This is a genomic window from Roseateles sp. GW821-FHT03B02, from assembly GCF_059421025.1.
In genome coordinates this window covers 55,898-111,722 of sequence record NZ_JBWKUV010000008.1, presented here as the reverse complement: position 1 = coordinate 111,722, position 55,825 = coordinate 55,898, and the positions used below count along the sequence as shown (strand labels likewise).

50 protein-coding genes and 6 tRNA genes (2 of these 56 cut by a window edge) are annotated in these 55,825 nt (G+C 67.8%); 19 read left to right on the top strand and 37 right to left on the bottom strand.

Annotated features, from left to right (window positions below):
• Positions 1-1,692 carry the 3' portion of a heavy metal translocating P-type ATPase gene (locus AC07VX_RS20260; RefSeq protein ID WP_493166266.1) on the top strand. It extends 576 nt beyond the left edge of the window, so 1,692 of the gene's 2,268 nt are visible here — the last part of the coding sequence; its start codon lies off the left edge, out of view; the stop codon is at positions 1,690-1,692.
• A 45-nt stretch (positions 1,693-1,737) separates the two neighbouring features.
• Here the strand turns inward: AC07VX_RS20260 and AC07VX_RS20255 are convergent, their stop codons facing one another.
• From AC07VX_RS20255 to AC07VX_RS20240, 4 genes are all read right to left on the bottom strand, one after another.
• Positions 1,738-2,691 (bottom strand): NAD(P)H-dependent flavin oxidoreductase, encoded by a 954-nt coding sequence (locus tag AC07VX_RS20255; protein WP_493166267.1) that lies wholly within the window; start codon positions 2,689-2,691, stop codon positions 1,738-1,740.
• Positions 2,692-2,755: 64 nt separating this feature from the next.
• Positions 2,756-4,543, bottom strand: a complete 1,788-nt coding sequence (locus tag AC07VX_RS20250; protein ID WP_493166268.1) for an acyl-CoA dehydrogenase — start codon at positions 4,541-4,543, stop codon at positions 2,756-2,758.
• 78 nt (positions 4,544-4,621) lie between these two features.
• Complete coding sequence (locus AC07VX_RS20245) at positions 4,622-5,554, bottom strand: electron transfer flavoprotein subunit alpha/FixB family protein (protein WP_493166269.1); 933 nt, start codon at positions 5,552-5,554, stop codon at positions 4,622-4,624.
• 21 nt (positions 5,555-5,575) lie between these two features.
• Entirely contained in the window at positions 5,576-6,325 is a 750-nt protein-coding gene (locus tag AC07VX_RS20240; RefSeq protein WP_493166270.1) for an electron transfer flavoprotein subunit beta/FixA family protein, read from the bottom strand.
• A gap of 172 nt (positions 6,326-6,497) precedes the next feature.
• On the opposite strand from AC07VX_RS20240, the gene murI reads away from it, so the two are divergent.
• A complete protein-coding gene (gene murI / locus AC07VX_RS20235) occupies positions 6,498-7,328 on the top strand; it encodes a glutamate racemase (protein WP_493166271.1) in 831 nt (276 codons plus the stop codon).
• 10 nt (positions 7,329-7,338) lie between these two features.
• Here murI and AC07VX_RS20230 read toward each other — a convergent pair.
• The 12 genes from AC07VX_RS20230 to AC07VX_RS20175 form a co-directional block, all read right to left on the bottom strand.
• A tRNA-Leu gene (locus AC07VX_RS20230) sits at positions 7,339-7,426 on the bottom strand.
• 69 nt (positions 7,427-7,495) lie between these two features.
• Positions 7,496-7,571, bottom strand: a tRNA-Gly gene (locus AC07VX_RS20225).
• Between the two features lie 48 nt (positions 7,572-7,619).
• Positions 7,620-7,695: transfer RNA gene (locus AC07VX_RS20220), tRNA-Gly, on the bottom strand.
• Positions 7,696-7,706: 11 nt separating this feature from the next.
• Positions 7,707-7,780 (bottom strand) — tRNA-Cys (locus tag AC07VX_RS20215).
• 75 nt (positions 7,781-7,855) lie between these two features.
• Positions 7,856-7,931 (bottom strand) — tRNA-Gly (locus AC07VX_RS20210).
• A gap of 133 nt (positions 7,932-8,064) precedes the next feature.
• A complete protein-coding gene (lon, locus tag AC07VX_RS20205) occupies positions 8,065-10,479 on the bottom strand; it encodes an endopeptidase La (protein WP_493166272.1) in 2,415 nt (804 codons plus the stop codon).
• 71 nt (positions 10,480-10,550) lie between these two features.
• The gene (gene clpX, locus AC07VX_RS20200) at positions 10,551-11,822 is read right to left on the bottom strand and encodes an ATP-dependent Clp protease ATP-binding subunit ClpX (protein ID WP_493166273.1); all 1,272 of its coding nucleotides are present in this window, start codon (positions 11,820-11,822) and stop codon (positions 10,551-10,553) included.
• A gap of 125 nt (positions 11,823-11,947) precedes the next feature.
• Positions 11,948-12,556, bottom strand: coding sequence for an ATP-dependent Clp endopeptidase proteolytic subunit ClpP (gene clpP, locus AC07VX_RS20195; protein ID WP_493166274.1), 609 nt, complete (start codon positions 12,554-12,556; stop codon positions 11,948-11,950).
• A 111-nt stretch (positions 12,557-12,667) separates the two neighbouring features.
• Positions 12,668-13,981 carry a trigger factor gene (gene tig / locus AC07VX_RS20190; protein WP_493166275.1) on the bottom strand — a complete coding sequence of 438 codons (1,314 nt, stop codon included), beginning with the start codon at positions 13,979-13,981 and terminating at the stop codon, positions 12,668-12,670.
• 31 nt (positions 13,982-14,012) lie between these two features.
• A tRNA-Leu gene (locus tag AC07VX_RS20185) sits at positions 14,013-14,099 on the bottom strand.
• Between the two features lie 137 nt (positions 14,100-14,236).
• Positions 14,237-17,416 (bottom strand): efflux RND transporter permease subunit, encoded by a 3,180-nt coding sequence (locus AC07VX_RS20180; RefSeq protein ID WP_493166276.1) that lies wholly within the window; start codon positions 17,414-17,416, stop codon positions 14,237-14,239.
• Positions 17,417-17,428: 12 nt separating this feature from the next.
• Positions 17,429-18,460 carry an efflux RND transporter periplasmic adaptor subunit gene (locus AC07VX_RS20175; RefSeq protein ID WP_493166277.1) on the bottom strand — a complete coding sequence of 344 codons (1,032 nt, stop codon included), beginning with the start codon at positions 18,458-18,460 and terminating at the stop codon, positions 17,429-17,431.
• A 240-nt stretch (positions 18,461-18,700) separates the two neighbouring features.
• On the opposite strand from AC07VX_RS20175, the gene hpnC reads away from it, so the two are divergent.
• The 3 genes from hpnC to hpnE are packed head-to-tail and all read left to right on the top strand — an operon-like array spanning position 18,701 to position 21,644.
• A complete protein-coding gene (hpnC, locus tag AC07VX_RS20170) occupies positions 18,701-19,525 on the top strand; it encodes a squalene synthase HpnC (RefSeq protein WP_493166278.1) in 825 nt (274 codons plus the stop codon).
• Entirely contained in the window at positions 19,522-20,370 is an 849-nt protein-coding gene (gene hpnD, locus AC07VX_RS20165; RefSeq protein ID WP_493166279.1) for a presqualene diphosphate synthase HpnD, read from the top strand. The genes hpnC and hpnD overlap by 4 nt, the downstream gene beginning before the upstream one ends.
• On the top strand, positions 20,334-21,644 hold the full coding sequence (gene hpnE / locus AC07VX_RS20160; protein ID WP_493183944.1) for a hydroxysqualene dehydroxylase HpnE: 1,311 nt from the start codon (positions 20,334-20,336) through the stop codon (positions 21,642-21,644). The genes hpnD and hpnE overlap by 37 nt, the downstream gene beginning before the upstream one ends.
• On the opposite strand, the gene AC07VX_RS20155 is transcribed toward hpnE, so the two are convergent.
• Positions 21,584-22,687: a TIGR03790 family protein gene (locus tag AC07VX_RS20155; protein ID WP_493166281.1), complete on the bottom strand. Its 1,104-nt coding sequence runs from the start codon at positions 22,685-22,687 to the stop codon at positions 21,584-21,586. The two genes, hpnE and AC07VX_RS20155, sit on opposite strands and share 61 nt — an antisense overlap.
• Positions 22,688-22,730: 43 nt before the next feature.
• On the opposite strand from AC07VX_RS20155, the gene AC07VX_RS20150 reads away from it, so the two are divergent.
• Positions 22,731-23,501 carry an IclR family transcriptional regulator gene (locus AC07VX_RS20150; RefSeq protein ID WP_493166282.1) on the top strand — a complete coding sequence of 257 codons (771 nt, stop codon included), beginning with the start codon at positions 22,731-22,733 and terminating at the stop codon, positions 23,499-23,501.
• A 56-nt stretch (positions 23,502-23,557) separates the two neighbouring features.
• Here AC07VX_RS20150 and pbpG read toward each other — a convergent pair whose 3' ends face one another.
• From pbpG to pssA, 4 genes are all read right to left on the bottom strand, one after another.
• Entirely contained in the window at positions 23,558-24,523 is a 966-nt protein-coding gene (gene pbpG / locus AC07VX_RS20145) for a D-alanyl-D-alanine endopeptidase (protein ID WP_493183943.1), read from the bottom strand.
• A gap of 460 nt (positions 24,524-24,983) precedes the next feature.
• Positions 24,984-26,525, bottom strand: a complete 1,542-nt coding sequence (locus tag AC07VX_RS20140) for a 2-isopropylmalate synthase (RefSeq protein WP_493166283.1) — start codon at positions 26,523-26,525, stop codon at positions 24,984-24,986.
• Complete coding sequence (gene leuA / locus AC07VX_RS20135) at positions 26,522-28,210, bottom strand: 2-isopropylmalate synthase (protein ID WP_493166284.1); 1,689 nt, start codon at positions 28,208-28,210, stop codon at positions 26,522-26,524. Before leuA ends, AC07VX_RS20140 begins: the two co-directional genes overlap by 4 nt.
• A 197-nt stretch (positions 28,211-28,407) precedes the next feature.
• The gene (gene pssA, locus AC07VX_RS20130) at positions 28,408-29,232 is read right to left on the bottom strand and encodes a CDP-diacylglycerol--serine O-phosphatidyltransferase (protein ID WP_493166285.1); all 825 of its coding nucleotides are present in this window, start codon (positions 29,230-29,232) and stop codon (positions 28,408-28,410) included.
• 74 nt (positions 29,233-29,306) lie between these two features.
• Between pssA and AC07VX_RS20125 the strand changes: the two genes are divergently transcribed.
• Positions 29,307-29,642, top strand: coding sequence for an NIPSNAP family protein (locus AC07VX_RS20125; RefSeq protein WP_493166286.1), 336 nt, complete (start codon positions 29,307-29,309; stop codon positions 29,640-29,642).
• Positions 29,643-29,691: 49 nt separating this feature from the next.
• On the opposite strand, the gene ilvC is transcribed toward AC07VX_RS20125, so the two are convergent.
• From ilvC to AC07VX_RS20110, 3 genes are all read right to left on the bottom strand, one after another.
• Positions 29,692-30,708, bottom strand: coding sequence for a ketol-acid reductoisomerase (ilvC, locus tag AC07VX_RS20120; protein WP_492693713.1), 1,017 nt, complete (start codon positions 30,706-30,708; stop codon positions 29,692-29,694).
• 48 nt (positions 30,709-30,756) lie between these two features.
• Positions 30,757-31,248, bottom strand: coding sequence for an acetolactate synthase small subunit (ilvN, locus tag AC07VX_RS20115; protein ID WP_119045327.1), 492 nt, complete (start codon positions 31,246-31,248; stop codon positions 30,757-30,759).
• Positions 31,249-31,412: 164 nt separating this feature from the next.
• Positions 31,413-33,200 (bottom strand): acetolactate synthase 3 catalytic subunit, encoded by a 1,788-nt coding sequence (locus tag AC07VX_RS20110; RefSeq protein ID WP_493166287.1) that lies wholly within the window; start codon positions 33,198-33,200, stop codon positions 31,413-31,415.
• 232 nt (positions 33,201-33,432) lie between these two features.
• On the opposite strand from AC07VX_RS20110, the gene AC07VX_RS20105 reads away from it, so the two are divergent.
• The 6 genes from AC07VX_RS20105 (at position 33,433) to AC07VX_RS20080 (ending at position 37,007) form a co-directional block, all read left to right on the top strand.
• Positions 33,433-33,999, top strand: coding sequence for an RNA polymerase sigma factor (locus AC07VX_RS20105; RefSeq protein WP_493166288.1), 567 nt, complete (start codon positions 33,433-33,435; stop codon positions 33,997-33,999).
• Entirely contained in the window at positions 33,996-34,472 is a 477-nt protein-coding gene (locus tag AC07VX_RS20100) for a DUF3619 family protein (RefSeq protein WP_493166289.1), read from the top strand. The genes AC07VX_RS20105 and AC07VX_RS20100 overlap by 4 nt, the downstream gene beginning before the upstream one ends.
• Positions 34,473-34,608: 136 nt before the next feature.
• Positions 34,609-35,313, top strand: a complete 705-nt coding sequence (locus AC07VX_RS20095) for a DUF3106 domain-containing protein (protein ID WP_493166290.1) — start codon at positions 34,609-34,611, stop codon at positions 35,311-35,313.
• The gene (locus tag AC07VX_RS20090; RefSeq protein WP_493166291.1) at positions 35,310-35,822 is read left to right on the top strand and encodes an RDD family protein; all 513 of its coding nucleotides are present in this window, start codon (positions 35,310-35,312) and stop codon (positions 35,820-35,822) included. Before AC07VX_RS20095 ends, AC07VX_RS20090 begins: the two co-directional genes overlap by 4 nt.
• Complete coding sequence (locus AC07VX_RS20085) at positions 35,819-36,196, top strand: diacylglycerol kinase (protein WP_493166292.1); 378 nt, start codon at positions 35,819-35,821, stop codon at positions 36,194-36,196. Before AC07VX_RS20090 ends, AC07VX_RS20085 begins: the two co-directional genes overlap by 4 nt.
• A 19-nt stretch (positions 36,197-36,215) precedes the next feature.
• A complete protein-coding gene (locus AC07VX_RS20080) occupies positions 36,216-37,007 on the top strand; it encodes an AraC family transcriptional regulator (protein WP_493166293.1) in 792 nt (263 codons plus the stop codon).
• Positions 37,008-37,021: 14 nt separating this feature from the next.
• Here the strand turns inward: AC07VX_RS20080 and AC07VX_RS20075 are convergent, their stop codons facing one another.
• Entirely contained in the window at positions 37,022-37,879 is an 858-nt protein-coding gene (locus AC07VX_RS20075) for a LysR family transcriptional regulator (RefSeq protein ID WP_493166294.1), read from the bottom strand.
• Between the two features lie 91 nt (positions 37,880-37,970).
• On the opposite strand from AC07VX_RS20075, the gene AC07VX_RS20070 reads away from it, so the two are divergent.
• Together AC07VX_RS20070 and AC07VX_RS20065 are read left to right on the top strand one after the other, a co-directional pair.
• The gene (locus AC07VX_RS20070) at positions 37,971-38,354 is read left to right on the top strand and encodes a tautomerase family protein (RefSeq protein WP_493166295.1); all 384 of its coding nucleotides are present in this window, start codon (positions 37,971-37,973) and stop codon (positions 38,352-38,354) included.
• 65 nt (positions 38,355-38,419) lie between these two features.
• Entirely contained in the window at positions 38,420-39,040 is a 621-nt protein-coding gene (locus AC07VX_RS20065) for a LysE family translocator (RefSeq protein WP_493166296.1), read from the top strand.
• 6 nt (positions 39,041-39,046) lie between these two features.
• Here the strand turns inward: AC07VX_RS20065 and AC07VX_RS20060 are convergent, their stop codons facing one another.
• Both AC07VX_RS20060 and AC07VX_RS20055 read right to left on the bottom strand, forming a co-directional pair.
• On the bottom strand, positions 39,047-39,385 hold the full coding sequence (locus AC07VX_RS20060) for a P-II family nitrogen regulator (protein WP_268151514.1): 339 nt from the start codon (positions 39,383-39,385) through the stop codon (positions 39,047-39,049).
• A 27-nt stretch (positions 39,386-39,412) separates the two neighbouring features.
• Positions 39,413-41,077 carry an NAD+ synthase gene (locus AC07VX_RS20055; protein WP_493166297.1) on the bottom strand — a complete coding sequence of 555 codons (1,665 nt, stop codon included), beginning with the start codon at positions 41,075-41,077 and terminating at the stop codon, positions 39,413-39,415.
• Between AC07VX_RS20055 and AC07VX_RS20050 the strand changes: the two genes are divergently transcribed.
• Positions 41,076-42,269, top strand: a complete 1,194-nt coding sequence (locus AC07VX_RS20050; RefSeq protein WP_493166298.1) for a GNAT family N-acetyltransferase — start codon at positions 41,076-41,078, stop codon at positions 42,267-42,269. The genes AC07VX_RS20055 and AC07VX_RS20050 overlap by 2 nt on opposite strands.
• Before the next feature lie 15 nt (positions 42,270-42,284).
• Here the strand turns inward: AC07VX_RS20050 and ppa are convergent, their stop codons facing one another.
• Positions 42,285-42,815, bottom strand: a complete 531-nt coding sequence (gene ppa / locus AC07VX_RS20045) for an inorganic diphosphatase (protein WP_493166299.1) — start codon at positions 42,813-42,815, stop codon at positions 42,285-42,287.
• 153 nt (positions 42,816-42,968) lie between these two features.
• On the opposite strand from ppa, the gene AC07VX_RS20040 reads away from it, so the two are divergent.
• Positions 42,969-45,140 carry a sodium-translocating pyrophosphatase gene (locus AC07VX_RS20040; protein WP_493166300.1) on the top strand — a complete coding sequence of 724 codons (2,172 nt, stop codon included), beginning with the start codon at positions 42,969-42,971 and terminating at the stop codon, positions 45,138-45,140.
• 84 nt (positions 45,141-45,224) lie between these two features.
• A complete protein-coding gene (locus tag AC07VX_RS20035; RefSeq protein ID WP_493166301.1) occupies positions 45,225-46,052 on the top strand; it encodes a J domain-containing protein in 828 nt (275 codons plus the stop codon).
• A 6-nt stretch (positions 46,053-46,058) separates the two neighbouring features.
• Here the strand turns inward: AC07VX_RS20035 and AC07VX_RS20030 are convergent, their stop codons facing one another.
• The 3 genes from AC07VX_RS20030 to AC07VX_RS20020 form a co-directional block, all read right to left on the bottom strand.
• Positions 46,059-46,436, bottom strand: a complete 378-nt coding sequence (locus AC07VX_RS20030; protein ID WP_493166302.1) for a hypothetical protein — start codon at positions 46,434-46,436, stop codon at positions 46,059-46,061.
• A gap of 64 nt (positions 46,437-46,500) precedes the next feature.
• On the bottom strand, positions 46,501-49,179 hold the full coding sequence (locus AC07VX_RS20025) for a protein kinase domain-containing protein (protein WP_493166303.1): 2,679 nt from the start codon (positions 49,177-49,179) through the stop codon (positions 46,501-46,503).
• A complete protein-coding gene (locus AC07VX_RS20020; RefSeq protein WP_493166304.1) occupies positions 49,176-49,730 on the bottom strand; it encodes an ECF-type sigma factor in 555 nt (184 codons plus the stop codon). The genes AC07VX_RS20025 and AC07VX_RS20020 overlap by 4 nt, the downstream gene beginning before the upstream one ends.
• A gap of 182 nt (positions 49,731-49,912) precedes the next feature.
• On the opposite strand from AC07VX_RS20020, the gene AC07VX_RS20015 reads away from it, so the two are divergent.
• Positions 49,913-50,422, top strand: a complete 510-nt coding sequence (locus AC07VX_RS20015) for a diguanylate cyclase domain-containing protein (RefSeq protein WP_493166305.1) — start codon at positions 49,913-49,915, stop codon at positions 50,420-50,422.
• 16 nt (positions 50,423-50,438) lie between these two features.
• On the opposite strand, the gene AC07VX_RS20010 is transcribed toward AC07VX_RS20015, so the two are convergent.
• The 6 genes from AC07VX_RS20010 to AC07VX_RS19985 all read right to left on the bottom strand — a co-directional run.
• Positions 50,439-51,134, bottom strand: a complete 696-nt coding sequence (locus AC07VX_RS20010) for an ABC transporter ATP-binding protein (RefSeq protein WP_493166366.1) — start codon at positions 51,132-51,134, stop codon at positions 50,439-50,441.
• An 11-nt stretch (positions 51,135-51,145) separates the two neighbouring features.
• Positions 51,146-51,925 carry an ABC transporter ATP-binding protein gene (locus AC07VX_RS20005; RefSeq protein ID WP_493166306.1) on the bottom strand — a complete coding sequence of 260 codons (780 nt, stop codon included), beginning with the start codon at positions 51,923-51,925 and terminating at the stop codon, positions 51,146-51,148.
• A complete protein-coding gene (locus AC07VX_RS20000) occupies positions 51,922-53,217 on the bottom strand; it encodes a branched-chain amino acid ABC transporter permease (protein ID WP_493166307.1) in 1,296 nt (431 codons plus the stop codon). Before AC07VX_RS20000 ends, AC07VX_RS20005 begins: the two co-directional genes overlap by 4 nt.
• Positions 53,217-54,176, bottom strand: coding sequence for a branched-chain amino acid ABC transporter permease (locus AC07VX_RS19995; protein WP_493166367.1), 960 nt, complete (start codon positions 54,174-54,176; stop codon positions 53,217-53,219). The genes AC07VX_RS20000 and AC07VX_RS19995 overlap by 1 nt, the downstream gene beginning before the upstream one ends.
• 199 nt (positions 54,177-54,375) lie before the next feature.
• Complete coding sequence (locus AC07VX_RS19990) at positions 54,376-55,626, bottom strand: branched-chain amino acid ABC transporter substrate-binding protein (RefSeq protein ID WP_493166308.1); 1,251 nt, start codon at positions 55,624-55,626, stop codon at positions 54,376-54,378.
• Between the two features lie 77 nt (positions 55,627-55,703).
• On the bottom strand, positions 55,704-55,825 hold the 3' portion of the coding sequence (locus AC07VX_RS19985; RefSeq protein WP_493166309.1) for a 3-(methylthio)propionyl-CoA ligase. Its footprint extends 1,525 nt past the window's final position; the window shows 122 of its 1,647 coding nt (coding positions 1,526-1,647); its start codon lies off the right edge, out of view — the gene reads right to left on this strand; it ends in the stop codon at positions 55,704-55,706.

Genomic DNA, 55,825 nt, shown 5'->3' with positions numbered 1-55,825 from the left:
GCGCACGGCCGGCTCAACATCAACGCGCTGATGTCGGTGGCGGTCATAGGCGCCTTCGCCATCGGCCAATGGCCCGAAGCCGCCATGGTGATGGCGCTGTACTCGCTGGCCGAGCTGATCGAGGCCCGCTCGGTCGAGCGGGCGCGCAACGCCATCAGCGGCCTGCTGGCGCTGTCGCCCACGCAGGCCGAGGTGCGCCGGCCCGATGGCAGCTGGACGCGGGTGGAAGCGAAGGCCGTGGCCGTGGGGGCCACGGTACGCGTGAAGCCGGGCGAGCGCCTTGCGCTCGATGGCCGTGTCACGGCCGGGCAAGGGGCGGTCGACCAGTCAGCCGTCACCGGCGAAAGCATGCCGGTGGACAAGGCGCCCGGCGACGAGGTCTTCGCCGGCACCATCAACCAGAGCGGCTCGCTGGAGTTCGAGGTCACCAAGCCGGCGGGGGACACGCTGCTCGCGCGCATCATCCACGCCGTCGAGGCCGCGCAGGGCCAGCGCGCGCCCACGCAGCGCTTCGTCGACCGCTTCGCCGCCATCTACACGCCCGCCGTCTTTCTGCTGGCGCTGGCGGTGGCCTTCGGCACGCCACTGCTGCTGGGCTGGCCGTGGCCCACCGGCATCTACAAGGCGCTGGTGCTGCTCGTCATCGCCTGCCCCTGCGCGCTGGTCATTTCCACGCCGGTCACGGTGGTCAGCGGGCTGGCCGCGGCGGCACGGCGCGGCATCCTCATCAAGGGCGGGGTGCATCTGGAAGAAGCGCGCAAGCTCAAGGTGCTGGCACTGGACAAGACCGGTACGCTCACCGAGGGGCGCCCCAGGCTCGTCGCCCAATGCATGCTCACAGCCGACATGCCGCAGGACCGCGTGCTGCGTGTCGCGCGCAGCCTCGCGGCGCGGTCCGACCACCCGGTCTCCAAGGCCGTGGCCGCCGCGCTGGAAGTCGAAGCGCTGCCGGTGCACGACTTCGGCGCCGAGCCGGGCCTGGGCGTGCATGGCCGCGTCGACGGGCTGGATGCGACGCTGGGCAACCACCGCTGGATTCACGAACGCGGCCTGTGCTCGCCCGAACTGGAGGCGCTGATGCAGCAGCACGAGGCCCAGGGCCGCACCGTGTCGCTGCTGGCCGACGGCAGCCACGCGCTCGCCCTCTTCGCCGTGGCCGACACCGTCAGGGCCACGAGCCGCGAGGCCGTCGCCCAGCTGAAGGCGATGGGCGTTCGTTCCGTCATGCTCACGGGCGACAACCCGTCCACGGCGCAGGCCATCGCGCAGCAGGTGGGCATCACCGACGTGCAGGCCAACCTGCTGCCGCAGGACAAGCAGCAAGCCGTCGCCGCGCTGGGCCGGCACGGTGCGGTGGGCATGGTGGGTGACGGCATCAACGATTCGCCCAGCCTCGCGGCAGCCGCCATCGGCTTCTCGATGGGCGCCACCGGCACCGACACCGCCAAGGAGACCGCCGACGTGCTCATCATGAACGACGACCTGCTCAAGGTGCCGGAAACCATCCGCCTGTCCCGACGAACATGCGCCGTGCTGTGGCAGAACATCGCGCTGGCGCTGGGCATCAAGGCCGTGTTCTTCGTGCTGGCCGTGTTCGGCAGCGCGACGATGTGGATGGCCGTCTTCGCCGACATGGGCGCCAGCCTGCTGGTGGTGTTCAACGGGCTGCGGCTGCTGCGCGGAGCGCGATGAAAAACGGCCGCCCGAGGGCGGCCGTCATGTCGGCGAGGCCGGCAATCAATTCAAGGCCAACCTGGCACGGGCCGCAGCGTACTCGCGCTTCAGCCGCCCGATCAGCTCGGCCGCCGGCAGCACCTGCTTGACCGCGCCGATGCCCTGGCCGCTGCCCCAAATGTCCTTCCAGGCCTTGGCCGCGCCGCCGCCGAAGTTCATCTTGCTGGGGTCGCTCTCGGGCAGGTTCTCCGGGTCCAGGCCCGCCGCCACCACCGAGCCGCGCAGGTAGTTGCCGTGCACGCCGGTGAAGAGGTTGCTGTAGATGATGTCGTCGCTGTTGCTGGCGACGATCATCTCCTTGTAGGCGTCGCTGGCGCGCGCCTCAACGGTGGCGATGAAGGCCGAGCCGATGTAGGCCAGGTCCGCACCCATGGCTTGCGCCGCCAGAATGGCGTCACCCGTGGCCATGGAGCCCGACAGCGCCAGCGGGCCGTCGAACCATTCGCGGATCTCGTGGATCAGCGCGAAGGGGCTCTTCACGCCCGCATGGCCTCCCGCGCCCGCCGCCACCGCGATGAGGCCGTCGGCGCCCTTCTCGATGGCCTTCTTCGCGAACTTGTTGTTGATGATGTCGTGCAGCACGATGCCACCCCAGGCGTGCACGGCCTGGTTGACGTCCTCGCGCGCGCCCAGCGAGGTGATGATGATGGGCACCTTGTACTTGGCGCACACCTGCATGTCGTGCTCCAGCCGCTCGTTGCTCTTGTGCACGATCTGGTTGATGGCGAAGGGCGCGGCCGGCCTGTCGGGGTTGGCGCGGTTGTAGGCGGCCAGGGTCTCGGTGATCTCCGCCAGCCATTCGTCGAGCAGCTCTGCGGGCCGGGCGTTCAGCGCCGGCATGGAGCCGACGATGCCGGCCTTGCACTGCTCGATGACGAGCTTGGGGTTGCTGATAATGAACAACGGCGAGCCGATGACCGGCAGCGGCAGGTTCTTCAGGATGGGAGGCAAAGCCAATTCAGTCTCCAGATCGGTTGAGGTCGGAGCACGCGCCTTGCGCGTGGTCCAACCCGCAAGGTCATCAGAACGCTTCGATCGGCAGCGCGGTGACACTGTCGGCGCCGCCGACGATGGCCGCACGCAGCGCGCCGGTACGCGGCAGGATGTGTTCGGCGTAGAAGCGGGCGGTCGTGATCTTGGCTTCCATGAAGGCCTTGTCAGTCGCCAAGGCGTCTTCAGCGGCCATCAGCGCGCGCGCCAGCTGCCAGCCGGCGACGAGGTTGCCCGCCAGCATCAGATAGGGCACCGAGCCGGCATAGGCGGCGTTGGGGTTGCCCTTGGCTTCAGCCGCGATGAAGTCGACCACGGCGAGGAAGTCCTCGCGTGACGCGCGCAGGGCCTTGGCGACCGCCTTGGCGGCGGCGCTCTCGCGCCTGGCGAGGGCAGCCTCGGTGACTTCGATCTGGCCGGCGATGCCGCGGGCCAGCTGGCCGCCGTCGCGCGAGGTCTTGCGGCCGACGAGGTCGTTGGCCTGGATGGCCGTCGTGCCTTCGTAGATGGTCAGGATCTTGGCGTCGCGGTAGTACTGGGCCGCGCCGGTCTCCTCGATGAAGCCCATGCCGCCGTGCACCTGCACGCCCAGCGAAGTGACCTCCAGGCTCATCTCGGTGCTGTAGCCCTTCACCAGCGGCACCATGAAGTCGTAGAAGGCTTGGTTCTGCTTGCGGGCCTCGGCATCAGGATGATGGTGGGCCGCGTCGAAGGCGGCAGCAGCGGTGCTCGCCATCGCGCGGCAGCCTTCGGTCAGCGAGCGCATCGTCATCAGCATGCGGCGCACGTCGGGGTGGTGAATGATCGCGGCGCTGCCGGCCACCGAGCCGTCGACGGGGCGTGACTGCACGCGGTCCTTGGCGTAGGCGACGGCCTTCTGGTAGGCGCGGTCGGCGATGGCGATACCCTGCAGGCCGACGCCGTAGCGGGCCGCGTTCATCATGATGAACATGTACTCCAGGCCGCGGTTCTCCTGGCCGATCAGCGTCCCGATGGCGCCGCCATGGTCGCCGAACTGCAGCACGGCGGTCGGGCTGGCCTTGATGCCCATCTTGTGTTCGATGGACACGCAGTGCGCGTCGTTGCGCGCGCCCAAGCTGCCGTCGGCATTCACCAGGAACTTGGGCACGAGGAAGAGGCTGATCCCTTTCACGCCCTCCGGCGCGCCGGCCACGCGGGCCAGCACGAGGTGGACGATGTTCTCGGCCATGTCGTGCTCGCCGTAGGTAATGAAGATCTTGGTGCCGAAGATCTTGTAGGTACCGTCAGGCTGCGGCTCGGCGCGGGTACGCACCAGCGCCAGATCCGAGCCGGCTTGCGGCTCGGTGAGGTTCATCGTGCCCGTCCAGGAGCCGTCCAGCAGCTTGGGGATGAAGGTGGCACGCTGCTCATCGCTGCCCGCGGTCAGCAGCGCCTCGACGGCGCCGTCGGTCAGCAACGGGCACAGCGCGAAGCTCATGTTGGCCGACTGCAGCATCTCGTTGCAGGCCGCGGCGATGGTCTTGGGCGCGCCCTGGCCGCCGAATTCAGGCGGATGCACCAGACCCTGCCAGCCGCCTTCGGCATAGGCGCGGAACGCCTGCTTGAAGCCGGGCGTGGTCGTGACGACGCCGTCCTTCCAGCTCGAGGGGTTCTTGTCGCCCTCGAAGTTCAGCGGCGCGATGACGTCCTGGGTCAGCTTGGCGCATTCCTCCAGCACGGCACCGGCGGTGTCCAGGCCGAAGTCGGCGAAGGCGGGGATCTGTTCGGTCAGGGTCTCCAGGCCAGCAAGGTGCTGGATGTTGAAGAGCATGTCCTTGACGGGGGCTTGGTAACTCATTTGTTCCTCCAGGTGGAGACAAAAAGGGCGCCGCGACAGACGAAGTCGGGGCGCCCGAGGTGCGGTTGGCGCGTGGATTTACAGCGCGTTGACGAGTTCCGGCACGGCCGTGAACAGGTCGGCTTCCAGGCCGTAGTCGGCCACCGAGAAGATGGGCGCTTCCGGATCCTTGTTGATGGCGACAATGACCTTGGAGTCCTTCATGCCGGCCAGGTGCTGGATGGCGCCGGAGATGCCGCAGGCCACATACAGCTGGGGCGCGACGATCTTGCCGGTCTGGCCGACCTGCCAGTCGTTGGGGGCGTAGCCGGCGTCCACGGCGGCGCGCGAGGCGCCCAGGGCTGCACCCAGCTTGTCGGCCAGCGGCGTCAGCACTTCCATGAACTTGTCGTTCGAGCCCAGGGCGCGGCCGCCGGACACGATGATCTTGGCGGCGGTCAGCTCGGGCCGGTCGCTCTTGGTGACCTCCCGGCCGACAAAGCTGCTCTTGCCGGAGTCGGCGGCAGCAGCGGCCGACTCGACGGCGGCCGAGCCACCGGTGGCAATGGCCGGGTCGAAGCCGGTCGTACGCACGGTGATGACCTTGGTGGCGTCGCTGCTCTGCACGGTGGCGATGGCATTGCCGGCGTAGATCGGGCGCTCGAAGGTGTCAGCGCTGACAACCTTGGTGATGTCGCTGATCTGGCCCACGTCCAGCAGCGCGGCCACGCGCGGGGCGACGTTCTTGCCGGCGGCGGTGGCGGGGAAGAGGATGTGGCTGTAGCCCGGGGCCAGCGCGATCACCTGTGCGGCGACGTTCTCGGCCAGGCCTTCGGCCAGGGCGGCCGAGTCAGCATGCAGCACCTTGGCGACACCGGCGATCTGCGCGGCAGCGGCGGCAGCGGCGCCGGCGTTGTGGCCGGCCACCAGCACATGCACATCGCCACCCAGGGCGGCGGCGGCGGTGACGGTATTCAGCGTGGCGGACTTCAGGGTGCCGTGGTCGTGTTCGGCAATGACGAGTGCGGTCATCTCAATATCTCCGGGATTTGGTTAGATGACCTTGGCTTCGGTCTTCAGCTTCGTCACCAGCGTGGCGACATCAGGCACCTTGACGCCGGCACCGCGCTTGGGCGGCTCGCTGACCTTCAGCGTCTTGAGGCGTGGGGCGACATCCACACCCAGGTCGGCCGGCTTGACGATGTCGAGCTGCTTCTTCTTGGCCTTCATGATGTTGGGCAGCGTCACGTAGCGCGGCTCGTTCAGGCGCAGGTCGGTCGTCACGACGGCCGGCAGGCTCAGGGCCACGGTCTCGAGGCCGCCGTCCACTTCGCGGGTCACATTGACCTTGTCGCCGGCCACCTCCACCTTGGAGGCGAAGGTGCCTTGCGGCATGCCGGTCAGCGCGGCCAGCATCTGGCCGGTCTGGTTGCAGTCGTCATCGATGGCCTGCTTGCCGAGGATGACGAGGGAAGGGCCTTCCTTGTCGACCAGCGCCTTCAGCAGCTTGGCGACGGCCAGGGGCTGCAGTTCGGCGTCGGTTTCCACCAGGATGGCGCGGTCGGCGCCGATGGCCATGGCGGTGCGCAGGGTTTCCTGGCACTGCGTGACGCCGCAGGACACGGCGATCACCTCGGTGACGGCGCCTTTCTCCTTCAGGCGCACGGCCTCTTCGACGGCGATCTCGTCGAAGGGGTTCATCGACATCTTCACATTGGCAATGTCGACGCCCGTGCCGTCACTCTTGACGCGCACCTTGACGTTGTAGTCGACGACGCGTTTGACAGGAACCAAGACCTTCATCGAAAACTCCAGCTCGAATTGACGTAAACGTTAACTAGATTCTACGGGCGCTCCGCACCGGCGACGCGCGCAAAAAAGCACGATCGTTCGATTCTAGCCAGAGGTCCGGCGGCACCGGCAGAAGTCTTTTTGGGGAGGCCTCTCAAATCACGAAGCTAGACTGCTCGCGCCCATGCAGATTGACCCCTCTTCACGCCGGGAAATCGGCGTCTTCGACTCCGGCGTCGGCGGCTTCACCGTGTTGCGCGAACTGCGCCGCCTGCTGCCCACAGCCCGCCTGCGCTACCTCGCCGACACGGCCTACGCCCCCTACGGCAACCGCAGCCCCGAGGACATCCGCGCGCGCAGCTTCGCGGTCACCGAACATCTGATCGAGCAGGGTGCCGGACTCATCGTCGTTGCCTGCAACACGGCCACGGCCCACGCCATCGAGGCCCTGCGCGCGCGCTGGCCAGCCATGCCCTTCGTCGGCACCGAGCCGGGCATCAAACCCGCTGTCATGGCCACGCGCAATGGCCGTATCGGCCTGCTGGCCACGCCATCCACGGCCGCGAGCAGCCGCCTGCGTGCGCTGATCGAACGCCATGCCGGCGATCGCCAGGTCGTCGTGCAGGGCTGCCCCGGCGTCGTCGACCGCATCGAAGCCGGCGATCTCGACAGCGACGAACTGCGCGCCCTCGTCGCGCAACACTGCGAGCCGCTGCGGGCGGCCGGCGTCGACACGGCGCTGCTGGGCTGCACCCACTACCCGCTGATCGAACCGATCTGGCGCGCCGCCCTCGGCCCAGGCGTGCAGCTGCTGCGCATTGAGACCGCCGTCGCTCGCCGCGCCGTCGACCTCTGGACGCAGCAGCCGGACGATCAGCCCACCCTCGACATCGAAACCAGCGGCGATCCGGCAGCACTGCATGGCTGGATCGAGCGTGTGCTTGGCTGGCGAGAGCCGACGGTGCACGCCTGGAAGCCCGAAAACACGAACGGCCAGCAGACGCTGACCGTTTGAGAAGGCGCTTTGGTGCCCGGGACGGGACTTGAACCCGTACGCCTGTTGAGGGCGGCGGATTTTAAGTCCGCTGCGTTTACCGATTTCGCCACCCGGGCAGCGGGCGGGATTATCCGGGCCGCGGAAAAGAAAACGGGAGACTCGATCGCTCGAATCTCCCGTGAACTTGGAGCGGGTAACGAGGCTCGAACTCGTGACCTCAACCTTGGCAAGGTTGCGCTCTACCAACTGAGCTACACCCGCGCATTTCGAACAGCCTCGCGGCTGGACATCGGTGCGACCGATTTTTACTGGAGCGGGTAACGAGGCTCGAACTCGTGACCTCAACCTTGGCAAGGTTGCGCTCTACCAACTGAGCTACACCCGCATGGTGCGTTTTGGAGGCGCGATCCGGAGTCGAACCGGACTAACCGGATTTGCAATCCGGGGCATAACCGCTTTGCTATCGCGCCGCCGTAAAACCCAAGCCAAAGCCGTTGGTGCGGCTTTGACGAAAAAGGGAAGCCGGGGCTTCCCTTTTGAAAAACTGGAGCGGGTAACGAGGCTCGAACTCGTGACCTCAACCTTGGCAAGGTTGCGCTCTACCAACTGAGCTACACCCGCCGCATTGCCTGACGCAATCGCTTACGCAATGTTGTCTGCAATTTCTCTAGATCGTTCGGATTTCTCTCTGCGATCTAGCGAAGCTGGCATTGTAATCCAATTTTTAGTCGGATGACAAGCCAGCTGCACTTCTTCAGTGAGGGACCGCCGAGCTCTTGGCAGCGCCCTCTTCCGGCTTGGCCGCGGCGACGGGGACTTCCTCGTCCGGCAGCGGGGTCGGCACGGACTCCAACGCCACTTCCAGCACGCGCTCGATCCAGCGCACGGGCACGATCTCGAGCTGGTTCTTCACGTTCTCCGGGATGTCCTGCAGGTCCTTGACGTTCTCTTCCGGGATCATCACGGTCTTGATGCCGCCGCGGTGAGCCGCAAGCAGTTTCTCCTTTAGGCCGCCGATCGCCGTGACTTCGCCGCGCAGCGTGATCTCGCCGGTCATGGCTACGTCAGCGCGCACAGGAATGCCGGTCAGCGCCGACACGAAGGCCGTCGTCATCGCGGCGCCCGCGCTCGGACCGTCTTTGGGCGTGGCGCCATCGGGCACGTGGACGTGCACGTCACGCTTCTCGAAGACCTCGTCTTTGATCCCCAGGCGGCGGGCGCGCGAGCGCACCACCGTACGAGCAGCCTCGACGGACTCCTTCATCACGTCGCCCAGCGAACCGGTACGGATGATGTTGCCCTTGCCCGGCATGGCCGTGGCTTCGATGGTCAGCAGATCGCCGCCCACCTCGGTCCACGCGAGACCGACCACCTGGCCGACCTGGTTCTTCTTCTCGGCGCGGCCGAAGTCGTACTTGCGCACGCCGAGGAAGTCGTTGAGGTTGTCCTCGGTCACGACGACCTTGCCTTCGTAGGTCTTGAGCTGGATGCCCTTGACCACCTTGCGGCAGATCTTGGACATCTCGCGTTCGAGCGAGCGCACGCCGGCTTCCCGCGTGTAGTAGCGGATCACGCCACGGATCGCGGACTCGGTGACTTCGAGCTCCTCGTCCTGCACGCCGTTGTTCTTGCGCTGCTTGGGCAGCAGATAAGTCTGGGCGATGTTGACCTTCTCGTCCTCGGTGTAGCCCGACAGGCGAATCACTTCCATCCGGTCCAGCAGGGCCGGCGGGATGTTCATCGAGTTGGACGTGGCGACGAACATCACGTCGGACAGATCGAAGTCGACCTCGATGTAGTGGTCACCGAACGTGTGGTTCTGCTCGGGGTCCAGCACCTCCAGCAGCGCCGACGACGGATCGCCGCGAAAGTCCATGCCCAGCTTGTCGATTTCGTCGAGCAGGAACAGCGGGTTGCGCGTGCCGACCTTGGTCAGCGACTGCAGCACCTTGCCCGGCATCGAGCCGATATAGGTGCGGCGGTGGCCGCGGATCTCGGCTTCGTCGCGCACGCCGCCCAGCGCCATGCGCACGAACTTGCGGCCGGTGGCGCGCGCCACGCTCTGACCGAGCGAGGTCTTGCCGACGCCCGGGGGACCGACCAGGCACAGGATGGGCGCCTTGAGCTTGTCGACGCGCTGCTGCACCGCGAGATATTCGAGGATGCGGTCCTTGACCTTCTCGAGGCCGTAGTGATCTTCGTTGAGCACGTCCTCGGCGTTCTTGAGGTCGTGCTTGATCTTGGTCTTCTTGCTCCAGGGCAGGTTGACCAGCGTATCGATGTAGTTGCGCACCACCGTCGCTTCGGCGGACATGGGCGACATCAGCTTGAGCTTCTTCAGCTCTGCGTCGGCCTTCTTGCGCGCCTCCTTGGGCATCTTGGCGGCGAGGATCTTCTTTTCGAGCTCCTCCATGTCGGCGCCTTCTTCGCCGTCGCCAAGTTCCTTCTGGATGGCCTTGACCTGCTCGTTCAGGTAGTACTCGCGCTGGCTCTTCTCCATCTGGCGCTTGACGCGGCCACGGATGCGCTTTTCGACCTGCAGGATGTCGACCTCGTGCTCAAGCAGGTCGAGCAGCTTCTCCAGGCGCTTAGCCACGTCGGCCAGGTCCAGCACGGCCTGCTTGGCGTCGAGCTTGAGCGGCAGGTGGGCCGCGATGGTGTCGGCCAGACGGCCAGGATCGTCGATGCCGCCGATGGACGTGAGGATCTCGGGCGGGATCTTCTTGTTGAGCTTGACGTACTGGTCGAACTGCTGCGTCACAGCACGGCGCAGGGCCTCGACTTCGGGCGCGTGCTCGGTCTCGGGCGGGATGGGCGTGACTTCGGCAACGAAGTGCTCACCCGGCTCGGTAATCGAGCTGGTGGTGGCGCGCTGCAGGCCCTCGACGAGCACCTTCACGGTGCCATCGGGCAGCTTCAGCATCTGCAGGATGCTGGAAACGCAGCCGACCTCGAACATGTCTTCGGCCTTGGGCTCGTCCTTGCCGGCGGCCTTCTGGGCCACCAGCATGATCTGGCGACCGGCTTCCATCGCGGCCTCAAGCGCCTTGATGGACTTCGGACGCCCGACGAACAGCGGGATGACCATGTGCGGGAAGACGACGACGTCACGCAGCGGCAGCAGCGGCAGCGTGATCGGGTCGGCGGGAAGGATGGGATGTCCGGACATGAAGACCTCTCTTTCTCAGGCCGACTTGGGGCCTGAGGGGGCGATTGCAAGCGGATAAGAAGGCTGGTGGCTCAGGCGCTGGCCTTGGCTTGCTCGCGGTAGACCAGCAAGGGGCGTGCCGTTGCGTCCTCGATGTTGTGCTCGTCCAGCACGACCTTCTCGACGCCGTCCAGGGCGGGCAGGTCGAACATGGTGTCGATCAGCGACTGTTCCATGATGGATCGCAGGCCGCGCGCGCCGGTCTTGCGGGCCAGGGCCTTGCGGGCGATGGCGGCGAGCGCCGGCTTGCGGATCTCGAGTTCCACGCCATCCATCTCGAACAGCTGCTGGTACTGCTTGACGAGGGCGTTCTTGGGTTCGGTCAGGATCTGGACCAGCGCGTCTTCGGTCAGCTCGCCCAGCGTGGCGACGACGGGCAGGCGCCCCACCAATTCGGGGATGAGGCCGAACTTGATGATGTCCTCGGGCTCGACCTCGCGGAAGACTTCGCCGACCTTCTTGTCGCTCTTGCTCTTCACCGTCGCGCCGAAGCCGATGCCGGACTTCTCGCTGCGATTCTGAATGACCTTCTCCAGGCCATCAAAGGCGCCGCCGCAGATGAACAGGATGTTGGTCGTGTCGATCTGCAGGAAGTCCTGGTTGGGGTGCTTGCGGCCGCCCTGCGGGGGCACCGAGGCCATCGTGCCTTCGACAAGCTTGAGCAAGGCTTGCTGCACGCCCTCACCGGACACGTCGCGCGTGATGGAGGGGTTGTCGGCCTTGCGGGAGATCTTGTCGATCTCGTCGATGTAGACGATGCCGCGCTGCGCACGCTCGACGTCGTAATTGCAGTTTTGAAGCAGCTTCTGGATGATGTTCTCGACGTCCTCGCCCACGTAGCCGGCTTCGGTCAGCGTCGTCGCGTCGGCGATCACGAACGGCACGTTCAGCAGGCGCGCCAGCGTCTGCGCCAGCAGCGTCTTGCCGGAGCCGGTGGGGCCGATCAGCAGGATGTTGCTCTTGGACAGCTCGACCGAATCCTTGGCCGTGCTCATGTGGCGCAGGCGCTTGTAGTGGTTGTAGACCGCCACGGCCAGCGTGCGTTTGGCGACGTCTTGGCCGATGACGTACTGATCGAGGCTGGCCTTGATCTCGCTCGGCACGGGCAGGTCCGACTTTCCGACACGCGCAGCCGGGGCCGGAGCGGGAATCTCGTCGCGGACGATGTCGTTGCAGAGCTCGATGCACTCGTCGCAGATGAAGACCGACGGGCCGGCGATCAGCTTCTTGACCTCGTGCTGGCTCTTGCCGCAGAAGGAGCAGTACAGAACTTTCTCGCTGGAGGTGCCTTTTTTCTCGGCCATGAAACTGCTCGATGAAGAGGCGGGATGCCTCGAATGATGATAGTCCAAACGATCCAGGGGCCCTCGTGGGGATAAGGGCCCCAATTTGGCGGCGAATCCGGGGGCCGGTCACGGCCCCTCACAACTCAGGGCCGGTGTTCCAGCACCTGATCGATCAGGCCGTAAGTCTGGGCCTCGGCTGCGGACATGAAATAGTCGCGCTCGGTATCCGACTGGATTTTCTCCAGCGTCTGGCCCGTGCGCTCGGCCAGGATGCGATTGAGGGTCTCGCGAGTCTTCAGGATTTCACGCGCATGGATTTCAATATCCGTCGCCTGGCCCTGCGCACCGCCCAGCGGCTGGTGGATCATGACCTTGGCGTTGGGCAGCGAAAAGCGCTTGCCCTTGGCGCCGGCCGACAACAGGAAGGCGCCCATACTGGCCGCCATGCCCATGCACAGCGTCGACACCTCGGGCTTGATGAAGTTCATCGTGTCGAAGATGGACATGCCCGCCGACACGCTCCCGCCCGGGCTGTTGATGTAGAGCGAGATTTCCTTGTCGGGGTTCTCGCTCTCCAGGAACAGCAGTTGGGCAACGACGAGATTGGCCACCGCATCATTGACCGGGCCGACCAGAAAGACGATGCGCTCGCGCAGCAGGCGCGAGTAGATGTCGTAGGCGCGCTCGCCGCGACCCGACGTTTCGATGACCATGGGCACGAGGCCGAGATTGCTGGTGTCGAGAGCGCTCATTCAGATCCTTGAAAACAAATTCAGCAACAACCGTTATGGGGGCGGATTATGGCCACGCAAGCAAAAAGGCGCCGGCCTTGCGGCGCGGCGCCTTCGTGAGGCGATGGGCTCTCAGTTGCCCTGGGCCATCAGCTCGTCGAACGGCAGGGCCTTGTCGTTCACCTTGGCGGTGGCCAACACGAAGTCCGTGACGTTGTTCTCGACGACGACAGCCTCGACCTCGGCCATACGCTCGCGGTCCGTCAGGTACCAGCGCATCACTTCGGCGGGCTTCTCGTAGCTCTGCGACAGCTCTTCGATGTGCGCCTGCAGCTGGGCCGGCTTGGCCTGCAGGTTGTTGGCACGCACCAGCTCGGCGACGACCAGGCCAAGGCGCACACGGCGCTCGGCCTGGGGCTTGAAGATGTCGGCCGGGATCTCGGCCTTGTCGGCATCCTTGACGCCACGCTTCTTCAGGTCCTCGCGCGCCTGGCCGACCATGCGCTCGGCCTCGCCCTGCACCAGGGCGTTGGGCACGTCCAGCTCGGAGACGGCCACCAGGGCGTCCATCACGGCGCCCTTGTTGCGAGCCAGCACGCGGAACTTCACTTCGCGCTCGAGGTTCTTCTTGATGTCGGCGCGCAGGCCTTCGACCGTCGCATCCTTGATGCCCAGGGACTTGGCGAACGCCTCGTTCACTTCGGGCAGGTGCTGGGCTTCGATCTTCTTGACCGTCACCAGGAAATCGGCTTCCTTGCCGGCCACGTCCTTGCCGTGGTAATCCTCGGGGAACTGCAGCGGGAAGGTCTTGCTCTCGCCCGACTTCATGCCGCGCACGGCCGCATCGAACTGCTCCAGCATCTGGCCTTCGCCGATGAGGAACTGGAAGCCCTCGGCCTTGCCGCCGGCGAAGGGCTCGCCGTCGATCTTGCCTTCGAAGTCGATGGTGACGCGGTCGCCAGCCTGGGCCACGTCGGCGGCCGGGCGCTGGGCGAAGTTGCGACGCTGCTTGCGCAGGATCTCGACGGTCTTGTCGATGGCTTCGTCGGTCACGTCGCTGGTGACGCGCTCGACTTCAGCGGCGGCCAGGTCGCCGATCTTGACTTCGGGGTAGACCTCGAAGGTGGCGTCGAAGGCCATCTGGCCTTCGGGGGCCTGCTCCTTCTGCTCGATGCGCGGAGCACCGGCAACGCGCAGTTGCGCTTCGTTGGCGGCGGTGTTGAAGGCGGCGCCGAGCTTGTCGTTGACGACCTCGTACTGCACCGAGTAGCCGTAGCGCTGGGCGACGACGTTCATCGGCACCTTGCCGGGGCGGAAGCCGTCGGCCTTGACGGTGCGGGCCAGCTTCTTCAGGCGGGCTTCGACTTCGCTGTTGATGTCAGCGGCCGCAACGTGCAGAGTGATGCGGCGTTCCAGCTTTTCAAGGGTTTCGACGGTGACGGCCATGATGGACTCGGGAACAGTTGAAGGACAGTGGTGGTGCGCGGGGCCGGACTCGAACCGGCACGCCCGTGAAGGCGTCAGGACCTAAACCTGGTGCGTCTACCAATTTCGCCACCCGCGCGGTCTGGGTTGGGCTGCTTTGATCAACAAATGGATTCAGCAACCCCGTAGGCGATTCGGCAAACCGGCGATTGTAGCGACCTCGCGCGGCCTGCCCGCCGCCCCGGTCCACGGGGCGGCAAAACCCTGACGAAACCGTCAGCTCGGGTCAGGCACTTCGCTATCGACGAAGCGGCTGTGCAGGCGGCTGTGCTCCTCGGGCCGCTGCACGCGGAACCAGGCCGCATACATGGCCGGCAGGGCCAGCAGCGTCAGCACCGTGGCCACGATAAGGCCGCCCATGATGGCCACGGCCATCGGCCCCCAGAACACGCTGCGCGACAGCGGGATCATGGCCAGCACGGCCGCCGCCGCCGTCAGCACGATGGGGCGGAAGCGCCGCACGGCCGACTCGACGATGGCCGACCAGTCCGGCACACCGCGGGCGCGGTCCTGCTCGATCTGATCGATCAGGATGACTGAGTTGCGCATGATCATGCCCATCAGCGCGATGACGCCCAGCAGCGCGACGAAGCCGAAGGGCCGGTTCAGCACCAGCAGCGCCATGGCGACGCCGGCGATGCCCAGCGGGCCGGTCAGGAAAACCAGCATCGCGCGGCTGAAGCTCTGCAGTTGCAGCATCAACAGCGTGAAGGTGATGAAGAGCATGACCGGCACGCCGGCCGCGATGGAGCCTTGGCCCTTGCTGCTTTCCTCCACGGCACCGGCGATGTCGATGCGATAGCCGGTGGGCATCTGCTTCTGCAGTTCGTCCAGCTTGGGCCAGACTTCCTTGGTCACCGTCGCGCCCTGCAGGCCTTCGGCCACGTCGCCCTGCACCGTGACGGCGTACATGCGCCCTTCGCGCCACATGACGCCCGGCTCCCAGGCGAACTCGACCTTGGCGATCTGCGTCAGCGGGATGGCGCGGCCGGTGCTCGTCGGCACGTAGGCGTTGGCGATGTCCGTGATCACGGCGCGCTCGTCCAGCGGCTGCCGCAGCACGATGTCGATGAGCTTGTCGGCCTCGCGGTACTGGCCGATGACGGTGCCCGACAGCAGCGTGCGCGCCGACTGCGCCAGGCTCTGGCTGGTGACGCCCAGCGCCCGCGCCTTGTCCTGATCGACGTTCAAACGCAGCGTCTTGACGTTCTCGTTCCAGTTGTCGTTGACGCCGCGCATGTTGGGGCTGGCGCGCAGGATGTCCTTGGCCTTGTCGGCCCAGTCGCGCACGATCCTGGGGTCGGCGCCGCTGACGCGGAACTGCACCGGGTAGGGCACGGGCGGCCCGTTGGGCAGCAGCTTCACGCGGCCACGCGCCTCGGGAAATTCTTCGGCCAGCACGGCCGGCAGGCGCTTCCTGAGTTCCTCGCGCTCAGCCAAGCTCTTGGGCACGAGGATGGACTGCGTGACGTTGGCCTGCGGGAAGATCTGGTCCAGCGGCAGGTAGAAGCGCGGCACGCCGGAGCCGACCCAGGTCGTCACGGTGGCGATGCTCGGCTCCTTGAGCATGCGCGCCTCGAAGCGCTTGGCAAGAAGCTCCGTCTCCTGGATGGTCGACCCCTCTGGCAACCACAAGTCGACCAGCACCTCGGGGCGGCTGGAATCCGGGAAGAACTGCTGCTGCACCCGGCCCATGCCGACGATGCCCAACGCGAACACCAGCAGCGTGATGGCAATGGTCTTCCAGCGGTTCTCCACGCACCAGCGCACCACGCCGCGGAAGCGGTTGTAGAAGGGCGTGTCGAAGAGCTCGTGCACCTCGCCTTCGGCCGCCGGCTTGGCCTTGAGCAGCAGCGCGCCCAAGTAGGGCACGAAGTAGACCGACACCACCCACGAGATGATCAGCGACGCCGCCGTCACCGCAAAGATCGCGAAGGTGTATTCGCCCACCGTCGACTTGGCCAGGCCGATGGGCAGGAAGCCCACCGCCGTGATCAGCGTGCCGGTCAGCATGGGCATGGCCGTCACGTCGTAGGCGAAGGTGGCGGCGTGCATCTTGTCGTAGCCCTCTTCGAGCTTGCGCACCATCATCTCGACCGCAATGATGGCGTCGTCCACCAGCAGCCCGAGCGCGATGATCAGCGAGCCCAGCGAGATCTTGTGCAGGCCCACGCCCCAATAGAACATCGTCGTGAAGGTGATGGCCAGCACCAGCGGGATGGTGATGCCGACGACGAGGCCGGGCCAGATGTCGATTCGCAGCGGCCGCGTGTGCAGGCCCAGCGAGATGAAGCTCACGGCCAGGACGATGACGACGGCCTCGATGAGCACATGCACGAACTCGCCGACCGAGGTCGTCACGGCCTTGGGCTGGTCCTGGATCTGTTCGAGCTGGATGCCGGCCGGCAGCTCACGCTCGACGGCCTTCAGCGCCACGCCCAGCGCCTTGCCCATGGCGATGATGTCGCCGCCCTTTGCCATGGACACGCCCAGTGCCAGCACCTCCTTGCCCTGGTGGCGCACCTTGGTGGCCGGTGGGTCCACATAGGCACGCTTGATCTCGGCGATATCGCCGAGGCGCATCTGGCTGGCAACGCCGGTCTGAGGATTCACGGCGCGGATGGGCACCTCGGCCAGCGCCTGGGCCGTCGTGAACTGGCCCTGCACACGGATCTGGAAATTCGCGCTGCCGGCGTTCAGCACGCCCGCGCCTTCGACGGCGTTCTGCGCGCCGATCTGGTTGATGACCTGGCTGAAGTCCAGGCCCAGTTGCGCCAGCCGCTTCTGCGAGACCTCGATGAAGAGCTTCTCCGGCTGCACGCCAAAGATCTCCACCTTGGCCACGTCCTTCACCTGCAGCAGCGCCTGACGCACGCGATCAGCGTGCTCGCGCAACTCCTCGCGGCTGAAGCCGTCGGCGGACAGCGCATAGATGGAGCCGTAGACGTCGCCGAACTCGTCGTTGAACACCGGCCCCAGCACACCCTGCGGCAGCGTGGCGCGCAGGTCGCCGATCTTCTTGCGCGTCTGGTACCAGAGGTCAGCCACCTCCTTGGGCGGCGTGTTGTCCTTGACCTGGAAGACCGTCAGCGACTCACCCGGCTTGGTGTATGAGCGGATCTTGTCCGCATGGTTCACCTCCTGCAGCGTCTTCTCGATCTTGTCGGTGACCTGGTCGGCCATCTGCTGCGCCGTGGCACCGGGCCAGAAGGCCTGGATGACCATGGCGCGGAAGGTGAACGGCGGGTCTTCGTCCTGGCCGAGCTGAAAGTAGGCGACGAAGCCCATCAGCATCAGCACCACCATCAGGTAGCGCGTCAGGGCCGGATGCTCCAGCGCCCAGCGAGAAACGTTGAAGCCGCCCACCTGGGGCTGTTTGGTGATCGGGGAGTTCATGCGCGGCCCCGCTCAGCGTGAGGCGGCGGAAGGAGCGGGAGCGGCAGGCGCAGCGATGGTGCGCGGCGGCACATAGCGCTTGACCTTCTGACCAGGGCTCAGCACATGCACACCGGCCACGACGACCTCCTGGCCGGCAGCCAGGCCGCCCGCGATGACCACGTCGTTGCCCTCGGCCCCTCCCACCTGCACGGGCACGGGCTTGACGGTCATCGACGCGCCGTCCAGCGCCCACACCGAGGTCTTGCCCCCCTGCTGCAGCACGGCGGCCAGCGGCAGCTTGATGACGCCGGCCATCGGCGGCAGGTCCAGAACGACGGTGGCGGACTGGCCTAGCCTGACATCCAGCTTGCCGGCGTCGGCCTTGATGAGGAAGGTGCGCGTGACCGGGTCAGCCGCGGCAGCGACCTCGCGCAGCGTCAGCGGCCAGGTCTTGTCGCCCCCCCACAGGCGCACCTTCAGTGCGCCGGGCAGCCCCGCGGCGGCCTTGACGCGGGCGACCTGGTCCTCGGGCACCGAGAAGACAATGTCGCGCGGACCGTCCAGCGCCACGCTGACCACCGGCGTGCCAGCAGCCAGAACCTGGCCGGGCTCGGCGTTGATGCCGGTGACGACGCCGGCGCCGTCGGCGAGCAGTTGCGCATAGCCAGCCTGGTTGCCCTGCACGTCAGCCTGGGCCTTGGCCTGCTCCAACTGGGCCTGGGCCGCCTTGAAGGCCGAGTCGCGGCGCTCCAGCTCGGCAGCGCTGATGAAACCCTGGCGCTGCAGATCGACGAAACGCTTGTAGTCCTGCCCGGCCTGGTCCCGGTTGGTGCGTGCCGCCATGACGGCCGCGCTCGCGGCGGCCTCGGCCAGCTTCAGGTCCTGGGCATCGATGCGCGCCAGCACTTGACCCGCCTTGACCGCGTCACCGAGGTTGACGGCCCGGCTCAGCAGCTTGCCGCTGACGCGGAAGGACAGCCGCGACTCGACCCGCGCCTTCACCTCGGCCGCATACTCATGGCTGGCGCTCGCGCTGCCGGTGCTGACGAGCTGGGTGCGCACTGCCCGCTCCGGCTCGGGCGCGGCGGCTTGCTTTCCGCAAGCCGAAAGCAGGGCCGCCAACAGCAAGGGCGACGCGAGACGCAGAAGATGGGGCATGCAAACCTCGGCAGGGGTGAAGCGGCCGGCCTGAAATTTAATGACCGGCGGGTCAGTAATGTATTCAGACCCTGTGACAACTGTCAAATCTCGCAGAATTTCGCTGGTACAGCGCGGCTTTGCAAGCGGAACTTGAGAAAAAGCTTGAGCGTCGACCATTACGAGAACTTTCCCGTTGCGTCCGTGCTGTGCCCGCCGGCGCTGCGGCAGGCCGTCGTGGCGATCTATCACTTCGCCCGCACCGCCGACGATCTGGCAGACGAGGGCGAGGCCAGCACCGCCGAGCGCGCGCAGGCCCTGCGCGACTACCGTGCCGACCTGGCCGCCACCGTTGCCGGCCGGGTGCCCTCGCCGCGCTGGACAGGCGTCTACACGCCGCTGGCCCGCGAGATGCCTCGGCTGCAGCCAGCACTGCTGCACGACCTCATCGACGCCTTCGAGCAGGACCTGACCCCGCCGCGCTACCGCGACCGCGACCACCTGCTGGACTACTGCCGCCGCTCGGCCAACCCGGTCGGCCGCCTGCTGCTGGGCCTGCACGGCGTGAACGACGCGCTCTCGCTGCGTCGCTCGGACGCGGTCTGCTCCGCGCTGCAACTCATCAACTTCTGGCAGGACTTAAGCCGCGACGGGCCCAATGGCCGGCTCTATGTGCCGCAGATGGATCTCGACCGGCACGGCGTCACCGCTGCCGACCTGCTGGCCTGCCGCGACAGCCCGGCTGCGCGGGCGCTGATCGCCGACCTCTGCACCTGGGCGCGTGCGCTGATGCTGGAAGGCGCGCCGCTGGCCCGCACCCTGCCCGGCCGCTCCGGCTGGGAACTGCGCTTCGTCGTGCAGGGCGGCCTGCTGATCCTGGACAAGATCGCCGCCCGCGGTTGGGACAGCCTGCTGCACCGCCCCGCGATCAGGGCCTGGGACCTGCCTCGGCTGGCCTGGCGCGCATTCACAATGCGGGCCGCACCATGAGCCCCGAACAATACGTCCAGGAAAAAGCCGCCGCGAGCGGCTCCAGCTTCTATTACGCCTTCCTCTTCCTGCCGCCGCCGCGGCGGGCGGCGATCACGGCCTTCTATGCCTTCTGCCGCGAGGTGGACGACGTCGTCGACGAGACGCAGGACGCCGGCGTCGCCGCGACCAAGCTGGCCTGGTGGCGCAAGGAGGTGGCCAGCGCCTTCGCCGGCCAGCCCAGCCACCCGTGCATGAAGGCGTTGATGCCGCACACGGCCGCCTACGACATCCGCCTCGACCACCTCAACGCCGTCATCGAAGGCTGCGAGATGGACCTGCAGCAGACGCGCTATCTCGACTACCCCGGCCTGGCCCGCTACTGCCATCTGGTGGCCGGCATCGTCGGCGAGGTCGCCAGCGGCATCTTCGGCCGCACGCAGCCGCAGACGGTGGACTACGCCCACAAGCTGGGCCTAGCCATGCAGCTCACCAACATCATCCGCGACGTCGGCGACGACGCGCGCCGCGGCCGCATCTACCTGCCGGTGAACGAGCTGCAGCAGTTCGGCGTCAAGGCCAACGAGATCCTGCTGCGCAGCAAGCCCTGGGGCTACAGCGAGCGCTTCACGGCGCTGATGAAGTTCCAGGCCGAACGCGCGCATCGGCTCTATGACGAAGCGATCGCCCTGCTGCCCGAGGCCGACCGGGCCGCCCAGAAGCCCGGGCTGATGATGGCCAACATCTACCGCGCGCTGCTCGTCGAGATCGAACGCGAGAACTTCCAGGTACTGCACCAGCGCATCGCGCTGACCCCGCTGCGCAAGCTGTGGATCGCGATGAAGACGAATTGGCGCGGCAGGTGAGCCGCGTCGCCATCGTTGGCGGCGGCTGGGCCGGCATCGCGGCTGCCGTCGCGCTGGCCGATGCCGGCCACGACATCACCGTCTTCGAGATGGCGCCCCAGCTCGGCGGCCGGGCGCGCAGCGTTGCGGGAGAACCTCCATACGACAACGGCCAGCACATCCTGATCGGCGCCTACCGCGACAGCCTGGCGCTGATGCGGCGCCTGGGCGTCGATCCTGAGGACGCGCTGAAGCGCATGCCGCTGGCCCTGCCCTACCCCGGCGAGCCCGGCCTGCGCCTGCCGCCGGGCCCGCCGCTGATCGCCTTCGCCCGCGGCGTGCTCGCGCACCGCGGCTGGCCGCTATCGGCGCGGCTAGGCCTGCTGGTGGCCGCCGGCGGCTGGCTGGCACGCGGCTTTCACTGCGACGCGCGGCTGAGCGTGGCCGAGCTGTGCGCGGGCCTGCCCGAGCCGGTGAAGCGCGACCTCGTCCAGCCGCTGTGCGTCGCCGCGCTCAACACGCCGGCGCCTCAGGCCAGCGCCCGGGTCTTCCTGCGCGTGCTGAAGGATGCCCTCTTCAGCGGCGCCGGCAGCGCCGACCTGCTGCTGCCAGGGCGGCCGCTGTCCGAGCTGCTGGCCGGCCCGGCCGCCGCCTGGCTGGGCGAGCGCCTGCGCCTGGGCCGGCGCGTGCAGGCCATCGAGCCCTGCTGGCGGGTCGACGGCGAGGTCTTCGACGCGGTCGTGCTGGCCTGCACCAGCGTCGAAGCGGCCCGGCTGGCCGCCAACGTGGCGCCGCACTGGGCCGCCACCGCCCAGTCCCTACGCTTCGAGCCCATCATCACCGTCTACCTGAACAGCCTCGGCAGCACCCTGCCCTCGCCGATGCTGGCGCTGCGCGACGGGCCGGATGCGCCGGCCCAGTTCGTCTTCGACCATGGCGCCCTCGGCGGCGCGCCCGGCCGCTTCGCCTTCGTCGTCAGCGGCGCGGCGCCCTGGGTGGCGCACGGCGGCTGCGCCGAAGCCGTACTCGCCCAGGCCAAACGCGAGCTGGGCTGGGCCACGCCCCCGGTCATCGACAAGGTGCTGACCGAGAAGCGCGCAACCTTCGCCTGCACCCCCGGCCTGCAACGCGCTCCGGCGCGCATCGCGCCGGGCCTGTGGGCCGCGGGCGACTATGTCGACGGTCCCTACCCCGCCACGCTGGAAGGCGCCGTGCGCGCCGGCCTGGCAGCCGCTCAGGGGATTGGCACGGGCGCGAAAGGCGCCGCCAGCGGTTCGCCGACGAACACGCCCTGAGCCGGCCAGGCCACGCTGTGCCAGTAAGCCTCCAGCGCGCTGACGCCCTGCGCGTACGCCTGGATCAGCATCTGGGGGTGAGGGAACTTCTGCAGGTGGTTGCAAGGCTCGCTGGCGGCGCCGTAGCTGGCCGTCGCGCCAGCGTCTATCCAGTCAAGGATGTTCATCTGGCCCTCGCCGGCCGGCTTGTCGAGCAGGCCGCCATGGGAGGTCAGATGATCGGCCAGCGCGCCGGGCAGCCACTCGCCACCTAGCGGCGCCGGCACGCGCGCCAGGCCGGTCTGGTAGACGAGGATGCGGCGCATGGCCGGCAGCGCATCGCTCCTCACCCGTGCGACCTCGAAGCCGGCCACGCCCGGCACCGGCCCAGCCGGCGGGAACAGCCGTTCGCGGACATTGCGCGCCGCGTCGGGCGTCGCGGCCAGGTAGGCCACGGCCGGCTCGGTCGCCCCTGCCGCCAGCGTGTGATCGGAGGCCATGCCGCGCTCGATCATGGCCATGGCCGCTGGCACCGAGCGCGCCGCCAGCTGCATCGTCGGCCGCAGGCCGATGACCAACCAGGGCCTGGCGCCGAAATAGCTCGTGTAGCCGCTGGAGCGGGTAGCCGCACAGCTGTTGGAGCACAACTCGGGCTGCAGTCCCATGCCGAGGGCACCGGTCAGCGAATTGCAGTCGACCGCATAGGGCTGCACCCAGGCCAGGGCGAGGCCGTTGACGTTCTCGGGCATCTGACTGCGGATGGCCTGGTCCAGCGCCGTGAACTCCTCGCGCGTGAGGCTGGGGCGCACGGGCAGATGCACGCGCAGGACCTGCTCGGCCGGGATGCCACGGCGCCTGGCGTAGTACTCGCCCACGGCGACGGAGTAGGCATCGGCCGTATTGATGACGAGGCCCAGCTCGTTGGCCGTGATGCGGCCGTACAGCTTGGGTACGCGCATCCAGCGGGCCTCCAGTCCGGCGCCCGGTGCCGAGTCGGCGGCTGAAGCCGCCCCCGTCAGGGCCAGCAGCAGCCCAGCCAGGGCTTGCCATCTGCCGAAGCTCACTCTCGCCATACAAAACACCGGCAATCTCCCCCACAATGACGGCATGAAACCCAAAGACGCCCAGCAGACCCCGGCCATCCAGGTGCTGGAGCGCATGTTCGCGCTGCTGGACGTGCTGGCCAGCCACCAGGACCCCGTGTCGCTGAAAGCCCTCTCCGAGGCCACCGGCCTGCACCCGTCCACGGCGCACCGCATTCTCAATGACCTGACGCTGGGGCGCTTCGTCGATCGACCGGAGGCCGGCAGCTACCGCCTGGGCATGCGCATGCTGGAGCTGGGCAACTTGGTGAAGGCGCGGCTGGACGTGCGCGACGCGGCGCTGCCCGCGATGCGCGAGCTGCACAAGTTCACCCACCAGCCCGTCAACCTCTCGGTGCGCCAGGGCGACGAGATCGTCTACATCGAGCGCACCTACTCCGAGCGCTCGGGCATGCAGGTCGTGCGAGCCGTAGGCGGCCGGGCGCCGTTGCATCTCACCTCGGTCGGCAAGCTCTTCCTGGCCAGTGACGACAGCCCGCGGGTGCGCGCCTACGCCACCCGCACCGGCCTGTCGGGCCACACCCGCAACAGCCTCACCGACATCGGTGCGCTGGAACGCGAACTGGCCATGGTGCGCCAGCGCGGCATCGCACGCGACGACGAGGAGTTGGAGCTGGGCGTGCGCTGCATGGCCGCCGGCATCTACGACGACCAGGCCAAGCTGGTTGCCGGCCTGTCCATCTCGGCGCCGGCCGACCGGCTGGAGGAAAGCTGGGTCGTGAGACTGAAGGAAACCGCCGCGCAGATCTCGTCGGCGCTCGGCCACCGGGCCTGACCCCGGAAAGCGAACGCGGCGCCGAGGCGCCGCTTCTTCATTGGAGAGCCAGAGGCTCAGAGCTTGGCGGCGGGTGCCGCGGTGTCGCCCTGGCTGGCCAGCCACTTGCGCATGCGCTCGGCATCGGCAATCCGCGAGGCCTTGCCGCTGGAATCCAGGAACACCATGATGAGCTTGCGGCCCGCCATGCTGGCCTGCATGACGAGGCACTTGCCGGCCTCGTTGATGAAACCGGTCTTCTGCAGACCGATGTCCCACAGCGGGTTGGACAGCAGGCCGTTGGTGGAGCGGAACTGCACCAGGCGCTTGCCGAGAGCCACACGGGCCTCGCGCGAGGTGGACAGGTCGCGCAGCAGCGGCACCTGGCTGGTGGTGTTGACCAGCTTGGCCAGGTCGGCCGCGCTGCTCTGGTTGCGGCTGGACAGGCCGGTGGGCTCAACGTAGTGCGTATCGGCCATGCCCAGGCTCTGCGCCTTGGCGTTCATGGCGGCGACGAAGGCCTCCAGACCACCGGGGTAGTTGCGGCCCAGCGCATGGGCGGCGCGGTTCTCGCTGGCCATCAGGGCCAGGTGAAGCATGTCGCCGCGCGTCAGCGTCGTGCCGACGGCCAGACGCGAACCCGTGTTCTTCTCGGTGTCCTTGTCCTCGTCGGTCACCGTCAGCTTCTCGTCCAGCGACAGGCCCGCCTCGACAACGACCAGGGCCGTCATCAGCTTGGTGATGGACGCGATGGGCAGCACCGCCTGCGGGTTCTTGGAGAACAGCACCTCGTTGGTGTCCTGGTCCAGCACGTAAGCGACGCTGGACTTCAGCGCAAGCGGGTCATCGACCGAGTGCAGGCCGGCAACCTGGCCGAAGGTGGGCACCGCGGGCAGCACGGGTGCCGCCTTGCGCAGCACGACGGAGCGGACCTTTCGGGTCGGCACGGACGAGGCCTTGGCGCTGGTCTTGGAAGCTTTGGTCTTGGTGTCGGCCGCAGCCGTGGCAACGCTGGGCAGCGAGGCCAGGAGGCTGAGGCTCAAAAGGGCGGCGGCAAAAGTCTTCAACGGGATCCCCAGGGCTGGACGGCAGTGTAGCGCTGCCAAAAACACCGACAAGATAAGAACTTATGCAACATTCCTCAAGTGAACTCTTGCCCCGAACCGGGGAGACTCGTGGATTGCAGCGTTACATCCGCTTTACAGCTGGCTCCAGCGCAAAAGTAAACAAACGCAAGTAGGCCCGGACTGAAACGGCCGGGGTATCGGTATCAGCCCCAGAACCGCCGGCCCACCGCACCCGCGCGCTGCCTGCGGATGCAACTTGCGTCGAATTCTGGGGGTGCAACGCGCCAGGTGCCCTGGAAGGAAGACCGGCTTTACACGCCAGATGCGGCATGAAGCGGTAACAGCGCAGGCCGGCGTGACGGGCATCACGCCGGTTACAGGCGACATGGACTGGGCCCGCCGTCGGCAAGCGGCCTCCAGCGGGGATCAGCGGGGGTCAGCCCTGCGCCGCCACGCGCTCGGCCTTGCTCTGCAACTTGTTCAGGGCACTGAGATAGGCCTTGGCTGAGGCCACGATGATGTCCGGGTCGGCGCCGACGCCATTGACGACGCGGCCGGCATGCTGCAGTCGCACCGTCACCTCGCCCTGGGACTCGGTGCTGCCGCCGGTGATGGCATTGACCGAGTACAGCAGCATCTCGGCGCCGGACTGCACGACCGACTCGATGGCCTGCAGCGTCGCGTCGACCGGTCCGTTGCCGTCGCTCTCGGCACGGTGCTCCTGCTGGCCCACGGCGAAGACGATGGCCGCGTGCGGGCGCTCGCCGGTCTCGGAGCGTTGCGCCAGCGACAGCAGGCGGTAGTGCTCCGCATCGTTGATGACCGACTCGTCCATCACGAGGGCGACGATGTCCTCGTCGAAAATCTCGTTCTTGCGGTCAGCCAGATCCTTGAAGCGTACGAAAGCCGCGTTGACCTCGGCCTCGCTGTCCAACTGGATGCCGAGCTCCTGCAGGCGCTGCTTGAAGGCGTTGCGGCCCGACAGCTTGCCCAGCACGATCTTGTTCGCGGCCCAGCCCACGTCCTCTGCGCGCATGATCTCGTAGGTGTCGCGGGCCTTCAGCACGCCGTCCTGGTGGATGCCCGAGGCATGCGCGAAGGCGTTGGCGCCGACGACGGCCTTGTTGGGCTGAACGACGAAGCCGGTCGTCTGCGACACCAGCCGCGAGGCCGGCACGATCTGCGAGGTGTCGATGCCCACGTCCAGGCCGAAATAGTCGCGCCGCGTCTTGACGGCCATGACGACCTCTTCGAGCGAGCAGTTGCCGGCGCGTTCGCCCAGGCCGTTGATGGTGCACTCGATCTGGCGCGCACCGCCGATCTTGACGCCTGCCAGCGAATTGGCGACCGCCATGCCCAGGTCGTTGTGGCAGTGCACGCTCCAGATCGCCCGGTCACTGTTGGGCACCTTTTCGCGCAGGCGGCGGATGAAGTCGCCGTACAGCTCGGGAATGGCGTAGCCCACGGTGTCGGGGATGTTGATGGTGCCGGCGCCTTCCTTGATGACCGATTCGCAGACGCGGGCCAGGAAGTCGATGTCGGAGCGGTAGCCGTCCTCGGGCGAGAACTCGATGTCACCGCACAGATTGCGCGCGAAGCGCACGGCCAGCGTGGCCTGGTCCAGCACCTGCTCTCGCGTCATGCGCAGCTTCTTCTCCATGTGGAGCTCGCTGGTGGCGATGAAGGTGTGGATGCGCGCACTGTTGGCGCCGGCCAGCGCCTCGGCAGCGCGCGAGATGTCGCGGTCGTTGGCGCGGGCCAGCGAGCAGACGGTGCTGTCCTTCACGGCCGCCGCGATGGCGCGCACGGCCTCGAAGTCGCCGTTGCTGGACGCCGCGAAGCCGGCCTCGATGATGTCCACCTTCATGCGCTCCAGCTGGCGTGCGATGCGCAGCTTTTCCTCGCGCGTCATGGACGCGCCGGGCGATTGCTCGCCGTCGCGCAGCGTGGTGTCGAAGATGATGAGCTTGTCGGTCATCGCACGTTTTCCTCTCGAATCTGGGGCACCGTCACAGGCGCACGGGACAGGCCGGACAGGATGGCCTGCATGGACGCACGCACGATGCTGCCATCAATGCCCACGCCGTGGCGAGTCGTGTCGCCGACACGGATCTCCAGGTAGGCCACCGCTCGCGCATCGGCGCCGCTGCCGATGGCGTGCTCGTGGTAGTCCAGCACGCGCACCTCCTGGCCCAGGCGGATCGACAGCGCGTTGACGAAGGCGTCGATGGGGCCGTTGCCCTCACCCTGCACATGGCCCATCCAGCCACCGAGCACGACCTCGGCCGACAAGCGCATCGCGCCGCCGGCGACCTCGGTCATTTGAGGCTGCACGACGGAAGCGCCCGCGTTGCCGATGCCGTACTCGCGCTCGAAGATGGCATGGATGTCCGCGGCCGTGAGCTCCTTGCCGGCATCGTCCATCACGCGCTGCACGACCTGGCTGAACTCGATCTGCAGGCGGCGCGGCAGCTCCAGCCCGTACTCGGCTTCCAGCAGATAGGCGATGCCGCCCTTGCCGGACTGGCTGTTCACGCGGATGACGGCGTCGTAGCTGCGGCCCAGGTCCTTGGGGTCGACGGGGAGGTAGGGCATGTCCCAAATGTCGCCGTCCTTGCGCGCAGCGAAGGCCTTCTTGATGGCGTCCTGGTGGGAGCCGGAGAAGGAGGTGTACACGAGATCGCCCACGTAGGGATGGCGTGGGTGGACCGGGATCTGCGTGCAGTGCTCGACGCAGCGGCGCACCTCGTCGATGTCCGAGAAGTCCAGCTGCGGGTCCACACCCTGGGTGTAGAGATTGAGTGCGATGTTGACGAGGTCGACGTTGCCCGTGCGCTCGCCATTGCCGAACAGGCAGCCTTCGACGCGGTCAGCGCCGGCCATCAGCGCGAACTCGCCCGCCGCCGTGCCGGTGCCACGGTCGTTGTGGGGGTGGACGGACAGCACGATGCTGTCGCGGCGTTCGAGGTGGCGATGCATCCACTCGATCATGTCCGCGAAGATGTTGGGCGTGCTGTGCTCGACGGTGGACGGCAGATTGACGATGCACTTGCGCTCGGGGGTCGGCGCCCACACCGCCGTCACGGCATCGACGACGCGCTTGCTGAAGGCCAGCTCGGTGCCGGAGAACATCTCCGGCGAGTACTCGAAGCGCCAGTCGGTGCCAGGCCGTGCAGCGGCAAGCTCCTTGATCTGGCGGGCATGCGAACTGGCGAGCTCGACGATGCCATCCTCGTCCTGCCCCAGCACCACGCGGCGCATGATGGGCGCGACGGCGTTGTAGACATGGACGATGACGCTTCTCGCGCCGTCCAGCGCCTCGAAGGTGCGCTCGATCAGGTGGGAGCGCGCCTGCGTCAACACCTGGATGCTCACGCCGTCGGGAATATGGCCACCCTCGATGAGCAGCCTGACGAAGTCGAACTCGGTTTGCGAGGCCGACGGAAAGCCGACCTCGATCTCCTTAAAGCCGATCTTCACGAGCTGCTGGAACATGCGCAGCTTGCGCTCGATGTCCATGGGCTCGATCAGCGCCTGGTTGCCGTCGCGCAGGTCGGTGCTCAGCCAGATCGGCGCGCGCGTCAGCACGGCGTCGGGCCAGGTGCGGTCCGGCAGGGCGACGGGGGCGAAGGGGCGGTACTTGAGCTGCGGTTGCTTCAACATGGGTCTTCCATCCGAGGGGGTGGCGCAACCAGCAGCCTTTGAAAACACGAACGGCCCGCTGCGGTTGCAAACGGGCCGTTGGGGTCAGGGGATGAGCGTGCGTGCGCGACTGACTAGCGAACCCGTGGTTCCTCTAGAGCTAGTAGCAGTTGAATTCGCGTGGTGCGGCTCATGGGTCGGGAATCTAGCACGAATACCTATTGGTGCAAGCCACGTTCGTCGGGCTCGTCGGTGCTGGTGGAGATCACTGAAACCGGCTTGCCCTTGGCCTTGCGCCAGCCGTAGATGACATAGCCCGACAGGCCGTAAACGCAGAAGGCACCGAAGAGAACACGCGACGGGTCGAGCGCGGCAAGGCCGATGCCCAGCATGATGATGACCAGCACGACGAAGGGCACGCTGCGCCGCCGGTCGAAGACTTTGAAGCTGTAGAAGGGCGCATTCGTCACCATCGAAAGCCCAGCGAACAGCGTGATGCCATAGGCCGCCCAGGCCTCCCAGCTGCCCTGGCGCACGCCGCTGTAATCCTTCTGGTCGACGACGGCCCAGATCAGGCCGATGACGAGCGCCGCCGCGGCCGGGCTGGGCAGGCCCTGGAAGTAGCGCTTGTCGACGACGCCGATGTTGACGTTGAAACGCGCCAGACGCAACGCGGCACCGGCGATGTAGACGAAGGCCGGAATCCAGCCCGGCTTGCCCATGTCCTTCAGCGCCCACATGTAAACGATGAGGGCCGGCGCGGCGCCGAAGGCGACCATATCGGACAGGCTGTCCATCTGCTCGCCGAAGGCCGACTGGGTGTTGGTCATGCGCGCAACGCGGCCGTCCAGGCTGTCGAGGATGGCGGCGGCAAAGATGGCCACGCAGGCCACCTCGAAGCGGCCGTTCATGGCCATGACGATGGCGTAGAAGGCGCTGAAGAGCGCGCCCAGCGTGATGGCGTTGGGCAGGGCGTAAATGCCTTTGCGGCGAGGGCGGATGGACGTGCTGGGCTCGTCGTCCTCGATGGGATCAGGGGTCATAGCCCCGCAGGATAGCTGACAGATCCCTGCAATTGCCGCTCCTAGCATGTCGGAAACGACAGGAGACGACGGCCATGAAGCTCATCGAAGTCCGCACCTACCGTCTCAAGCCCGACTGCGCCGAGCGCTTCGTCGCGGCAGTGAGGCTCGCGCTGCCGCTGGTACGCACCAGCGGCATGGACGTCGTCGCATTCGGGCGCTCAGACCATGAGGAGGAAAGCTTCTTCCTGGTCCGCGCCTTCGACAGCCGCGAACAGCTCGTGGCCCAGCAGGACGCCTTCTACGGCTCCGCCGTCTGGCGTGAAGGCCCGCGGCAGGAATTGGTGGACTGCCTGGACACCTATCTGAACACGCTGCTGTGGCTTCCCGAGGCCGCCGTGGACGCGCTCCGGGCCAACCACCAGCCCTGAAACGAAAAGGCCGGCATGCGCCGGCCCTTGAATCGCCCGAAAGGGACGATCAGTTCTTGGCCTTGTCGACCAGCTTGTTGGCCTTGATCCAGGGCATCATTTCGCGCAGCTTCTCGCCGACCTGCTCGATGGGGTGCTCGGCGGTCAGGCGGCGGCGGCTGATCAGGGTCGGGGCGCCAGCCTTGTTCTCGAGGATGAAGGACTTGGCGTACTCGCCGGTCTGGATGTCCTTCAGGCACTGACGCATGGCGTTCTTGGTGTCTTCGGTGACGACGCGCGGACCGGTCACGTACTCGCCGTACTCGGCGTTGTTCGAGATCGAGTAGTTCATGTTCGCGATGCCGCCTTCGTAGATCAGGTCCACGATGAGCTTGAGCTCGTGCAGGCACTCGAAATAGGCCATCTCGGGGGCGTAGCCGGCCTCCGTCAGCGTCTCGAAACCGGCCTTGATCAGCTCGACGGCACCGCCGCACAGCACGGCCTGCTCGCCGAACAGGTCGGTCTCGGTCTCTTCGCGGAAGCTGGTCTGGATGATGCCGGCCTTGCCGCCGCCATTGGCTGCGGCATAGCTCAGGGCCAGGTCACGCGCCTTGCCGGTCTTGTCGGCGTAGACGGCGATCAGGTGGGGCACGCCGCCGCCTTGGCGGTAGGTGTTGCGCACCGTGTGGCCGGGGGCCTTGGGAGCGACCATCCAGACGTCCAGGTCTTCACGCGGCTGCACCTGGCCGTAGTGGACGTTGAAGCCGTGGGCGAAGGCCAGCGAGGCGCCTTGCTTGATGTTGGGCTCGACTTCCTTCTTGTAGACGTCGGCGATCTGCTCGTCAGGCAGCAGGATCATGACCACGTCGGCCGACTTCACGGCTTCGGCGATCTCGGCGACCTTGAGGCCGGCGCCTTCGGCCTTGGACCAGGACGCGCCGCCGCGACGCAGGGCGACGGTGACCTTGCAGCCGCTGTCGTTCAGGTTCTGCGCGTGGGCGTGGCCTTGTGAGCCGTAGCCGATGATGGTGACGTTCTTGCCCTTGATGAGGCTGAGATCGGCGTCCTTGTCGTAGTAGACGTTCATGATGGGTCGCTCCAGGAAAAAACTGTGGTGTTGGGGGTGTGAGACGGATCAGACGCGCAGGATGCGCTCGCCGCGGCCGATGCCGCTGGCACCCGTCCGAACGGTTTCGAGGATGGACGCGCGGTCGATCGCGTCGATGAAGGCGTCGAGCTTGCTCGCGTCGCCGGTCAGCTCGATGGTGTAGGTCTTCTCGGTGACGTCGATGACGCGGCCACGGAAGATGTCGGCAGTGCGCTTGATCTCCTCGCGCTCCTTGCCGACGGCGCGCACCTTGATGAGCATGAGCTCACGCTCGGTGTAGTTGCCCTCGGTCAGGTCGACGACCTTGACGACCTCGATGAGGCGATTCAGATGCTTGGTGATCTGCTCGATAACCTCGTCGGAGCCGGTGGTCACGATGGTCATGCGCGACAGCGAGGCGTCTTCCGTCGGCGCGACGGTGAGGCTCTCGATGTTGTAGCCACGGGCCGAGAACAGCGCCACGACGCGCGACAGCGCACCCGGCTCGTTCTCGATGAGCAAAGCAATGATGTGTTTCATAGGATCTCGTCCTTCGCGCTCTTCAGTGCCGGCGGCGGTAACCGCCGGACCTTGGCTGCGGGTTCGAATCGTTAAAAGGGACTGCCTTGGTCGGCTGTGTTCGTCTTCCACCGCTGACGTCGATGCGCGCGGTAACGCGCAGCAAAACCCGCGGCTTCAGACGGTCACAGGTCTTCCGAACCCAGCAGCATCTCCGAAATGCCCTTCCCCGCCTTGACCATGGGCCAGACGTTCTCGGTGGGATCGGTGCGGATGTCGAGGAAGACCGTGCGGTCCTTCAGACGCATGGCTTCCTTCAGCGCGCCCTCCACATCGCTCGGCTTCTCGACCAGGATGCCGACGTGGCCATAGGCCTCGGCCAGCTTCACGAAGTTGGGCAGCGCATCCATGTAGCTGTGCGAGTAGCGGCCCTCGTAGTCGAGCTCCTGCCACTGCCGCACCATGCCCAGGTAGCGGTTGTTCAACGAGACGATCTTGACCGGCGTCTTGTACTGGAAGCAGGTCGACAGCTCCTGGATGCACATCTGGATGCTGCCTTCGCCGGTGATGCAGAACACATCCGACTCCGGCTTGGCCAGCTTGATGCCCATCGCGTACGGCAGGCCCACGCCCATCGTGCCCAGGCCACCGGAGTTGATCCAGCGGCGCGGCTCGTCGAACTTGTAGTACTGCGCGGCCCACATCTGGTGCTGGCCGACATCGCTGGTGATGTAGGTGTCGCGGTCGCGGGTCAGCTTCCACAGCGTGTCCACCACCATCTGCGGCTTGATGACCTCGGTCGAGTCCTTGAAGACCAGGCAGTCCTTGCGGCGCCACTCGTTGATCTGGTTCCACCAGGCGTTGACGGCGTTGGCATCGGGCTTGGCCTGCGCCTCCTTCAGCTGGGCGATCAGCTCCTGCAGCACGTCCTTCACGTCGCCCACGATGGGGATGTCGACGCGCACGCGCTTGGAGATCGACGAGGGGTCGATATCCACGTGGATGATCTTGCGCTCCACCGAACCGAAATGCTTGGGGTTGCCGATGACGCGGTCATCGAAGCGCGCGCCCACGGCCAGCAGCACGTCGCAGTGCTGCATGGTCATGTTGGCCTCGTAGGTGCCGTGCATGCCCAGCATGCCGAGGAAGCGCGGGTCGGTGCCGGGCATCGCGCCCAGGCCCATCAGCGTGTTCGTGCAGGGGAAGCCGAGCAGGTCGACCAGCTGGCGCAGTTCGGCCGTGGCTTCGCCGAGGATGACGCCGCCGCCGGTGTAGATGTACGGCCGCTTGGCCTGCAGCAGGAGCTGAACGGCCTTGCGGATCTGGCCGCTGTGGCCCTTCTTCACCGGGTTGTAGGAGCGCATCTCGATGCGATCCGGGTAGCTGAAGGTCGTCTTTGCGAGCGACACATCCTTGGGGATGTCCACCACGACCGGGCCGGGACGGCCGGTGCGAGCGATGTGGAAGGCCTTCTTCAACGTCAGCGCCAGGTCGCGCACGTCCTTCACCAGGAAGTTGTGCTTGACGATGGGACGGGTGATGCCCACCGTGTCGCACTCCTGGAAGGCGTCCAGGCCGATGGCGGGCGTGGGGACCTGACCCGTGATGATGACCATCGGGATCGAGTCCATGTAGGCGGTGGCGATGCCGGTCACGGCATTCGTCACGCCCGGGCCCGAAGTGACCAGCGCCACGCCGACTTCACCGCTTGCGCGGGCAAAGCCGTCGGCGGCATGCACGGCAGCCTGCTCATGCCGGACCAGCACGTGCTGGATGCTGTCCTGCTTGTAGAGCGCGTCGTAGATGTAGAGCACCGCGCCGCCGGGGTAACCCCAGAGATGGCGCACCCCTTCGGCCTGCAGGCAGCGAACGAGGATCTCGGAGCCGTTGAGCTCCGAGGTGGAGGAATTGGGGGATTGGGAATTAGGCTGCGCCAGGGCGGCGCGCTTGATATCCGCGGCAGACATGTCCATTTTTAGAACCTTTGTGAATTTCTCTAACGAAAAACCATTGGTGCCCCTCTTCTCGCTCTCGTGAAGCGGATTCGGAACCTGCGCGATCAACCGATGGGGCCCCAGTCGGGCGGCCATGGTGAGAGCTTTGACTCTTTGTGCGAAGTAGCATTATGCCGAGCAAAAACCGTTAAGCCTTCGTATCAGACGAATGCCATAATCCGCGCTGCCGTCCGGACCCGCTTCCCTAGCCTTGGCCACCGACAAAGAACTCAACGATTTCCTGCGCAACGTGGACCGCCGCGCCTTCAAGCGCACGGCCTACGTGGTCCGCAACGACGATGCCGCTCTCGACATCGTGCAGGACGCCATGATCAAGCTGGCCGAAAACTATTTCGACCGCCCCGCGGCTGAACTGCCCCTGCTCTTCCAGCGCATCCTGTCCAACGCGACGATGGACTACTTCCGTCGCCAGAAGACACGCAACGCGGTCATGACGAATATGTCTGACTTCGAGGGCGGCGATGGCGACGGCGATTTCGACCTGCTGGAGATCCTCGAAACCCAGGACGGCGCCATGGGTGCCTCCAGCGCGGCCGACGAGGTCAGTCGGGCGCAAATCTTGCAGCGTATTGAAGCGGAAGTCGAAGAATTGCCGGCGCGTCAACGCGAAGCCTTCCTGCTGCGTTACTGGGAGGAACTGGATGTTGCAGAGACCGCCTCTGTGATGGGTTGCTCCGAAGGCAGTGTCAAGACTCACTGCTCCCGGGCGGTCCATGCGCTGGCGAAGTCGCTCAAGGCCAAGGGGATCACGCTATGAAGTCGCCGAACAATTCCTCCCTCCCTGCTGACCTGGAAGCACGCGTCGCACGCTTTGGCCTGCGCGTTGCCGCCAGCCTGAACGAGCGCAGCGCCGCGCTGCCCCATGACGTGACCGAGCGTCTGCGCTTTGCTCGCGAGCAGGCCCTGGCCCGTGCAGCCCAGGCACGCGCAGCGAGCGCAGCCGTGCACGCCAGCCCCTCCATGGTGCAGATGGGCGCCACGCTGGCCCTGAGTGGCGGCCCCAAGGGAGCGCACGGCAGCGGTGGCGAAGGTGGCCTGTGGGCCAAGCTGGTATCCGCACTGCCGCTGCTGGCCCTGCTGGCCGGCCTGCTGCTGATGCAGCAAGGCCAGATTCACGAGCAGATCGTCGCCGCAGCCGAAGTCGACACCGCCCTGCTCAGCGACAACCTGCCCCCCGCCGCCTTCAGCGATCCCGGCTTTGCGGAATTCCTGAGGGACGGACAAGAATGAACGGATGCGCATGACCCGAGCCGCGCTGACGCCAGCTGCCTCCCCGACCCGTCTGTTGATTACCCTGCTGCTTGGTGCGGCGGGGTTTTCTGCTTTTGCGCAGACCCCGGAAGCCGCCTCCGCGCCTGAAGCGACCGTGGCCAGCGCCCCCGTGGCGGCGGCGCCCGCCACTGTCGCCCGGCCCGCGGCGGCGGTACTGCCGCCCGTGTCCGCGCTGGCCGCAGCGCCCACCTGGCAGGCCCTGACGCCCATTCAGCGCGACCTGCTCGCCCCCCTGGCCGGCGACTGGGACAAGCTCGGCCCCAACCAGCGCAGCAAATGGCTGAACGCCACGCCGCGCCTGGCCGCCCTGCCGGCGCCCGAACTGGCACGCCTGCACGAGCGCATGCGCGACTGGGCTCACCTCACGCCCAGCGAGCGCGCCAACGCCCGCATCAGCTTCCAGGTTGCCAAACAGGTCGACGCCGAGCAGCGTCAGGCCAAGTGGGAGGCCTACCAGGCCCTGTCACCCGAGCAGCGCCAGGAACTCGCCGACAAGGCCGCCGCCCGTCGCCAGGCCCAGACCAAGGCCACAGGCTCGGCACCCAGGCCGCTGGCCGCAGCGCCCAAGTCCAATATCGTGCCCGCGCCGCCCAAGCTCGTCGCCCCCATCCCGGTGGCCGGCAGCCTCATCCAGGCCAAGCCCGGCGCGACCACCGTGCTCATCACGCGCGGCCTCGCCCTGCCCAGCCACCACGCGGCCGGCGAGTCAAAGGTCGTGGCCGATCCGGCCCTGGTCGACCCCAAGACCCTGCTGCCCAAGTCGCTGAAGGCGCCCGCCGCGTCCGCACCGCGCACATGACGGCGGCGGTCGACACCGCTGCCCCACCCCCGGGCCTGGCGCGCCGCCTCGCGGCCTTCCTCTACGAAGGCGTGCTGCTTTTCGGCGTGGTTTTCTTCACCGGCTTCCTGTACTCGGTGCTGACGCGCCAGCAGCACGCGATGCAGGGCCGCACGGGCATGGGCCTAGTGCTCTTTCTCGTGATCGGCCTGTACTTCGTCGGCTTCTGGACACGCTCGGGCCAGACCCTGGCCATGAAGACCTGGCATCTGCGCGTCGTCGACGCTGCCGGCCGGCCGCTGGGCTGGGGCCGCGCCGTGCTGCGTTATGTCTTGAGCTGGCTGTGGTTCCTGCCTGCCCTGGTCAGCGTCTGGGCGCTGGGCCTGCATGGCGGTGGCGCCATCGTCGGCAGCCTCATCGCCGGCATCGCGGCCTATGCGCTGGTCGCGCGCCTGCATCCGCAGCGACAATTCCTGCACGACGCGATCTGCGGCTCGCGTGTCATCACCCAGCTTCCGCAGCGTTCATGAGCAACCCCCACAAGGGCCGCACCGGCCTGGATCGCATCATCCATGCCGCCGGCTATTCCTGGGCCGGCCTGAAGGCCGCCTACACCGGCGAAAGCGCCTTCCGCCAGGAGACCTGGCTGTGCGTCATCGCCGCGCCGCTGAGCTACTGGCTGGCCAACACCTGGGAGCAGGCCGCCCTGCTGCTCGGCTCGCTGCTGCTAATCCTGATCGTCGAACTGCTGAACTCCGCCGTCGAGGCGGTCGTGGACCGCGTGTCCTTCGAGCGGCACGAGCTGTCCAAGCGCGCCAAGGACATCGCCAGCGCCGCCGTGCTGATGGCCCTGGTGCTGGCCGCCGGCATCTGGGGTGCGGCCATCTGGCAGCACCTGCGCTGACCGCACGACACTCGGGCCCATGACGGCAGCCCGAGGCTTTCAACTGCTGCCATCCGGGATGGCCGGCGTGGAGATCGTTGCGGCGGACTCGGCCTATGCCTTCGGCCGGCACACCCACGAGCAGTTCGGCATCGGCCTGATCGAGCGTGGCGCACAGAAGTCGGCCAGCGGCCGCGGCGTCGTCGAGGCCGGCGCCGGAGACATGATCACCGTCAACCCCGGCGAGGTGCACGACGGCCAGCCCCTGGACGCCTCGGGGCGGCGCTGGCGCATGCTCTACGTCGATCCTGCCCGCCTGCAGGATGCGGCCGCCGACCTGTCGCCCGGCCATTGCTTCGAGTTCACGGCACCGGTCCTGCGCGACCCGGTGCTGGTGCAGCGATTTCGCACGCTTCTCAGCACGGCAACCGCCGACGGCGTGAAGCCCCTGCAGTCCGAAGCCGCCCTGCTGGGCCTCATCGCGAGGCTGTTGCAGCCGGTGCCCATCGGGCGCCCGGCCCTGGTCGCCGGCGTCATGGCAGCGCGTGAGCGCATGGACGACGACCCGGCCACCACGCCCACGCTGGCCGCCCTGGCTGCAGAGGCCGGCCTCAGCCGCCATCAATTCCTGCGCGCCTTCACGCGGCTGACCGGCCTGCCGCCGCATGCCTACCTGCTGCAGCGCCGCTCGCGCCATGCGCGCCAGCTCGTGCGCTCGGGCATGCCGCTCGCGGATGCCGCGGCCGCGAGCGGATTCGCCGACCAGAGCCACATGACGCGCTGCTTCGTACGCAACTTCGGCCTGACGCCCGGCGCCTTCGCACGCACCTGACGCCGCTCCGGAGGCTAGCCCCGCACCGCGCTCCTGAACGCTGCCGCAAGCCCGGCCAGGGCATCGCCCGCCCGGCCGCCCCGTGTGCGGGCGTGCAGCAGGATGGGCAGCCGGGGCAGCTCGGGCAGCCCCAGTCTCGCGCCGACGTCCACTGCGCCCAGCGGCAGCATGCGCGGCGCCAGTGCCGCCACGCCCAAGCCCGCCATGACGGCGGCCACGACGGCCGCCACGCCGCCGCCGACGAAAGCCTGCGTCCACGGCAGTCCGGCCGCGTCGAGCAGCTGCCCAGCCAGAGCACGCACCCCGCAGGGCTCGGCCATGGTGGCCACGGGCAGGGGTTCGCCGGCGCGATGCTGCCAGTGCGGCGCGGCGAACCAGCCGAAGGGCTCCTCGGCCAGCAGTTCACCATCGCCCCTGTCGGTGTGCAGACGGGTGATGACGGCATCGAGCTCGCGGCGGTCGTGGGCCTGCAGCAGATCGCCGGAGGAGCCGATACGGATCTCGATCAGCAGTTGCGGGTCCCGAGCGTTCATCCGGGCGATCAGCGCCGGCAGCTCGGGGCCGGCAACGTGGTCGCTGATGCCCAGCGTCAGCCGCTGACGCGTCGTGGCGAGGGTGGCCAGGGCACGGTCGTGGGCCGCCAGCAACTCGTGCGCGTGCGGCAGGAAGGTCGCCCCCTGCCCCGACAGCTGCACATGGCGCGGCGTGCGCTCCAGCAGCCGCATGCCCAGGCGCGCCTCCAGGCGCTTGAGCTTGAGGCTGACGGCCGCTTGCGTCGTCTGCAGGGCTTCGGCCGCGCGGGTGAAGCTGCCCAGCTCGGCGATGCGCACGAAGGCCTGGACGGCGTCGAGATCGAGCGGGCGGTCATTCATTACGGTTGATTATTTCTGATATCTGCATTGATATCTTGTCGAAATCATCACCACGCCCTGCAATGGCGACCCGCCCCACCTGGAGCCCCCCATGCCGCTGATCCACATCTCGCTGCGCGCCGGCAAGCCGCCGGCCTATCGCCAGGCCATCTTCGACAGCCTCTACCGCGCGCTGCGCGAAGCCCTGGCCGTGCCCGAGGACGACCAGTTCATGACCATCACCGAGCACGAGCCGGCCAACTTCCGCTACGGCAGCGCCTACCTTGGCATCGCCCGCAGCGACGACCTCGTCTACATCCGGGTCACGGTGTTCGACACCCGCACGGCCGCGCAGAAGAAGGCGCTGTTCCAGCGCGCGGCCGAGCTGCTGGGCGAAAGCCCCGGCATCCGCCCGCAGGACGTATTCATCAACGTGCTGGAGGCCGCCAGGGAAAACTGGTCCCTCGGCCACGGCATCGCGCAGTTCGCCGGCTGAAATTTCGTTCAAGACGGCAGGCGGCAGCTCCGGCCACGATGGCAATTCGCAACCGGAGTGCCCTCATGAATCTCGAATTCCTGGCCGTCTCACTGCTCGTCGTGGCTTCGCCGGGCCCAGGCGCGGCGGTGACCATCGCCGCCGGCCTGTCGCGCGGCAGGCGCACAGCCATCGTCGCGGCCCTGGGCTGCACCCTGGGCATCGTGCCCCATATGCTGGCCGCCGTGACCGGCCTGGCCGCGTTGCTGCACGCCAGCGCCCTGGCCTTCGAGACGCTGAAGTTCGCCGGCGTGGCCTACCTGCTCTACATCGCCTGGGCCACCTGGCGCGAGCAGGGCATGCTGGCCGTCGAGGCCGTCGAGGCCGCCGACCCGCGCCACACCGACGGGCAGGTCATTCGGCATGCCGTGCTCGTGAACCTGCTCAATCCCAAGCTGTCGATGTTCTTCCTGGCCTTCCTGCCGCAATTCATCGCTCGGGACGAGGCGGCGCCCACGCAGGCCATGCTGCAGCTCTCCGCCATCTTCATGACCATGACCTTCGCCGTGTTCGCGGCGTACGGCGCCTTTGCGGCGCGCATGCGCGAGCGGGTGCTGGGCAGCGCGACGGCGATGGCCTGGCTCAGGCGCAGTTTTGCGGCCACCTTCGTGGCCCTGGGCGCAAAGCTGGCGTTGACGCAGCGCTGAGTTCGCTCAGACCGCGGCTTCGTCAGTCTCGCCGGTGCGGATGCGGATGACCTGCTCGACCGGCACCACGAAGATCTTGCCGTCGCCGATCTTGCCGGTCTTGGCGGCCTTCAGGATGGCGTCGATGCAGCGGTCGACCTCATCGTCCTTCACGACGACCTCGACCTTGACCTTGGGCAGGAAGTCGACGACGTACTCGGCGCCACGGTAGAGCTCGGTGTGGCCCTTCTGGCGGCCGAAGCCCTTGACCTCGGTGACCGTCAGGCCCGAGGCGCCCACCTCGGCCAGCGCCTCGCGGACCTCGTCGAGCTTGAAGGGTTTGATGATGGCGGTGATCTGCTTCATGACGGGCTCCGGTTGCTTGGCCCAAGTTTACGCACGGAACCTGGACGTGATGGGGTAGCGCCAATCCCTGCCGAAGCCGCGGTGCGTGATGCGGATGCCCACCGGCGCCTGGCGGCGCTTGTACTCGTTGATCTTGATAAGCCTTGTCACGCGCTCGACGTCCTCGGGCTTGAAGCCGGCCGCGACTATCTCGGCGATGGACTCGTCCTGTTCCATGTAGCGGGCCAGGATGGCGTCGAGCACCGGGTAGGGCGGCAGGCTGTCCTCGTCCTTCTGGTCCGGACGCAGCTCGGCCGAGGGCGGGCGGGTGATGATGCGGTCGGGGATGATCTCCGCGCCCTGGGCATTGCGCCAGCGCGCCAGCCGGAACACCAGCGTCTTGGCCACGTCCTTGATGACCGCGAAGCCGCCCGCCATGTCGCCGTAGAGCGTGCAGTAGCCGGTGGCCATCTCGCTCTTGTTGCCGGTCGTGAGCACGATGCTGCCGAACTTGTTGGACAGGGCCATCAGCAGCGTGCCGCGGATGCGGGCCTGGATGTTCTCCTCGGTGGCGTCCAGCGGCAGGCCCTTGAATTCTTCGGCCAGCGTCGCGTTGAAGGCATCGAACATCGGCACGATGCTCATCTCGTCGTAGCGCACGCCCAGGCGCTCGGCCATGTCGCGCGCGTCGATCCAGGAGATGTCGGCCGTGTAGGGCGAGGGCATCATGACCGCCCTCACCTTGTCGGCGCCCAGCGCATCGACGGCGATGGCCAGCACCAGCGCCGAATCGATACCGCCCGACAGGCCGAGGATGGCACCGGGGAAGCCGTTCTTGCCGAGGTAGTCGCGCACGCCGCAGACCAGGGCCTGCCAGACCTGGGCCTCCATCTCGGGCAGGGGCGCGATGTCGCCATGCAGGCAGCCGGCGTCCAGCTCGACGATGGCCAGCGCCTCCTCGAACAGCGGCGCGCGCGCTGCCAGGCTGCCATCGGGCTGCACGGCGAAGGAGGCGCCATCGAAGACCATCTCGTCCTGCCCGCCCACCAGGTGGGCATAGAGCAGCGGCAGGCCCACCGCACGGGCGCGCTCGGCCATGCGGGCCTCGCGCTCCTCGACCTTGCCGACGTGGAAGGGCGAGGCGTTGATGACGCACAGCAGCTCGGCGCCGGCCGCCTGGGCAGCGGCGGCGGGCTCGTCGAACCAGGCGTCCTCGCAGATCAGCAGGCCCACGCGTGTGCCCTTCACGTCGACGACAACGGCCTCCAGGCCTGCGTCGCGGCCGGAGTAGAAATAGCGCCGCTCGTCGAACACCTGGTAGTTGGGCAGCTCCCGCTTGGCATAGCTGGCGACGACCTGGCCGTCGGCCAGCACGGAGGCCATGTTCAGGCAAGGCGGCAGCGACCAGCTGCGCTCGCGGGCCACGCCACCCGAGCGCTCGCGCGGATGACCGACGACGACGTGCAGGCCCGGCAAGGCTGCCAGCTCGAACGCGATGCGCTGCAGCTGGGCCTCGCAGCCGGCGAGGAAGGCGGGGCGCAGCAGCAGGTCCTCGGGCGGGTAGCCGCACAGCGCCAGCTCTGGCGTGACGAGCAGATCAACCCCAGCCGCGTGCGCCTGGCGCGCTTGGGCAATGATGCGGTCCGCATTACCCGCCAGATCGCCGACGACGACATTGATCTGGGCCAGGGCAATCTTCAGGGGCGAGGGCATGAGCGACAGCGATTCAGGCAACGACGAGAGCAGCATTGTCATTCGGGTCGACGACTCGCCCGAAGCCCTGTCCGAAGACCTTTGGGACGCCCTGCTCTCCGCCCAGGCCCGGCCCACGCCCTTCATGCGGCTGGCCTATCTGCGCGCCCTGCATGCCAGCGGCAGCGCCACAGCCCAGACCGGCTGGCAGCCGCAGTTCGTCTCGCTGTGGCGCGGCGGCACGTTGCTGGCCGCCTGCCCGGCCTGGCTGAAGGCCCACAGCTACGGCGAGTACGTGTTCGACTGGGCCTGGGCCGAGGCTTATCACCGCCACGGCCTCGCCTACTACCCCAAGCTGCTGGTGGCCGTGCCGTTCACGCCGGTGCCCGGCAGCCGGCTGCTGGCCGTGGACGACAAGGCGCGCGCACTGCTGGCCCAGGCGCTGAGGGCACTGGCGCGTGAGACCGAGGCCTCCTCGCTGCACGTGCTGTTCGGCGACGAGGCCGACCAGGCCGCGCTGCATGAGGCCGGCTGCATGGCCCGCGCCGGCGTGCAGTTCCACTGGACGGCCGAGGGCGATGCCGACTTCGCCGCCTTCCTGGCGCGGCTGCAACGCGACAAGCGCAAGAAAATCCAGCAGGAGCAGCGCCGCGTGCGCGAGGCGGGCGTCGTCTTCGAAGCCCGCACCGGCGCCGACCTCACGGCCGAGGACTGGGATTTCTTCTACCGCTGCTACCAGCTCACCTACCGCGCCCACCACAGCAAGCCCTACCTGAGTCGCGACTTCTTCGCCCGCATGGCCGGTGACATGCCGCAGAACTGGCTGCTGTTCACCGCAAGAAGAGATGGCGAGCGCGTCGCCACATCGCTGATCGCGCTGGACCCGGAGCGCCGCGCCGCCTTCGGCCGCTACTGGGGCGCGACCGAGCACATCCCCAACCTGCACTTCGATGCCTGCTACTACCAGCCGCTGGCCTGGTGCATCGCCCACGGCTACCAGCGCTTCGAGGGCGGCGCGCAGGGTGAGCACAAGATGGCACGCGGCCTGATGCCCACGCCGACGGCGTCCAGCCACTGGCTGGCCCACCCGTCCTTCGCCGACGCGGTCAACGACTTCCTGGCCCGGGAGGGCGAGGCGATGTCGGGCTACATCGACGAGCTGAACGAACACGCCCCTTACAAAGCAAAAGACGCCGCGGATGCGGCGTCTTGAACGGGGCGAGAAGGATCAGGCCTTGTTGTAGTTGGCCATGCCTTCGGTGATCTCGCGCTTGGCGGCGTCGGCGCCTTCCCAGCCCTTGACCTTGACCCACTTGCCCTTTTCCAGGTCCTTGTAGTGCTCGAAGAAGTGCTGGATGGCGGCGCGGCGGGCCGGGTTCACGTCCTCGATCTGCTGCCAGTGGTCGTACATCGGCAGGATCTTGCTGGTCGGCACGGCCAGCAGCTTGGCGTCGCCACCGGCCTCGTCGTCCATCATCAGCACACCAAGGGGGCGGCAGGTCACGACGACGCCGGGCGTCAGCGCGAACGGGGTGATGACCAGCACGTCCACCGGGTCGCCGTCGTCGGCCAGCGTGCGCGGGATGTAGCCGTAGTTGCACGGGTAGTACATCGGCGTCGTCAGGAAGCGGTCGACGAACAGCGCGCCGGTTTCCTTGTCCACCTCGTACTTGATCGGATCGGCATTCATCGGGATCTCGATGATGACGTTGAACTCGTCGGGCGCCTTGGCGCCGGGGGTCACGTTGTGCAGGCTCATGGTCGTCGTTTTAGGTGCTAAGGAAAACCCGCATTCTAGGTTTGCTGGTAAACGCTCAGCTGACAGCGCCGACCCCGCACTTAAGCTCCGCCGCGCAAGCCCGGCCGCAGTCCGCACGGGCCATAGATGACACGCTCAACAGGAGACTCATACATGTCGACGGAAGTGGCGCTGTATTTCGCGCTGGCCTGCGGCCTCGCGGCCGTTCTTTATGGCTTCATCCAACGAAGCTGGATCCTGAGTCAGGACGCCGGCAACGCCCGCATGCAGGAGATCGCCACGGCGATCCAGCAAGGTGCCGCCGCCTACCTGGGCCGGCAGTACCGCACCATCGGCATCGTCGGCGTCGTGCTGGCCATCGCCATCGCGGTGTCGGGTCTGGGCACGACGACAGCCATCGGCTTCGTCATCGGCGCGGTGCTCTCGGGCATCTGCGGCTTTATCGGCATGAACATCTCGGTGCGCGCCAACGTGCGCACCGCGCAGGCCGCCTCCAAGGGCATCGGCCCGGCTCTGGACGTGGCCTTCAAGGGCGGCGCCATCACCGGCATGCTGGTGGTGGGCCTGGGCCTGCTGGGCGTGGGCGGCTTCTACATGGCCATCGGCGGCGGGCATGACAGCACGGCGCTCAAACCCATGCTGGGCCTGGCCTTCGGCTCGTCCCTCATTTCCATCTTCGCCCGCCTGGGCGGCGGCATCTTCACCAAGGGCGCCGACGTGGGTGCCGACCTCGTCGGCAAGGTCGAGGCCGGCATCCCCGAGGACGATCCGCGCAACCCGGCCGTGATTGCCGACAACGTGGGCGACAACGTCGGCGATTGCGCCGGCATGGCTGCCGACCTGTTCGAGACCTACGCCGTCACGCTGATCGCCGCGATGGCGCTGGGCGCACTGATGGTGGTGGGCGGCTCGGCCCAGGCCGGCGTCGTCTACCCGCTGGCGCTCGGCGGCGTGTCCATCATCGCGTCCATCATCGGCTGCTACTTCGTCAAGGCCAGCGCCGGCATGAAGAACGTGATGCCGGCCCTCTACAAGGGCCTGATCGTGGCCGGCGTGCTGAGCCTGATCGCCTTCTTCTTCGTCACCAAGGCCATGTTCCCCGGTGAAATCGAGCTGGCCGGCGGCGCCAAGACCAACGCCATGGCCCTGTTCGGCGCCTGCACCGTGGGCCTGGTTCTGACGGCGGCCATGGTCTGGATCACCGAGTACTACACCGGCACGCAATACCACCCGGTGCAGCACGTCGCGCAGGCCTCCACCACCGGCCACGGCACCAACGTCATCGCCGGCCTGGGCGTGTCGATGAAGTCCACGGCCTTCCCCGTGCTCTTCGTCTGCGCGGCCATCTACTCGGCCTTCATGATGGCGGGCCTGTACGGCATCGCCATCGCCGCCACCTCCATGCTGAGCATGGCCGGCATCATCGTGGCACTCGACGCCTACGGCCCTATCACCGACAACGCCGGCGGCATTGCCGAGATGGCCGAGCTGCCCGCCAGCGTGCGCGACGTGACCGACCCGCTGGACGCCGTCGGCAACACCACCAAGGCCGTGACCAAGGGCTATGCCATCGGCTCCGCCGGCCTGGCCGCCCTGGTGCTGTTCGCCGACTACACCCACGCGCTGGAAGCCCGCGGCGCGCACATCAGCTTCGACCTGTCCGACCACAAGGTCATCCTGGGCCTCTTCATCGGCGGCCTGATCCCCTACCTGTTCGGCGCCATGGCCATGGAGGCCGTGGGCCGTGCAGCGGGCGCAGTCGTCGTCGAGGTGCGCAAGCAGTTCGCCGACGGCGCCATCATGGCCGGCAAGAGGAAGCCCGACTACAGCGCCGCGGTCGACATGCTGACGACCGCCGCCATCAAGGAAATGATCGTGCCGTCGCTGCTGCCCGTGGCCGCACCCATCATCGTCGGCCTGACGCTGGGCCCCGCGGCCCTCGGCGGCCTGCTGATGGGCACCATCGTGACCGGCCTCTTCGTCGGCATCTCGATGTGCACCGGCGGCGGCGCCTGGGACAACGCCAAGAAGCTGATCGAGGAAGGCTTCAAGGACGACAAGGGCGTAATCCACAAGAAGGGCTCGGAGGCGCACAAGGCCGCCGTCACCGGCGACACCGTGGGCGACCCCTACAAGGACACCGCCGGCCCGGCCGTGAACCCGCTGATCAAGATCATCAACATCGTGGCCCTGCTCATCGTGCCGCTGCTGCCGCTGCCGGCTGGCAGCAAGGCGCCCGAGCCCGTGGCGGCCACGCAGGCTGCCGCACCGGCAGCGCCCGCGGCCAGCTCGATCGAGGCGCCGGCCTCGGCGGCATCGCAGTAACACCCAGGTAAATCCGGTGCACAACAGCCCGTTCGCGGGCTGTTTTCACGTCCGGCCCAGGCAGAATTGCCGCTCATGGCGAGCATGGCAATCACGAGGCACGATCTGACGCGGCGGCGCGAGCAACTGCAGGATCTGCGGCGCTACCTGGCCGTGCTGGAGGCCGACCACGACGGCGCCCGCGCCAAGCTGCTGGGTTTCCGCCAGCGCTACCTCGAAGCCCTGGGCCCGCTGATGCGCGAGCTCGACGAACTCGAGACCCAGCTCCATCAGGCCACCGCCCTGCTGTCCGAGGCGTTGAAGCGTCAGGGCGTGGACGCCCCCACGCCAGCTTCACCCCGCGCCAAGGCCTGGCCCGACGTGCCGGCCCTGCCCGAAGCCACGCCGCTGCCGCCCGAGCCCACCGGCCCGCTGACCGACCTGCCGCCGCCCAGCCTCAAGACGCTGTACCGGCGCGCAGCCATGCGCTTTCACCCCGACCTGGCACCGGCCGGCCCGGACCGAGAGGTCTGCGAGCAGCGCATGATGATCGTCAACGACGCCTATGCGAGCAGCGACCGCGCGCGCCTCGAAAGCCTGCTGCTGGCGGCCGGCGAACTGCCCGAGAAAGTCATCGGCGGCCCGGCCGATGCGGTGCGCGCCTGGCTGGGCCTGTGCGAGCACATGGTGCAGGGCCGCATCCGCATCGTGCAGGCCCAGACAGCGCTGCTGCAGGCCCAGCAGATGCACGAGTTGCGCATCGCCGTCGAGCGCGCCGAGGTGGGCGGCATGCGGCCGCTGGACATCATGGCCGCGCGGCTACGCGCGCAGATCGCTGAGCGCCGCCAGGAGCTCTACATCGGCGAGCGCGTCGGCGGCGACGCGAACCTGGCGGCGGACTTCCTGCGCAAGCGCCATCAGCGCCTGGCTTAGCCCGGCTCAGGGGCACTCCTCGCCGTTGGTGACGACAGGGTCGCTGCTGGGGTAGAGCGACGCCACCGCGCCGCGGTTGGAGAAGATCAGCACCACACCCTTGGAGACAGTCTGGGTGGTCGGCATCACCACGCTGACGGAGCCCGCGTCCGCTGCGCAGAAGTTGTGGTCGGACATGACCGGCGCATGGCCCAGCGTCTTGTAGCTGGCGCCCAGCAGGCTCAGCCCGGACCCCTGCGCCTCGACGATCTCGCAGGCCGGGGCCGTGGGCGGCACGATGAGCGCGTCCGAGGCCACGGGCTGGGTGCAGGCGGGATCGGCGAAATAGCTGCAGGCCGCGAACTGGCCGTTGGGTTCGGCCTTGACGTAGTAGGTCGTGGTCATCGGAGCGAGTGGCAAGTGGCTGGGACCGCAAAGCTAGCAGCCAATCTCCACGGACTCCGGCGCCTCAGGGCCGGGCAGTTGCCGCTTCGCGGACATTTGCCACGGGCGCGCCCGGTTCCGCGCTTCTGCAACGGGCCGCCGCCTGCCACACGCCGGTGACGAGGTGGTCGACGTCGACCAGCCCCTTCAGCAGCGCCAGATCCTCCGTCACGTGCCCGCAGGCGTCGCCGTCCGTCAGCCACCGGGCAGCGGCCGCGTGGAGCAAGGCGTCGTCGATCCTCGCCAGCGCCCGGCCCAGGCGCAGCTGCCCGGGACGCGACTTCAGCGCGGTCCTGAGCTGCTCACGCACGCGGCCGACCTCCGCGGCCGCGGCCGGGCTGCCGGCCGGCGCGGCCGATGCCCACGTCAACAGAGCCCAGCGTGCCCGATCGGGCAGCCGGGTCACGCGGCCGGCGGCGCCGCCGGACTGTTCCAGCTGGTCCAGCTGCTGGCCCAGCTGGAACAGGGCTTGCTGCAGCTGTGGGCGCGGCAGCGGTGCCACCTCCAGCGCCAGCAGCTGCGTGACCAGGGCCTCCGCCTGCCAGGCGCGGTTGGACGGGTCACGCGCGACGAGTTGGCCGAACCCCGCCTGCGCGGCGCGAAAGGCTTCGGCCGCCTCGGCCGGCCGGCTCAGTGCGGCCAGGGCCTCGCCCTGCCAGCGGTGCAGGATGGCCTCGCGGTTGGCCGAGGGCGCGTCGTCCGGCTGGGCCTGGCGCAGCGGCGCCAGCGTGTCCAGCGCATCCCGAAAGGTGGCCAGCGCCGGCCCCGCCTCGCCCTGCCACAGCCGGACCTGGCCCAGCCAGCTGAGGCTGGAAGCCAGGTCGGACAGCGCCTGGTCGCGCTTGGCGGCGGGCATGGCCGGCAAGGCGCGGCGCTGCAGGCGGCTGGACTCGTCGAAGGCCCTTGCAGCGTCGGCGACGTGGCCCCGGTCCAGCGCCAGCACGCCCAGGTTGGTGTGGGCATAGGACAGCTCCAGCACCGCCTCGAGGTCGTCCGGCGCCTCTTTGAGCCAGGCCTGGCTGGCCGCCCGATAGGCCTCCCAGTCCTGCCGGGCGGCATCGAGCTCGCGCTGCAGCTTGTGGGCCTGGCCGGCCCAGAAGGCGGCCAGGCCCTGCGCCTTGCGCCAGGCCGGGGCCAGCGCGCGCTCCGGGGGGGCGCCCGCCAGCAGCTCCCGCGCTGCCGCCAGCGCCTGCAGCGCCGCCGCCAGCTCGCGGCGCGTCACGCGCACCTCGCCAATGACGATGAAGGCCTTGGCCCGGTTCAGCCTCTCGGCCGCATGGGTCGGCGCCTCGCCGGCCAGATGGTCCAGCGCCCGCCCGCCGATGCCGTCCAGCAGTTCCAGCTTGCCGAGGGGCCGCAGCTTGTCGGCGAAGTCGCCCAGCATGTAGGTCAGCAGTTCTTCGGACTGCAGGCGCCGCTGCTCGGCATGCTGCTCGGCAGCCTCGGCTCGGCGGGCCTGCAGCAGGCTCAGCCCGGTCAGGCCCAGCAGGCTCAGCAGGGCCAGGCTGGACACGGTCACCGCCAGCCGGTGGCGGCGCACGAAGCGGCCGGCGACGTACCAGCGGCTGTCCGGCCGCGCGCCGATGGGCTCGTGCGCCAGCCAGCGCTGCAGGTCGTCCGCCAGGGCCTGCGCGTTGACGTAGCGCTCGGCCGGCTGTTTCTTCAGCGCCTTGGCGACGATGGTGTCCAGGTCGCCGCGCAGCCGGCGGGCCTGGCGAGCCAGCGGCGGGTCGTCGCCGCGCGCGGCCGCCTCGGACAGCCGGCGCGGCACCTGCTCGACGACGGCCTTGAGCAGATCCAGCCGCGTCTGCGTCTCGCCCGCCGTCGGGTGGCCGCCGCCGAGCAACTGGTACAGCAGCACGCCCAGCGCATAGACATCGGTCGCCGTCGTCACTTCCAGCTGCTGCACCTGCTCGGGCGCGGCGTACTGGGGTGTGTAGGCATGGCCGGCGAGCTGCGTGAGCTCGGTGCCGGCGGCCTCCTGGCCGGCATCGTCCAGCAGCTTGGCGATGCCGAAGTCCAGCAGCTTCACCTCGCCTTCGCGGGTGACGAGGATGTTGCTGGGCTTGAGGTCGCGGTGCAGGATCAGCCGGGCATGGGCATGGCCCACGGCGGCCAGCACGTCGAGCAGCAGGCGCACCCGTGCCTCGACGTCCAGGCCGCGCTCGCGGCACCAGCTGTCGATGGGCTGGCCGTCCACATGCTCCAGCACGAGATAGGGCTGGCCCTGCACCACGCCGGCATCCAGCAGCCGCGCGATGTGAGGGTGGGACAGCCGCGCCAGGATCTGCCCCTCGCGGGCGAAGCGCCCCGCGTCGCCCGCGGCGAAGAGCCCGCTCTTCAGGAACTTGACCGCGACGCGGCCATCGAAGCGGCCGTCGGCGCGCTGCGCAGTCCAGACGCTGCCCATGCCGCCCTGGCCCAGCTCGCGCTCCAGCCGGTAGGGCCCGATGAGCATGCCCTCGGCCAGCTCGGCCGGGGGCGGGCCGCCCAGCTGCAGCGCCTCGGCCGCGGGGCGGTCCAGCAGGCCCTGGTCGCTCAGCGCCTGCTCCTGCCTGAGCAGGGTGGCCAGTTCGTCGGCAAGCGCGGCGTCCTGCGCCCACAGCGCGTCCAGCCGCCGCGCGCGGGCCTCGGCATCGAGGTCCAGCAGCTCGTCGAGCAGCGGGCTCAGCACCAGCCAGCGTTGCCGGGCGGGCGCACTCATGAGCTCAGGGCCATGGCCAGGAAGAGCTTGGCCTTCTGCCAGTCGCGCTGCACGGTGCGGTCCGTCACGCCCAGGGCCTGGGCGATCTCCTGCTCCAGCAGGCCGCCGAAGTAGCGCATCTCGACGACCTGGGCCAGGCGCGGCTCCAGCTGGGCGAGCTCGTCCAGCGCCTCGTGCACGCGCAGCACATGGCCTTCGTCCTGGGGCGCCAGCTCGGCCACGGCGGTGTTCAGCGTCAGCGCCTGCACGCCGCCGCCGCGCCGTTCGGCCTGGCGGGCGCGCACGAGGTCGATGACGACGCTGCGCATGGCGCGCGACACATAGGCCAGGAAGTGGCGGCGGTCCGGGAAGTCGGCCTGCGGCACGCCGTCCAGCCGCAGCCAGACCTCGTGCACCAGGGCCTGGGTGTCGAGCAGGGTCAGGTCGCCGGAGCGGCGCAGCCGGCTTCGCGCGAGGTGCTGCAGGTCGGCGTACAGACGCGCCACGACCTGGTCGGCCGCCCCCCGGTCGCCGGCCTGGGCCGCCCTCAGCAGTTCCGTGATCTCTTGCACCGGCCGCACTCTACCGGCCGGCGCGGGCCCGGCCGGGCAGGACAAACGCGGTTTCGCCAGCGCAGCCAAGAAATTTCGCGGGCCGATGTCGGGTCCGGGCGCCGGGCCGCGTTCTGGGTTGGGAAGGCCTCGCTGCGCCGCCCCCGGGCAGCCGCAAGGCCAGGCTTTTCCTGGAGTTGCCCATGTCCGTGACCCATCTCGTCCCGCAAGACGACGGCCCCACCGGCCGCAACGGCTACGCGCCCGCCCTGCCCCAGGTGGGCTCGCTGGCCGAGCTCGCGCCCCATCTGTCGCGGCGCCTGGCGCGCTGCCGCCGCGCCGGCGAGCGCCTGGCCATGCTGTGGATCGAGCTTGACCCGCTGCCCTCGTCGCGCCCCGACGCCGGCGAGCAGCGCACCGAACTGCTGCGCACGGCCAGCCTGCGGGTGCGCAACCGCGTGCGCGGCACCGACGAGGTCGTGCAGGTGGGCCAGCAGGGCTTCGCGGTCCTGCTGCCGAGCGCCGGCTCCGCGGAGGCGGGCCTGGTGGCACTCAGGCTGCAGCGCACGCTCACGGGCGCCTACGAGCTGGAAGGCCGGCTGGCCTACCTGTCGGTGGCCATGGGCGAGGCTGTCTTCCCCGATAGCGGCCCCACGGGCACCGAGCTCGCCGACGCCGCCCGCCACAGCCTGGCGCTGAGGCAGGGCGGCTGATGACGGCGGTGGCCCGCTACACCTCCAGCCATTCCTTGCGGATGTAGGCGTTGGCGCGCAGCTCGGCCGGGCTGCCCTCGAAGACGATGCGGCCATGGCCCATCACATAGCAGCGCTCGGAGATCTCCAGCGCGATGGCCAGCTTCTGCTCGACGAGCAGCACCGCGATGCCGCGGTTCTTCAGCTCTTTCAGGTACTGGGCCACCAGCTCGACGATCTTGGGCGCCAGGCCCTCGGTGGGCTCGTCGATCATGATGAGGTCGGGGTCGCCCATCAGCGTGCGGCAGAGTGTGAGCATCTGCTGCTCGCCGCCGGACAGCACGCCGGCCTCGGTGTGCTGGCGCTCGCGCAGCCGCGGGAACATCTTGTACATGTCCTCGAAGCTCCAGCGCGGCTTCGTCGCGCCCGACTTCTCGCCCAACATCAGGTTCTGGTGCACGGTCAGCTTGGGGAAGATGTCGCGGTTCTCGGGCACATAGCCCAGGCCCAGGTGGGCGATCTCGTAGGCCTTGCGGCCCACCAGTTCGACATCGCCCCAGCGTACCGAGCCCTTGGCATCGACCTGGCCCATGATGGTCTTGACCGTCGTGGAGCGGCCGGCACCGTTACGCCCCAGGAGGCTCACGATCTCGCCGGGCTTCACTTCCATGCTGACGCCGTGCAGCACATGGCTCTTGCCGTAGAAAGCGTGGACGTTGTCCAGCTTGAGGATGCGTCCCGAGCTCATGCCGCCGCCGCTTGAGTTTCTGCCAGGACCGAACCCAGATAGGCTTCCTGCACCCGCGCGTTCGCGCGCACCGCATCGGGCGTGTCGAAGGCGATGACCTCGCCGTAGACCAGCACGGCGATCTTGTCGGCCAGGCCGAACACCACCCCCATGTCGTGCTCCACGGTCAGCAGGGTCTTGCCGACGGTCACGTCGCGGATCAGCTGGATGAAGCGCTTGGTCTCGCTCTTGCTCATGCCGGCCGTGGGTTCGTCCAGCAGGATGACGCTGGACCCGCCCGCGATGGTAATGCCTATTTCCAGCGCCCGCGCCTCGGCATAGGTGAGGTTCATGGCCAGCACGTCGCGGCGCTTGTCGAGCTTGATCATCTCCAGGATCTGCTCGGTGCGGTCGTTGGCATCGTCCAGGTCGGCCAGGAACTTCCAGAAGGCATAGCGGTGGCCCAGGCTCCACAGCACGGCGCAGCGAATGTTCTCGAACACCGACAGCCGCGTGAACAGGTTGGAGACCTGGAAGCTGCGCGACAGGCCCTGGCGGTTGATCTCGAAGGGCTTCTTGCCGTCGATGCGCCGCCCGTGCAGCTGGATTTCGCCCGAGGTGGGCGCGAAACGGCCGCTGATGAGGTTGAACAGCGTGCTCTTGCCCGCGCCGTTGGGGCCGATGATGGCGACACGCTCGCCGGCCTGCACGGCCAGGTTGGCGCCGCGGATGATCTCGCTCTTGCCGAAGCTCTTGCGCACGTCGCGCAACTCAAGCGCATAGGCTGTACCGGTCACAGCGCCTCCCTTCGCTTGATTTCCTTCTCGATGTCCTCCTGGATCTCGCCCCACTCGTGCACGTACTGGCGCCGCACGAGTTCGAACAGGGCGACACCGACGACGACCAGGAAGCCGGCGCCGAACCAGGCGTCCAGCCCCGCGCTGTTCAGCGTTGCGCCCATGAACTTCAGCTCCGGCCCCAGGGCCTCGTTGAGCTGGCGGTGGTAGACCATCTCGATCATCGTCGCCGCGCCGACCAGCGCCGCCAGCGCCGTGCCGCCCAGGGCTAGGTAGGACGTCCAGAGCTTCTTCAGCTTGCCGAAGGCGGCCACGCGCAGATTCATCAGGATGAGGCTGGCAAAGCCGCCCGGCGCGTACATGACCATGAAGAGGAAGATCAGGCCGAGGTAGAGCAGCCAGGCCTTGGTCAGCTCCGACAGCAGCACACCGCAGATGACCATCAGCACCGCGCCGATGATGGGCCCAAAGAAGAAGGTCGCGCCGCCCAGGAAGGTGAACAGCAGGTAGGCGCCGGAGCGCGAGGCGTGCAGCACCTCGCCGTTGACGATCTCGGTGTTGATGGCGCCCAGGCCGCCCGCGATGCCGGCGAAGAAGCCGGAGATCGTGAAGGCCATGAAGCGCACCCAGTGGGTGTTGTAGCCGACGAACTCGACGCGCTCGGGGTTGTCGCGCACGGCGTTCAGCATGCGGCCCAGCGGCGTGCGCGTCAGCGCGAACATGGCGGCCGTGCAGATAAAGCAGTAGACGGCGACGAGATAGTAGACCTGGATCTGCGGGCCGAAAGTGATGCCCATGAGGGGCTTGCCAATGACGCGGTTGCTGGACACGCCGCCCTCGCCGCCGGAGAACTCCGGCAGCATCAGCGCCAGCGCGAAGACGAGCTCGCCGATGCCCAGCGTGATCATCGCGAAGGGTGTACCGGCCTTCTTCGTCGACACATAGCCCAGCAGCGCGGCGCAGACGAGGCCCGCGAAGCCGCCCACCAGCGGGATCAGGCTGACGGGCAGGCCGAGCGTGCCCGCACCCGCCATGTTCAGCGCATGGATGGCGAGGAAGGCGCCCATGCCGCTGTACACGGCGTGGCCGAAGCTCAGCATGCCGCCCTGGCCCAGCAGCATGTTGTAGGCCAGGCAGGCGATGACGCCGATGCCCATCTGCGTGAGCATGGTCTGCGCGAGGCCGCTGGTCCAGATGCGCGGTGCGACGAAGAGGATCAGGGCGAAGAAGCCCCAGACGATCCAGCGCCCGACGTTGAAGGGCTTGAAATGGAACTCGGTGGCCTTGGACATCAGTCTTCTCGCGTGCCGAGCAGGCCCTTGGGCCGGAAGATCAGGATCAGCACCATCAGCAGGTAGGGCAGGATCTGGGCAACGTCCTTCAGCGCGAGGCGCAGCACCGGATAGCCGGGGGTTTGCGGCGTCACGGTGAATCCGATGGACGTCAGCGCCGATGCCAGCGAGGCGTCCACCGTCAGCGGCAGCGTCTGCAGCAGGCCGATGACCAGCGAACCGACGAAGGCCCCGGCCAGCGAGCCGATGCCGCCCACGACGACGACGACGAAGATGATGGAGCCGACGATGGCCGCCATGTTGGGCTCGGTGACGAAGGTGATGCCACCTATGACGCCGGCCAGCGCCGCCAGCGCGCAGCCGCTGCCGAACACCAGCATCAGCACCCGCGGCACGTTGTGGCCCAGTGCCTCGACCATCTCGGGATGCGTCAGCGAGGCCTGGATGACGAGGCCGACCCGGGTTCGCGTCAGCAGCAGCCACAGGGCCAGCAGCATCAGCAGGGCGACCAGCATCATGAAGGCGCGTGTCAGCGGGAAGGTGGAGCACAGCGCCGCCGTGCACAGCTCGGGCGCTGCCTTGCCGAGGGCGAAGGACAGGCCCTGCGCGGGCGAGGAGATGATGGTGAAGGCCGAGCCCTGCAGCGCCTCCGGCGGCGTGAACGGCACGGCCGTGCGGCCCCAGATCAGCTGCACCAGTTCCAGGATCACATAGGACAGGCCGAAGGTGATCAGCAGCTCAGGCACATGGCCGAACTTGTGCACCCGGCGCAGGGCCAGGCGCTCGAAGCCCGCGCCGAGCCCCCCGACCGCCAGAGGCGCCAGCAGCAGCGCCGGCCAGAAGCCGAGGATGCCGACCAGCGAGTACGCGACGTAGGCGCCCACCATGTAGAAACTGGCGTGCGCAAAGTTCAGCACGCCCATCATGCTGAAGATCAGCGTCAGGCCCGAGCTCAGCATGAAGAGCAGCAGGCCGGACGACAGGCCGTTCAGCAGGTTGATGAAGACTTGATCCAAGACCTGACCCTCGATAGACCGCCCGCCGGGTTGGTTCGGATGGCGTCGCGAGCGGGTCGAGGTCGGGTTCGAGGCGCGCAGCCGTACTCCCGTACGGCGAGCACCACGAGCCCGAGATCGGCCCGCGCAGCAGCCAGACGAATCAACCCGGACGCTTCATTTCGCAGGAGGTGGGCGTCGACGAGACATAGCTCTCGAACTGCTTCACCGGCGCCAGCGTCATGCCCGTCTTCTCGGGGCTGTACGGGTACTTGGCATCGGCCTTCTGCCAGACCGAGATGAACAGCGCCTGCTGCAGCTGATGGTCGGTCTTGCGCATGGTCACTTCGCCGTTGAAGCTCTTGACGGTCAGGCCTTCCAGCGCCTTGGCGACCTTGACCGGGTCAGTCGACTTCGCGTTGGCCATCGCCTGGCTCAGCATCGTGTAGATGTGCTGGACGCTGAGCGTGTACATGTCGTCGTTGAACTTCTTGTTGTATTCCTCGGCGTTCTTCTGCGCCTCGCCGCCCATGTTGTAGTGGCTGTAGGCCACCTGGAAGACGCGGCCCGCACCGCCCTGTCCCAGCGCCGTGGGCGTACCGGTCACGCCGGTGTAGTAGGTGAAGAACTTGCCGTTGTAGCCGGCCTCGTTGGCAGCCTTGACGAGCAGGGCAAGGTCGGAGCCCCAGTTGCCGGTGATGACGGTGTCGGCGCCGCTGGCCTTGATCTTGGCGACATAGGGCGCGAAGTCGCGCACCTGGGCCAGCGGGTGCAGGTCCTCGCCCACCACCTGCACGTCGGGGCGCTTGCGGGCCAGCATCTCCTTGGCGTACTTGGCGACCTGGTGGCCGTGGGCATAGTTCTGGTTCAGCAGGTAGACCTTCTTGACGTCGGGCTGGTCCTTCATGAAGGTGGTCAGCGCCTCCATCTTCATGGAGGTGTCGGCGTCGAAGCGGAAGTGCCAGAAGCTGCACTTGCTGTTGGTCAGGTCGGGGTCCACCGCCGAGTAGTTCAGGTAGAGGATTTCCTTGCCCGGGTTGCGCTCGTTGTGCTTGGTGACGGCGTCACTCAGAGCCAGCGCCACGCTGGAGCCGTTGCCCTGCATGATGTAGCGGATGCCCTGGTCGGCCGCGGCCTTCAGCAGGTTCAGCGACTCGGCGGGGCTGAGCTTGTTGTCGAAGGTGACGAGCTCGAACTTCACGCCGGCCGGGTTGCTCTTGTTGAACTTCTCGCCAAGGAACTGGAAGGTCTTGACCTGGTTCTGGCCCACCGGGCCCATCAGGCCGGAGAGCGCATCGATGTAGGCCAGCTTGACCGTCTCGCCCTTCTGCGCCTGCGCGCCGGTGGCGGCCAGCGCCAGTGCAGCAGCGGCGACGAGGCGTAGCGGGGAGCGGGTCGAGTTGATGTCGAACATGCTTGTCTCCTGTGGTGGACTGAATGTGAACGAAAGTTAATGCAGCCGGGCCGCGCCGCGGTCCCGGGCTTACCCGCTCAGGCGCTGGGGAGCTTGTGGTTCAGGAACTGGTCGCGCAGCTTGAGCTTCTGCACCTTGCCGGTGGCCGTGTGCGGGATCTCGTCGACGAAGACCACGTCGTCCGGGATCTGCCACTTAG

Bases quoted from the DNA above. Each gene is read 5' to 3' on its own strand.
- AC07VX_RS20065 (WP_493166296.1), top strand. From the start codon at position 38,420: ATGAATCTCGAATTCCTGGCCGTCTCACTGCTCGTCGTGGCTTCGCCG.
- AC07VX_RS19990 (WP_493166308.1), bottom strand. From the start codon at position 55,626: ATGTTCGACATCAACTCGACCCGCTCCCCGCTACGCCTCGTCGCCGCT.
- AC07VX_RS20025 (WP_493166303.1), bottom strand. From the start codon at position 49,179: ATGAGTGCGCCCGCCCGGCAACGCTGGCTGGTGCTGAGCCCGCTGCTC.
- AC07VX_RS20250 (WP_493166268.1), bottom strand. From the start codon at position 4,543: ATGAGTTACCAAGCCCCCGTCAAGGACATGCTCTTCAACATCCAGCAC.
- AC07VX_RS20000 (WP_493166307.1), bottom strand. From the start codon at position 53,217: ATGTCCAAGGCCACCGAGTTCCATTTCAAGCCCTTCAACGTCGGGCGC.
- AC07VX_RS20070 (WP_493166295.1), top strand. From the start codon at position 37,971: ATGCCGCTGATCCACATCTCGCTGCGCGCCGGCAAGCCGCCGGCCTAT.
- AC07VX_RS20100 (WP_493166289.1), top strand. From the start codon at position 33,996: ATGAAGTCGCCGAACAATTCCTCCCTCCCTGCTGACCTGGAAGCACGC.
- AC07VX_RS20090 (WP_493166291.1), top strand. From the start codon at position 35,310: ATGACGGCGGCGGTCGACACCGCTGCCCCACCCCCGGGCCTGGCGCGC.
- AC07VX_RS20180 (WP_493166276.1), bottom strand. From the start codon at position 17,416: ATGAACTCCCCGATCACCAAACAGCCCCAGGTGGGCGGCTTCAACGTT.
- hpnD (WP_493166279.1), top strand. From the start codon at position 19,522: ATGAGCCCCGAACAATACGTCCAGGAAAAAGCCGCCGCGAGCGGCTCC.
- AC07VX_RS20075 (WP_493166294.1), bottom strand. From the start codon at position 37,879: ATGAATGACCGCCCGCTCGATCTCGACGCCGTCCAGGCCTTCGTGCGC.
- AC07VX_RS20040 (WP_493166300.1), top strand. From the start codon at position 42,969: ATGTCGACGGAAGTGGCGCTGTATTTCGCGCTGGCCTGCGGCCTCGCG.
- AC07VX_RS20035 (WP_493166301.1), top strand. From the start codon at position 45,225: ATGGCAATCACGAGGCACGATCTGACGCGGCGGCGCGAGCAACTGCAG.
- AC07VX_RS20060 (WP_268151514.1), bottom strand. From the start codon at position 39,385: ATGAAGCAGATCACCGCCATCATCAAACCCTTCAAGCTCGACGAGGTC.
- AC07VX_RS19995 (WP_493166367.1), bottom strand. From the start codon at position 54,176: ATGCTGAGCTCGGGCCTGACGCTGATCTTCAGCATGATGGGCGTGCTG.
- clpP (WP_493166274.1), bottom strand. From the start codon at position 12,556: ATGAGCGCTCTCGACACCAGCAATCTCGGCCTCGTGCCCATGGTCATC.
- AC07VX_RS20030 (WP_493166302.1), bottom strand. From the start codon at position 46,436: ATGACCACGACCTACTACGTCAAGGCCGAACCCAACGGCCAGTTCGCG.
- leuA (WP_493166284.1), bottom strand. From the start codon at position 28,210: ATGTTGAAGCAACCGCAGCTCAAGTACCGCCCCTTCGCCCCCGTCGCC.
- AC07VX_RS20085 (WP_493166292.1), top strand. From the start codon at position 35,819: ATGAGCAACCCCCACAAGGGCCGCACCGGCCTGGATCGCATCATCCAT.
- clpX (WP_493166273.1), bottom strand. From the start codon at position 11,822: ATGGCCGAGAAAAAAGGCACCTCCAGCGAGAAAGTTCTGTACTGCTCC.
- tig (WP_493166275.1), bottom strand. From the start codon at position 13,981: ATGGCCGTCACCGTCGAAACCCTTGAAAAGCTGGAACGCCGCATCACT.
- AC07VX_RS20050 (WP_493166298.1), top strand. From the start codon at position 41,076: ATGAGCGACAGCGATTCAGGCAACGACGAGAGCAGCATTGTCATTCGG.
- AC07VX_RS20140 (WP_493166283.1), bottom strand. From the start codon at position 26,525: ATGACCGACAAGCTCATCATCTTCGACACCACGCTGCGCGACGGCGAG.
- pssA (WP_493166285.1), bottom strand. From the start codon at position 29,232: ATGACCCCTGATCCCATCGAGGACGACGAGCCCAGCACGTCCATCCGC.
- AC07VX_RS20125 (WP_493166286.1), top strand. From the start codon at position 29,307: ATGAAGCTCATCGAAGTCCGCACCTACCGTCTCAAGCCCGACTGCGCC.
- lon (WP_493166272.1), bottom strand. From the start codon at position 10,479: ATGTCCGGACATCCCATCCTTCCCGCCGACCCGATCACGCTGCCGCTG.
- AC07VX_RS20245 (WP_493166269.1), bottom strand. From the start codon at position 5,554: ATGACCGCACTCGTCATTGCCGAACACGACCACGGCACCCTGAAGTCC.
- ilvN (WP_119045327.1), bottom strand. From the start codon at position 31,248: ATGAAACACATCATTGCTTTGCTCATCGAGAACGAGCCGGGTGCGCTG.
- AC07VX_RS20150 (WP_493166282.1), top strand. From the start codon at position 22,731: ATGAAACCCAAAGACGCCCAGCAGACCCCGGCCATCCAGGTGCTGGAG.
- ppa (WP_493166299.1), bottom strand. From the start codon at position 42,815: ATGAGCCTGCACAACGTGACCCCCGGCGCCAAGGCGCCCGACGAGTTC.
- AC07VX_RS20080 (WP_493166293.1), top strand. From the start codon at position 36,216: ATGACGGCAGCCCGAGGCTTTCAACTGCTGCCATCCGGGATGGCCGGC.
- ilvC (WP_492693713.1), bottom strand. From the start codon at position 30,708: ATGAACGTCTACTACGACAAGGACGCCGATCTCAGCCTCATCAAGGGC.
- AC07VX_RS20015 (WP_493166305.1), top strand. From the start codon at position 49,913: ATGTCCGTGACCCATCTCGTCCCGCAAGACGACGGCCCCACCGGCCGC.
- murI (WP_493166271.1), top strand. From the start codon at position 6,498: ATGCAGATTGACCCCTCTTCACGCCGGGAAATCGGCGTCTTCGACTCC.
- AC07VX_RS20055 (WP_493166297.1), bottom strand. From the start codon at position 41,077: ATGCCCTCGCCCCTGAAGATTGCCCTGGCCCAGATCAATGTCGTCGTC.
- AC07VX_RS20110 (WP_493166287.1), bottom strand. From the start codon at position 33,200: ATGGACATGTCTGCCGCGGATATCAAGCGCGCCGCCCTGGCGCAGCCT.
- AC07VX_RS20240 (WP_493166270.1), bottom strand. From the start codon at position 6,325: ATGAAGGTCTTGGTTCCTGTCAAACGCGTCGTCGACTACAACGTCAAG.